The following is a 57,671-nucleotide window of genomic DNA, read 5'->3' as shown; positions in this document are numbered from 1 at the left end:
CGAAGGCGCCCATGAGCCCGAAGATCGCGCCGGATGCGCCCAGCACCTGGGACCCCGGGTCGGCGAACACCACGACTCCGATGGATCCGGCGATGCCGCTGATCAGGTACAACGCGAGGAACCGACCGCGGCCGAGCATCGGCTCGAGGAGACGCCCGAAGATCCAGAGCGTGTACATGTTCAGCAGGATGTGGAAGAGCAACGACGTCGAGTGCAGGAACACCGAGGTCAGGGCGCGCCACGGCTCGGGGAACACCTCGGTCATGAAGACCGGGCTGAAGAACAGGGCGTTCGTCACCCCGAGTCCGGGGATCCACTGCAGGAGGTACACGAAGGCAGTGATGCCGATGAGGGAATACGTGACCACGGGCGCACCACGATCCGCTGCCGAACGCAGGCGGGTGGAGGCCGCGGGCTTGGTCCGAGGCGCCGAAGCGCGCTGCTCGCGCATGCACTCGGGGCAGATCACGCCGACGGGCGCAGCGGTCTGGCATTCGCCGCAGACCGTGCGCCCGCAACGCTGGCAGAGCACGAAGCTCTGACGGTCGGGATGCCGGTAGCAGAAGTTCGCGCGTTCTGCGCCGGCATCCGTCACCTGATCGTCAGACCTGCTCGACGGTGACGCTCTCGATCACCACGTCGTCGAGCGGTCGGTCACGGCCGTCGGTCGGCACGGATGCGAGCTTGTCGACGATCGCCTGGCTGGCGGCATCCGTCACCTTGCCGAAGATGCTGTGCTTGCCCTGCAGCCAGGTGGTCGGTCCGACGGTGATGAAGAACTGCGACCCGTTCGTGCCGCGGCCGCCCTGGATGCCGGCGTTCGCCATCGCGAGCACGTAGGGCTCGGTGAAGTCGAGCTCGGGGTTGATCTCGTCGTCGAACTGGTAGCCGGGACCGCCGATGCCCTGACCGAGCGGGTCGCCGCCCTGGATCATGAAGCCGGGGATGATGCGGTGGAAGACGACGCCGTCGTACAGCGGGTCGTTGGTCTTCTGACCGGTGGTCGGGTGGGTCCACTCGATCTCGCCGGTCGCGAGGCCGACGAAGTTCTTGACCGTCTTCGGCGCGTGGTGGCCGTAGAGGTCGACCTTGATGGGTCCGAGGTTGGTGTTGAGCGTCGCGACTGCGGTGTGAATCGGCATTTCTTTATTCTGTCACGCGTGGATTCGTCAAGGGGAATGCACGTTTGCGACTCTCACCTCGCTTCCAGCTGTTTCGGTGGCAAGATGGAGTGATTCGCTGCACATCGATGGAGGGTCAGATGAGCCTGTCACGCAAGCGCCAGAAGGAACTCAAGCGGCTGCGCGCCACTGCTGAAGATCTGTGGGGAGATCAGCAGCAGGTACTCGATCGCGCGAACGCCGTCGCACGCGAGGCGAGCCGTCAGCTGAGCGCACTCCACCACGAAGAGGTCGTTCCGCGCGTGCGCTCCGGCTACGAGAGCTACGTGCGCCCTGGACTGAGCCAGGCCCGCGAGTTCGCATCGACCGCCGGAGACGGGGTCGAACGTGCACTCGGCTCCGCACTCGGATCGGTGCTCTCGATCGGCGACATCGCCAACGACACGCGAGTGCGTCGCGCCGTCGAGCGCGTCTCTCCCAAGGCGGTCGCACCTGCGGCCACGAAGAGCGGCCCGGGCTTCGGCGCCGTGCTCGCGATCGGCGCGGGCATCGCGGTCGCGGCCGGCATCGCCTACGCCGTCTGGCAGACCTTCCGAGCCGACGACGAACTCTGGGTCGCCGATGACGAGCCCGGTCCTGCGCCGTCGTCGCCCGCCCTGTAACGCTTCAGAGAGGTGAAAGGCCCCGCCATCGGCGGGGCCTTTCGCATGCCCGGAACACGCACGGGTCTCGGTGCTGACACTGATCTTCGAAGAATCCTGCGATTCGCACTTGCGCTCACTGTGAATCTCCCGGTAGGTTCGTGTCTCGGCGACAGCGCCACCGATTGAGAGAGGAGTTGAGTCCTATGAACAAGCTCACGTACACGCAGCCTCACACCGGATTCCTCCTCGTGTCTCCGGCCTGCTGAACCGCCCCGACCTCACCTGCTCCGGTAGGTGATCGTCCCTCCGCCTGATCAGGCGTGATGCGTTCGAACCGCGCGACTCCGGTCGCGACCAGGTTCGACTTCACCCGCTGATCATGCGCGGCCCTCGCCGAAGTCGGCGGATCGGCCACCCTCCCCCGCCGCGCGACGTCTCGTGCCGCCCGGCCACTCCGTGCCGTCCAGTCGGATGCGTGCTTCTTGCTCGCGCCCACCGGAGGCACTCGAAGGATCTCTCCGCGCGGTATCCAGCCGAGCGGATCCTCGATGCACCACCACTCCAACGAAGGAAATCATCACCGTGAATACCACGTCACTCACCGCCGCTCGCCCCGTTCCGGGTCGCGCGTCCATCTACCAACCGCGTGCCCTCGGGCTGCAGGAACGCGCCGCGCGTCGTCTCGGTCTGGCCCTGCTCGATTGGAGCCGACGCCGCGAGGCGCTTCGCTCCCCCGAGACCGTGCTGCTGCGCCGTCGTGCGGAGCAGGAGGCACAGCACGCCATGGCGGAGCTGCAGCGTCAGCTCGGCACGCTCGGAAGCCCGCTGGTCTAATGGCCACCGCAACCCACTCCGAGATTCGTCACGGATCGGATCCGGTTCATACCGAACCGGTCCGATCCGTGGCACTACCTCTGTCGAGGCAGGAACGCCCCCGGTCGAAGCACGCTCCTGTGAAGCAGGAACGCCACGACGGCACCGCGCCGAGAGCGAAGCGACCCACGTCGCTGCGTTGTCGGGACGGTGCCTTGTCACGCGCCGACCGATTCACGATCAGCGACCGGGTTCAGCGCAGCTCGCGCGCCTGCGGCCACAGAGGCGACGGCACGCCGTCGGCCGGTTCTTCGGCGTTCAGCTGCAGGGCGACGTCGACGAGGCTGACCGTCTTCAGCGAGCCCAACGCCTCGAGCGGAAACCATCGAGCCTCGTCGCTCGAGCCGCCGACCTCGTTCCGCAGCACGCCGCCCGTGACATGGGCGCGGTAGACGACCCGCATGCCGTAGAGGGGTGCGGTGCCATGCAGGCGCTTGCCCGCTGGAACGATCATCGTGTCGATGCCGAGCAGTCGATCGACGGCCGCATCGAAGCCGGTCTCCTCGCGGACCTCGCGCACCACAGTGGTCGCGGGGTGCTCCTCGCCCTCGACGCCACCGCCTGGAAGGGTCCAGGCCGATCTGCCGTGCTCGTTCCAGTGCGAGAGCAGGATCTCCCCGTCGTGGATGATCACGGCGTACGCAGCGATGCGGATGTCCATCCGCACACTGTAGCCGGTGCATCGGTGACCGTCTGGTACGGCAACCAGACGCAGGCCGAAGGACGGTACACGAAAGCCGGATCAGATCGCAGATCTGACCCGGCTTGACTGTGGAGCCTAGGAGATTCGAACTCCTGACATCCTGCTTGCAAAGCAGGCGCTCTACCAACTGAGCTAAGGCCCCGGATCGGATGCCGCCGGCATCCGGGTTGTGGAGTTGTGGAGTGGGGATACGAGGACTTGAACCTCGGACCTCTTCGTTATCAGCGAAGCGCTCTAACCGCCTGAGCTATATCCCCGTTTTCGGCCTTGGATAGGCTACATGACGATTCGCGAAACTCCGAATCGAGGCTGTTCCCCCGAGGCCGATGCCGTCAGTTGTTGGTGAAACCGACGAGGATTCCGCCGGTGATCTTGACGCTCAGGTTGTAGAGCACGGCCAGGATCGCGCCGAGCGCGGTGGTCACGACGAGGTTCAACAGCGCCGCGACGATCGCGAAGCCCATGACATTGCCGAGCGAGAGTACGGCCGTCAGGTCGGTGCCGGCGCCCGCGACATCCTGAACCAGGGAGTTCAGGTTCTCGAAGATGCCCGTCGAGCTGAGCACCGTGTGCACGAGGAACGTCACCACGATGCTCACGACCGCCAGGGCCACCGCGATGAGGAACGACAGCTTGACGGCCGACCAGAAGTCGACGTAGACCAGGCGCAGGCGAACTTGCTTCGCCTGCGGTCGGCGATTCGATTTGCGTGCGAGCTTCTCGGCAACGCTACTCATAGACGATTACTCCTCTCCCGTGGACTCGTCCGCATCGGTTTCTGCGGCGTCCTCCACGAGATTCCGTTCGGAATTCTTCGCGATCGCGATGATCCGGTCGGTCTCCGCGAACTTCGCGAAGACGACGCCCATCGTGTCCCTGCCCTTGGCCGGAACCTCGGCGACGTCAGAGCGTACCACCTTGCCACTGGCAAGAACCACAAGGACCTCGTCGGTGCGCGAGACGATCAGGGCACCCGCGAGATCACCCCGATCGTCGTTGAGTTTGGCGACCTTGATGCCCAATCCGCTGCGCTGCTGCTTGCGGTACTCCTCGATACGGGTGCTCTTCGCGTACCCGCCCTCGGTCACCACGAACACGTAGGTGTCCGACGGGCTGAGCTTCTGCCCGGCGACGTCGGCCGCGGCATCCGCACCGCTTTCGAGGTCATCGCCGTTCGAATGCGCGACGACGGATGCCTCGAGCAGGCTGTCGTCGCCACGGAAGCTCATGCCCTTGACGCCCGACGTCGACCGGCCCATGGGCCGCAGGGCCTCGTCGGTCGCCTCGAATCGGAGCGACATGCCCTTGCGGGACACGAGCAGGATCTCGTCGTGCTCGTCGGCGAGCATCGCCGAGACGAGCTCGTCGCCCTCGCGCAGATTGATCGCGATGACACCGCGTGCGCGGTTCGTGTCGTATGCGGTGAGCTCGGTCTTCTTCACCAGGCCGTCGCGCGTGGCGAGCACGAGGTACTGCGCCACCTGGTAGTCGCGGATGTCGAGGATCTCGGCGACCTGCTCGTCGGGCTGCAGCTCGAGGAGGTTCGCCAGATGCTGGCCCTTCGCGTCGCGGCCGCCCTCCTGAATCTCGTACGCCTTCGCGCGGTACACACGACCCATGTTCGTGAAGAACAGCAGCCAGTGGTGGGTGGTCGTGACGAAGAAGTGCTCGACGACGTCATCGGCCCGCAGCTGCGCGCCCTTGACGCCCTTGCCGCCGCGGTGCTGCGAACGGTAGTTGTCGCTGCGGGTGCGCTTGACGTAGCCACCGCGCGTGACGGTGACGACCATCTCCTCTTCGGGGATGAGGTCCTCGACCGACATGTCGCCGTCGAAGCCGGGCATGATCTGCGTGCGCCGGTCGTCGCCGTACTTGTCGACGATCTCGGCGAGCTCCTCGGAGACGATCGCGCGCTGCCGCTCGGGCGACGCGATGATCGCGCGGAAGTCGGTGATCTGCGCCTCGAGCTCGGTCGCCTCGTCGATGATCTTCTGACGCTCGAGAGCGGCGAGCCGGCGGAGCTGCATCTCGAGGATCGCACGCGCCTGGAGTTCGTCGATGACGAGCAGGTCGATCAGGCCGTCGCGCGCCTCCTCGACCGTGGGCGACCGGCGGATGAGCGCGATGACCTCGTCGAGCGCGTCGAGCGCCTTGAGGTAGCCGCGCAGGATGTGCATGCGCTCCTCTGCCTTGCGCAGGCGGAACTGCGTGCGACGCACGATGACGTCGATCTGGTGGTCGACCCAGTGCGCGATGAAGCCGTCGATCGAGAGCGTGCGGGGCACGCCGTCGACGATTGCGAGCATGTTCGCGCCGAAGTTCTCCTGCAGCGGGGTGTGCTTGTACAGGTTGTTCAGCACGACCTTGGCGACCGCGTCGCGCTTGAGCACGAGCACGAGGCGCTGTCCGGTGCGACCGGAGGTCTCGTCGCGGATGTCGGCGATGCCGCCGAGCTTGCCGTCCTTCACCATGTCGGCGATCTTGATGGCGAGGTTGTCGGGGTTCACCTGGTACGGCAGTTCGGTGACGACGAGGCAGGTTCGACCCTGGAGCTCCTCGACCGAGACGACCGCCCGCATGGTGATCGAGCCGCGACCCGTGCGGTAGGCGTCGTTGATGCCCTTGACGCCCAGGATCTGCGCGCCGGTCGGGAAGTCGGGTCCCTTGATGCGCTGGATCAGCGCCTCCTGCAGCTCCTCGCGAGTGGCCTCGGGGTGCTCGAGGTACCACTGGGCTCCGGATGCCACTTCGCGAAGGTTGTGCGGCGGGATGTTCGTCGCCATGCCGACCGCGATGCCGACCGAGCCGTTGACGAGCAGGTTCGGGAATCGCGCGGGCAGGATCGACGGCTCCTGCGTGCGGCCGTCGTAGTTGTCCTGGAAGTCGACGGTCTCCTCGTCGATGTCGCGCACCATCTCGAGCGCGAGCGGAGCCATCTTCGTCTCGGTGTATCGAGGGGCGGCGGCGCCGTCGTTGCCGGGTGAACCGAAGTTGCCCTGGCCGAGTGCCAGCGGGTAGCGCAGGCTCCACGGCTGCACGAGGCGCACGAGCGCGTCGTAGATCGCGGTGTCGCCGTGCGGGTGGAACTGTCCCATGACGTCGCCGACGACGCGAGCGCACTTCGAGAACGCCTTGTCGGGGCGGTATCCGCCGTCGTACATGGCGTAGATCACGCGTCGGTGCACCGGCTTCAGGCCGTCGCGCACGTCGGGGAGCGCACGGCCCACGATCACGCTCATCGCGTAGTCGAGGTAGGAGCGCTGCATCTCGAGCTGCAGGTCGACCTGGTCGATCCGGCCGTGGATGCCGTGGCCGCCGGTGGTTGCGTCGGCGCTGCCGTCGCCGCCCGCGGCGGGCTCGATCACATCAGATGTCAAGGAAACGCACGTCCTTCGCGTTCTTCTGGATGAAGTTGCGGCGGCTCTCGACGTCTTCGCCCATCAGGGTCGAGAAGATCTCGTCGGCGGCGGCCGCGTCGTCCATCGTGACCTGCAGCAGCGTGCGGGTCTCGGGGTTCATCGTGGTCTCCCACAGCTCTTGGTGGTTCATCTCGCCGAGACCCTTGTAGCGCTGCACGCCGTTATCCTTCGGGATGCGCCACCCCTTCGCCTGGCCCTCGACGAGCAGCGCGTCGCGCTCGCGGTCGGAGTAGACGTACTCGTGCTCGGCGTTGGTCCACTTGAGGCGGTACAGCGGCGGCTGCGCGAGGTACACGTAGCCGAACTCGATGAGCGGCCGCATATAGCGGAAGAGCAGCGTGAGCAGCAGGGTCGTGATGTGCTGGCCGTCGACGTCGGCGTCGGCCATGAGCACGATCTTGTGGTACCTGGCCTTGTCGGTGTTGAAGTCCTCGCCGATGCCGGCACCGAACGCCGTGATCATGGCCTGCACCTCGGCGTTCGCGAGGGCGCGGTCGAGCCTGGCCTTCTCGACGTTGAGGATCTTGCCGCGGAGCGGGAGGATCGCCTGCGTCTCGGGGTTGCGGCCCTGCACGGCGGAGCCGCCGGCCGAGTCGCCCTCGACGATGAAGATCTCCGAGACCGACGGATCCTTCGAGGAGCAGTCCTTGAGCTTGCCCGGCATGCCGCCGGACTCGAGGAGCCCCTTGCGACGGGTCGCCTCACGCGCCTTGCGCGCAGCGAGTCGCGCCGTCGCAGCCTGGATCGCCTTGCGGATGATCTCGCGAGCCTGCGTGGGGTTTCGTTCGAACCAGTCGCCGAGCTGGTCGGCGGTGACCTTCTGCACGAACGACTTCGCCTCGGTGTTGCCGAGCTTGGTCTTCGTCTGGCCCTCGAACTGCGGTTCGCCGAGCTTGACCGAGATGACCGCGGTCAGACCCTCGCGCACATCGTCGCCGGAGAGGTTCTCGTCCTTCTCCTTGATGATGTTCTTCTCGCGCGCGTACCGGTTGACGAGCGTCGTGAGCGCAGCGCGGAAACCCTCTTCGTGCGTTCCGCCCTCGTGCGTGTTGATCGTGTTCGCGTAGGTGTGCACCGACTCGGAGTACGCGGTGGTCCACTGCATCGCCACTTCGAGCGAGATGCGCCGCTCGGTGTCTTCGGACTCGAACGAGATGATCTCCTCGTTCACGACGTCGGACTTCTTCGAGCGGTTGAGGTACTCGACGTAGTCGACGAGGCCGCGCTCGTAGAGGAAGGTGTCGGTGCGCGGTGCGGCGGCATCCGATTCGTGCTCGGCGGTGTCTTCGAGGGGAACCTCGTCGTGACCGGCGCGCTGGTCGGTCAGGGTGATGCGCAGGCCCTTGTTCAGGAACGCCATCTGCTGGAACCGGGTGCGGAGCGTCTCGTAGTCGAACTCGACCGTCTCGAAGATGCCGCCATCGGGCCAGAACGTGATCGTGGTGCCGGTCTCGCCGCTCTCGCCGACCTGTGCCAGCGGAGCCTGCGGCACGCCGCCATCGCGATAGGACTGCGCCCAGACCTGTCCCTGCTGGCGCACCTCGACCTCGAGGTGGGTCGACAGCGCGTTGACGACCGACGAGCCGACGCCGTGCAGACCGCCGGAGACGGCATAGGCGCCGCCGCCGAACTTGCCGCCGGCGTGCAGCACGGTGAGCACGACCTCGACGGTCGACTTGCCCTCGGTCTTGTGGATTCCGACGGGGATGCCGCGGCCATTGTCGACCACGCGGACCGCGCCGTCGGGCAGGATCGTGACGTCGATGTTGTCGGCGTACCCCGCGAGTGCCTCATCGACCGAGTTGTCGACGATCTCGTAGACGAGGTGGTGGAGCCCTCGTGGCCCGGTCGATCCGATGTACATTCCGGGGCGCTTGCGAACCGCTTCGAGGCCCTCGAGAACCTGGATCGCATCGGCTCCGTATTCAGGCGCGCTCTCGGCCTTCGTCGGTTCCGCTGTCATGGGTGAATCGGGCTCCAAACCGTCGTACTGGCGACTCTCGATCCTATCAAACCGAGTCGCTCCAACAGCCGGGAAGCGCCGTTCTCAGACGATCTCGCACCTTCGGCGACCGAATTTGCCGTCTCAGCCGTAGGTATCGCGTGGACCGCGCCCTGGAATCGATCTGGGGCCCCTTTTCCAGGTGGGGGCGTCGGGTCCTTGGAAGCGGATGCTCTCGACCCCCGCCTCGGGGTATCGGTCGAGGATGCGCGTGACGAGGTCGGCGCGAAGCAGACGCAGTTGCGTCGCCCATGCCGTCGACTCGCAGCGAACCTGCAGCACGCCGTGCTCGACGCCGATCGGCTCGGAGTGCTGGGCGATCTCCTCGCCGGCGAGCGTCGCCCATGATGCGAGCAGTTCGTGCTGCGAGAGCGGTGCGCTCCACCCGAGCTGCGAGGTCAGTCCGTCGATCGCGTCGCCGAGCGGCCGCGGGTCGCGACCGGGCGTGAACGGCTCGCCGCCCGAGCGCTCGCGCACACGGCGGCGTGCGCGAGCGCCGCCAGTGCGCGGTTGGCCGCCGAAGACCTCGCGGAAATGCTGGTACACGCGCAGCGACTCGGACTCGGCCGGCTGGTCAGGCATCGGTCCCACCCCCAGTAGCAGCGGCCGGAGCTTCGGGCTCGGGTTCGGGTTGGTGTTCGGGTTCGGGCTCGGGCTCGGGTTCGATCGTGCCGTGGTCGATGCGGATCACCCGAGCGACGAGATGCTCGGGCACGTCCTCGAGCACGGCGGCTGTGACGAGGACCTGCTCGTAGTCGCCGATGGCAGCGGCCAGGCGTTCGCGTCGGGCACGGTCGAGCTCGGCGAACACGTCGTCGAGCACGAGCACCGGGTCGCCCGTGGCCGAATCACGGCGCAGGAGCTCAGCGGATGCCAGTCGCAGCGCGAGCGCGAACGACCACGATTCACCGTGACTGGCGTAGCCCTTCGCCGGCAGGCCGTTGAGCATGAGCAGCACGTCGTCGCGGTGCGGACCGACGAGCGTGACGCCGCGCTCGAGTTCCTTCGCGCGGAGCGTGCGGAGCGCGTCGGTGAAGCGCTGCTCGGTCGCCGAGACGGTGACCGCGACCGCGTCACCCGATTGACCCGTGCCGGAGCCCGGGAGTTGCGCGGCGACATCCGAATCGGGCTCGCCCCCCGACGTCTGCCTCCCGACTTCGCCGGCTTCAGCGTCGGGATCGGCGCCGTCGATCGAGAGCAGGGACCGCAGCGCCGGCGCATGATCGGCGTCGACGATGGACATGTACGCGGCCGCGAGCGGACCGGTGAGCTCGTCGACCAGCGCTGCACGTCTGTCGATGATCTCGGAACCGAACTGCACGAGACGCTCGTCCCAGATGTCGAGCGTGGTGAGCTTGTCGGCCGCGAGCCCGCGCGCCCGCGCGCTCTTCAGCAGCGTGTTGCGCTGACGGAGCACGCGGTCGTAGTCGGCCATCACGCCCGCGAGTCGCGGGGTGCGCTGCACGAGCAGTTCGTCGAGCAGCCGACGGCGAACCGAAGGCTCGCCGCGCACGATGGCGAGGTCTTCTGGCGCGAAGAGCACGCTGTGCGCATATCGCGGCAGGTCGCGGGTCTTCGCCGGCGACCGGTTGACCTGAGCGCGGTTCGCGCCCTTGCGGTTCAACTGGAGTTCGAGCAGCAGCTCGCGTTCGGCGTGGGCGAGCAGTGCACGGACGATCGCCGCGTCGGCGCCGGCTCTGATGAGGGCCTGGTCGTTCGACACCCGGTGCGAGCTCAAGGTCGCCAGGTAGCCGATGGCCTCGACGAGGTTCGTCTTGCCCTGGCCGTTGCGGCCGACGAACACCGTGGTGCCGGGGCCGAGCTCGAGTTCGGCGCGCGCGTAGTTGCGGTAGTCGGTCAACGAGAGCCGCACGACGTGCACTTGGGCTCCCTTCGACTGATCTCGATCAACGCTACCGGCGCCCGCCGACACCTCGGGGGCCCCGCGTCGCATCCGACGGACGGCGGCCGAACGGGCATCGGGTCGATCGCGAGTGCGCCTGCCACCGGCATCCGTCATCGACATGGTTCGAATCCCGATGCCTCATGACGGTTGCCGGGCGGAAGCGACTCAGCGCAGCAGCAGGTTCGGCTGCAGCAGGTATCGGTAGGTGTCGGCGCCGGCCTGCTCGCGCGAGGTCTGGCTCGTGATGAGCACCGGACCGGGCTTGTTGGGATTCTCGGTCTTCGTGAACGAGATGCGCACGAACTCGGAGTTGACGGCACCGAGTCCGTCGAGCAGGAACTGCGGCTTCAGCGAGACGATGGTGTCGTCGCCCGTGAGGATCGCGTCGATGCTCTCTTGGGCCTGGGCCTGCTCGCTGCCGATCGCCTCGAGCGTGAGTCCGTCGGCCGTGAAGGTGAACCGCAGGGCGGCCTCGCGCTCGAGCACGAGGGCGACGCGCCGGGTCGCCTCGATGAGCTCGCCGGTGTTCATGACCGCGTAGTTGTCGACCGTCTCGGGGAAGAGCCGGCGCACGGGCGGGAAGTTGCCTTTGATGAGCAGGCTCGTCACGGTCTTCTTGTCGGCGCTGAACGCGATGAGCTCGCGGTCGTCGCGGCTCGTGATCGAAACCGAGATCGTGCCCGAATGGCCGAAGGTCTTGCCGACCTCCTGCAGGGTGCGGGCCGGCACCAGGGCGGTGACCGTCTCTTCGGAGGCGACGGTGCCGCCGTCCCAGTCGATCTCGCGCACGGCGACGCGGTAGCGGTCGGTCGCGACGAGTCCGAGGTTGTTCTCGCGCACCTCGAGCTGCACGCCGGTGATGACCGGGGTCACGTCGTCGCGCGATGCGGCGACCGCGACCTGCGCGACGGCGGCCGCGAACTCCTCTGCAGGGACGACGCCGGACTGCTCGCCGATCTCGGGGATCGAGGGGTACTCCTCGACCGGCATCGAGAGCAGCGTGAAGTTGGCCGAACCGCAACTCACCGTGATGCGCGATTCCTCGGTCGCGATGCGCACGGGGGCGTTCGGGAGGCGGCCCGCGATCTCCGCGAGCAGTCGGCCCGAGACGAGCACGGTGCCGGGCTCCTCGACGTCGGCCTGGATCTCGGTCTGCGACGACACCTCGTAGTCGAAGGACGAGAGGACGAGACCGTCGTCGTTCGCCTGGATGAGCACGCCGGACAGGATCGGGAGCGTGGTGCGCTGGGGCAGCAGCTTGACGGCGAACGATACGGCTTCGCTGAAGACGTCGCGATTGACCTGGAACTTCACGGTTCTCCCGTCGTGGAGGTGCTGGGTGGCTCCCATGCTATCCGCAGGGCGCGGGCGGACGCCGAGTGATTCCGCCGAGGGGTGCGCGGAGCGCCCGACGACCGCACATGTTGTGGAGCCCTTCGGGATTAACCAGTTCTCTTAACGGTGTTAACCGTTGTGGAAACTGTGGATGGTGTTCGGAGATGCCCGGAACCGTGCCGATCGGAGGCCATCGCATCTGTGCACGGTGTGTGGATTCAGGGGCCGAGCCGGTTCGTGATTTCTGCACGACGTCTGCAGTTCTCCACAGGCCTGTGCGAAAGGTTCACAGTGTTCAGGCGGTTGCTCGTTAACAATCCACAAGCTGTCCACAGGTGGGGAATCCGCGATCGGATGCCGCGGCCGGGCGCATTTCGGGCGTGTCCGGCCGTGTCGAGGAGCTCTCGAAGGGTCGACGGACACCGTCGGCGTGGGTGGTCGACGCCGTGCCGCGACATCCGATCAGCGGTATCGGCTCGTCTGCTTGATGCGCGCGGTCAGCTCCGTGACCTGGTTGTAGATCGACCGGCGCTCCTTCATGAGCTCGGAGATCTTCTTGTTCGCGTACATCACCGTGGTGTGGTCGCGGTTGCCGAACAGCTGCCCGATCTTCGGCAGCGACAGGCTCGTGAGCTCACGGCACAGGTACATCGCGATCTGCCGTGCCGTCGCAACGGCCTGCGAGCGGCTCGAGCCGTAGAGGTCGTCGACCGTGAGCTTGAAGTAGTCGGCGGTCGCGGTGATGATGTCGACCGGCGCCACCACGTTGTCCGCGTCGTCGGTGATGAGGTCCTTCAGCACCGTCTGCACCAGGGGCATGTCGACGGGCGTGCGGTTCAGGCTCGCGAACGCCGTCACGCGGATCAGGGTGCCTTCGAGCTCGCGGATGTTGCTCGACACCTTCGACGCCATGTACTCGAGGATCTCGTCGGGCACCTGCAGGCGTTCGGACTGCGCCTTCTTGCGGAGGATCGCGATGCGGGTCTCGAGGTCGGGCGCCTGCACGTCGGTGATGAGGCCCCACTCGAAGCGGCTTCGCATGCGGTCCTCGAAGCCGGTGAGGTGCTTGGGCGGCACGTCGCTCGTGATCACGACCTGCTTGTTGTGGTCGTGCAGCGTGTTGAAGGTGTGGAAGAACGCCTCCTGCGTCTCCGCCTTGCCCTGGAGGAACTGGATGTCGTCGATGAGCAGGATGTCGATGTTGCGGTAGCGCTGCTGGAACAGCGAACCGCGGTTGTTGGCGATCGAGTTGATGAAGTCGTTCGTGAACTCCTCGGAACTCACGTACCGAACCCGGATGCCGGGATACAGGCTCATCGCGTAGTGGCCGATGGCGTGCAGCAGGTGGGTCTTGCCGAGGCCGGAGTCGCCGTAGATGAAGAGCGGGTTGTATGCCTTCGCCGGCGCCTCGGCCACGGCGACCGCCGCGGCGTGCGCGAACCGGTTGGACTGGCCGATGACGAAGCTCTCGAAGGCGTACTTCGGGTTCAGCCGGGTGTCGCCCGGCCGGTCGGGGCTGGTGTTCTCGAACACGGACTGCGGTGAGGCCGGCAGGTCGACGCGGTCCTGGACCGCGGTCAGCGTCGCAGGCGAGAGCGGTTCTGGCTCAGGCGCACGGGTCTCCTCGAGTTCGGGATTCACGACGACGTAGAACGAGGTCACGGGGGCCGGATCGACGATCACGCTCATGGCCGACAGGAGCGACACGCGCATGCGCTGGTTCAGCATGGTCGCCGTGAAGTCGTTCGGCACCTCGAGGTAGAACGTGCCGCCGGCGATGCCCTTCGGCTCGACCAGGCTGAGGAAGCCCTGCAGCATCGGCGTGATCGCTGCGTCCTCGGAGAGTCGATCGAGCACGGATGCCCACGTGTCCCCGACGGGCTGTTCGGTCATCTTTCCCCGCAATCTCGGTGCTCTCGTCAATCCGCTCGTCGTCCCCCCGGACGACGGAGCGAGCGGCGCGAGGCGAAGTATTCACAGTGTTATCCACTGGCTGTGGGGAGATTCTGGGCGAAGCCCGTGATTCCGCGCCCGAGGCTGGGGATAACTGGTCTCAAACGGTAGCGAAAGTCGGGCCTGTGGACAAATGCCGGTCGAGGGATTCGGCGTTCCCGGCGTGTCTATCCACAGGCATTCCGAAGGATCGCGCGATACTCTTTCGTTTGCGCTACGCCGATTCGATTACCGCCCGGTTTGACCATGTGGCCTCGAGGCCGTAGTTTTAATCAGTTGACCCCAGCCCGCTTGGGCACCCAGTTTTCCCGTCACCGCCCGGTTCGGCTCACGCCGACCGTCCTGTGAGACGCGGAGATCCGAAAGTCGGAGAAGAAGAATGAGCAAGCGTACGTTCCAGCCGAACAACCGTCGTCGCGCCAAGAAGCACGGCTTCCGCCTTCGCATGCGCACCCGCGCCGGCCGTGCCATCCTCTCGGCACGTCGCGCCAAGGGTCGCACCGAACTCTCCGCATAAGTCGTTCGGTGCTCGCCAAGGGCAATCGCATCACGAGTGCCGATGACTATCGAGTCGTCGTGCGCCGTGGTGCGAAGGTGGCGACCCCGCATACGGTGAGTTACGTCCGATCGCGCGTCGCTGACAGCGACGCGCGATTCGGCTTCATCGTGTCGAAGAAGGTCGGCACCGCGGTGCGTCGCAATCGTGTGCGCCGCCGCCTCAAGGCGTTGAGCCGTGAAGCGCTGCTCGCCGGCGCGCGCGATGTCGACGTGGTGGTGCGCGCCCTTCCTGGAGCGGCCGAGGTGACTTGGCCCCAACTCCGGTCCGAGGTGCTCACCGCGCTGGCTCGTCGTCACGTGATCGAGATGTCTCGACTCGAGTCGTCGCTTCCCGTCACCGGATCGGGCATGCCAGGTGGCACGCCGACGGTGACGCCCACGCCCGCTTCGAAGGCGGTGCACGATGCGTGACGCCGTGCTCTTCATCGGACTCGTCCCCCGCAATCTCGGAGTCCTGCTCCTTCGCGGATACCGGGCCGCGATCTCGCCGCTCTACGGCGACGTGTGTCGGTACTACCCCTCGTGTTCCGCGTACGGACTCGGATCCGTCCAGCAACGCGGACTCCTCATCGGAAGCGCCCTCACTGCGTGGCGCATCCTGCGCTGCAACCCCTGGACCGCCGGCGGCATCGATGACGTCCGGCCGCCCGCGCATGATCGCTACCGAACGACGACGTTCGGCTGGGTCGTGCCGAAGGGCATGTTCCCCAAGGCCGAAGCGGATGCCGCGGCGGCACGCTTCGCGCACGAGCAGGCGCATCTCGCCGCTGCCGTAGATGCGTCAGGCATCGACTCCCCCACACTTCACCCGCTCGATGCTGAGCCGGTGCTCACGGTCTCCCCCGCACTGTCCCGAAAGGACTGACCCGCAGCAATGGATATCATCAGCCTGCTTCTGTGGCCCATCAAATGGGTCATCGAGCTGATCCTCGTCGCGTTCCACTCGCTGTGGACCTTCACCGGGCTCGACCCCGATGCCGGCCTCACCTGGATCCTGTCGATCGTCGGCCTCGTCATCGTGGTGCGTGCCGCGCTGATCCCGATCTTCGTGCGCCAGATCAAGAGCCAGCGCCGCATGCTCGAGGTCGCGCCGCAGCTGAAGAAGATCCAGGAGAAGTACAAGGGCAAGAAGGACCAGTTCTCTCGCGAGGCGATGTCTCGCGAGACCATGGACCTCTACAAGAAGACGGGCACCAACCCGCTCTCGTCCTGCCTCCCCCTGCTTCTGCAGATGCCGATCTTCTTCGGTCTCTTCTCGGTGCTCAACGACGCGCAGCACGACAAGGCCGGCGTGGGCGTGTTCACGCAGGAACTCGCGAACTCCTTCGCGAACTCCGAGTTCCTCGGTGCTCCCCTCAAGGGCACGTTCATCGGCGCGATGAACGGCGAGTACCCCTGGCAGGTCATGGTCATCGCGGCCACGATGATCGTCCTGATGACCGCTTCGCAGTTCATCACGCAGCTGCAGATCGTGTCGAAGAACATGTCGCCCGAGACCAAGGCGAGCCCGATGTTCCGTCAGCAGCGCATCATGCTCTACCTGCTCCCCCTCGTGTTCGCGTTCTCGGGTGTCGCGTTCCCCATCGGCGTCATGTTCTACTGGCTCGTCTCGAACTTCTGGACCATGGGCCAGCAGTTCCTCGTCATCCGCAACATGCCGACTCCGGGCAGCGAGGCTGCCAAGGCCCGCGAGGCCCGCCTCGCCAAGCGCGGCAAGCTCGTGGTCGAAGACCAGGAATCGACGACCATCGTCATCGAAGAGAAGAAGACGACGCAGCGTCAGCAGCCCGTGGGCAAGAACCGCGCGAAGAAGCAGGGTGGAAAGTGACCATGACCGACGTCCAACACGTGAATGACGAGCGCACCGTTCCGCAGCTCGAAGAAGAGGGCGACATCGCCGCGGACTACATCGAGGAACTCCTCGACATCTGCGATCTCGACGGCGACATCGACATCGATGCCCGCAACGGCCGCGCCTACATCTCGGTGAACGCCGGCGACGGTGCGAACCTGAACCTGCTCTCGAAGCCCGAGACCGTGACCGCGCTGCAGGAACTCACGCGTCTTGCGGTGCAGACGAAGACCGGAGCATTCTCCCGCCTCATCCTCGACATCGGCGGTTCGCGCGATGCACGTCGCGATGAGCTCGCACGCCTGGTCGATCGCGCGGTCGAGCGCATCGAGGCGGGCTCGGCGGAAGCATCACTCCCCCCGATGTCCTCGTACGAGCGCAAGCTCGTGCACGATCTCGTCGGCGAGCGTGGTTTCCACTCCGCCTCGCGGGGTGAAGGCGCTGATCGTCACACCGTGATCACGCGCACGGCCTGATCGTTTCACGTGAAACGATGACCTCAGATCAGACGACCCCGGAGCGGGGCGAAGATTCGACGATCGCGACGCTCGAGGTCGAGCCCGCCTCCGCGGCCGCAGTCTTCGGCGACCACCTCGAACTCGGCCGCCGATTCACCGACTCCCTCGCCCGCCACGGCGAGGAGTTGGGCCTCATCGGGCCGCTCGAACTCCCCCGTCTCTGGACGCGGCACATCGTGAATTCAGGACTGGTCGCTCCCCTGCTGCGGCCCGGACGAGTTGCGGATGTCGGTTCGGGTGCTGGCCTCCCCGGCATCGTGCTTGCGATCATCCGGCCCGATGTCTCGTTCACGCTGATCGAGCCCATGGAACGCCGGGTCGATTGGCTGTCACGTCAGGTCAGCGAACTCGGACTCGAGAACGTGGTCGTCGAGCGCGCTCGCGCTGAAGATTCAGGCTTCAAGCACCAGTTCGATCAGGTCACCGCCCGTGCGGTGAGTGCGCTGCGCACCCTGGTTCCCGTGACCGCTCCCCTGCTCAAGCCCGGCGGGGAGTTCGTGCTCCTCAAGGGCGCCGGAGTCGCAGGCGAGATCGGGGCCGCCGACAAGGTGTTCCGCAAGTATCGCGTCATCGACCCCGAGGTGTTGGAGCTCGGCGGCGATCACGGTACCGAGATCACCCGCGTCTTTCGCGCTCGGGTCACCAGCGGCTGAAGCCGACTCGACCGAGCCAGTCTCCCTTCGGGCGGCGCACCAGTTGGTGCGCCGCCCGAAGTCGTTTCACCCACCGTTCGGCGTATCAGTAGCGAGCGCCCGGACCCGCGCCTTGGGATCCGTGCTCTGAACGCCAGGTCGATGATCGGCACGGTGCATTGGTCGCGATTTTCAAGGCTTCGCCATTTCGAGTTCGGGAGGCATCGGCTGTCGGACGACCCCGCGCGTGGATCATGCCGGAGTTCTGAGAGAGATCCAATCGGCATGAACGCCTGCCTGGTCTGTGTGTGGCGGTGGTCCCGGGCTCCAAGTGATGAGTTGTTTGCGCTGCGCACCACCTCTGCGACGACCAATGGGTCGACCGAATTGCGCGCGCCGACCCGCAAATCGGAGGGACGGCCTGGATGTCTCGTCTGGTCGAGCCGAGCAACATGGTCGTGCGATCGAGCCGAGCACTTGCCGGTACGCGAGGTTCAGGCTGGTGCGATCATGGTTCTGGCTCGCACGGAGCCTTCATGCATGGGTCTTGGCCGACGCGACCATACTGCCTTCGTGTTGAGGGCAGCTCTCGACGCTCGACACTGGCACTGCTGCACCGACGGGCGCCCACGTGTGGAGTGGGTTCGCGTCGCTTGGAGCCGCGGGCAATCAGCGGCGATCCGGTGCCCGTCGCTCGGTGGGCTGCTTCGGCTTCGAGGCTGGTCTTCAGCAGGCCGTTCGACGGGTTCAGCCGTCGATTCCCCTCCGCGCCGTTGAGCGCCGTCTTGCTCGCCTCGCTTTGCTGGGCGTGGGCGTGGTCGTGGGCTTGGGTGTCCGCCGCGCGCTGGCCTGCTCTGCTCGGCGGGGCTTCGCCCACCCTGGCGTGCTCGTTCCAACCGATCGCCACTGCCGGATGTACTCAGGACGACAACCTGCTTGCATCGGACCGCATCCTCGTGCCGGTCTGCCTTCCTCTGGCAGTACGGCCAATCGCGGGTTCACCGTGAGGGTTCGACACCAACGAAAGAGACATTCGCCGCATCTGATGTTTCACGTGAAACGCAGTCGGGTGTTGCGTGAGGGATATTGGCGCGACACGGCGGCGATGCGGCTGCATGCACGTGCTCTGCCCTCCACTCACTGAACGCGCTCGATACGTTGACGTCGATGAGTTGTCGTGGTTGCCGCCGCCGCTCCAACTGCAGATGTGGGCAACACGTCCGGGGATCATCGCACACCACGTTCGTCGTCACAGCTCGACCCAAGGCGAACAAGGAGAGATGGAGTCCGTCCCCAGTCGCTTGAGGCTGGGTGGTGGCTTCGGTCTCGTTCCAGGGGCCGAGGCGAGCTGCGGCGAGTGGGGATCGACTCGAGCGCGGTGCAAGAGCGAGCTACGCCAAGCTGCTCGGTGGGACACTCGGCCGACTGGGCCGGAAGCGTGCGCGCGTCGGCGGTCCGCAACACGTGGTCGCTTGAACGGAGGGCCGCAGGCGACAAGGCGAGATGCGCTGTTCGTGCCATGACAGCTACGACTGGGAGCGCCGTCGTCCTCTGCGTGTGGACAGGTGGTCACCCTGGCCGACGGAATGCGTTTGTAGGTCTTGTAGGTCTTGTAGGTCTTGTAGGTCTCGTAGGTCTCGTAGGTCTCGTGGTCTCGTGGTCTCGTAGGTCTCGTAGGTCTCGTGGTCTCGTAGGTCTCGTGGTCTCGTGGTCTCGTAGGTCTCGTAGGTCTCGTAGGTCTCGTAGGTCTCGTAGGGCTGTAGGGCTGTAGGGCTGTAGGGCTGTAGGGCTGTAGGTCTGTAGGGCTGTAGGGCTGTAGGTCTCGTAGGTCTCGTAGGGCTGTAGGGCTGTAGGGCTGTAGGGCTGTAGGGCTGTAGGGCTGTAGGGCTTGTAGGGCCAGGCTGCGAGCACTCTGGCGCCTGCTAGGCGCGCACCTCGCTGGCGACCACGGTGTCCTTGACGCTCACTCCCCTGAACCGAGCGAGCATCCAATGAACCGATGGAGCCGTGCGCCAAGGGAGCCATGCATCGACCGGCGACGCACTGACGGACGATGCGCTGACGGGCGGAGGCGCCGGCGAGTCGAAACGTCCGGCGAGCCGGCGACCCGGCGAGCCAACGAACCGGCGAGCCGACAAACCGACGAGCCGACAAATCTGTTTGGACGACGATTCTGTATGGATAGGACAGCCAAGGTGCCGGTGTCGGTGCGCCCGGAGTTTGCGATGAGGCCGGCTCGTTTCACGTGAAACGGAAGGTTGTATCGACGCATCGCACTCGACCCGCACCACAGAGCCATCCGTTCGTCTCGGGGCCTTGAAGGTGCGAATCCGCCGCGATCCGTCGATCGACGTCGGTGCTGACAGTTAAGCTTGACTCTGTCTGGCGCCTCGGCAACGAGGGTCTGGCAGGGTGGGGCACCGGGTCGTGGGGAATGACGGATCAGGTTTGGAGAGTTCGGCATGGCGCAGGGCGGAGGACGCGGATGGTTCCATCGGCGTCGACCGCAGCCAGAGCCGGTCTCCCAGAATGAACCAATCACGCCTCGAACGAACTCGGATCAACCTGTGCCGCAACCCCTGGACTCATCCCCTCCATCGAGTCCGACCGACGTGACAGGGGCCGCCCCCTGGACGGTCACCTCACCGCCCGCCGCCGCACCTTCCACTCAAGCGACGCCCGTCTGGCAGCGACAGCCCGATGCGACCCCACCTTCGCGCGACAGCGTTGCGCCGAGTGTCGGCCCTGCGCTTGCAGTCCCGTCAGCGCACGACCGCGACTCGACAGCTCCGGCGGCACCCGCGGTTGGAACCGCAACGGGGCCCACTGACTCCGCTGCGGACGAGCCGACGGAACCCGCCTCGCAGCGACGACGTGAAGCCTCGTATGACTGGGATGCGGCCACGGCTGCCGCGTTCGCTGATTCCGATGTGCCGGTGCAGTCGGCGCCGGTCTCCGTTCCACATTCCACCAGCGAACCGGACCGCCTGCTCGAGGACATCATCCGCGAGATCGTTGGTGACGCCGCAGTCGAGACGGTCAGCTCGCTTCATTCCGCCCGCGCTGCGGCGGACTCAACTCCGGCGGTGGCCCGCAGCGCAGCGACAGTCGAGTACGTCGAGCTCAGCACGACACTCCCCCCCACTGCCCCGACCGCAGTCACAGTGGAGACCAACACCGAGCAGCGCGACGAGAGCGCACTGGTCGATGAGTCGCTCATCGAGTCCACTCCCAACGCCACCGAATCTGAGTCCTCTGTCGTCGGCGATCAGAGGCAGCCCGCGCCCTTCCCTGGTTCTGGGCCTGTCGAGACTACCCTTGTTGACGCCAGTTCCGTGGACGCCAGTTCCGTGGACACCAGCCCCGTGGACGAAGACGCCATCGTCCCTGAGGCACTCGATGTCACACCGAACGCTCTGGTCGTCGACGTTTCACGTGAAACGACTGACGAACTTCACGACCCTGAGGTCGACCCGCAGACTCTGGGCGGCGCACTCGTCGACCCTCACTCACCACTCGCGCCTGTGCCGGCAGTCCTGCTGCCGCAGTCACAGGGCACGCATGCACCGGGCGTTTCACGTGAAACGCCTTCCGAATACGGAGGAACTCCCCTGGCTGACCAGATTGCCGACGAGACTCGTCGGCGCATCGCTCTCGAAACCGCGGTGCTGCCGCTGCCGGCGAATACGCGTGTCTTCACGATCTCGAACCAGAAGGGCGGAGTCGGCAAGACGACCACGGCGGTGAACCTGGCTGCAGCACTCGCCCGGTCGGGAGCGCACGTGCTCGTGGTCGACCTCGACCCCCAAGGCAATGCCTCGACAGCCTTGGGCGTCGATCACCGTTCGGATCAGAAGAGCGTGTACGAAGTGCTGGTCGCCGATCTCGAACTCGCCGAGGTCGTTCGACCGTCGACCGAACACGAACGCCTCGATTGCGTGCCGGCCACCATCCATCTCGCCGGAGCCGAGATCGAACTCGTTTCACTCGTTGCCCGCGAGCAGCGCTTGCGTCGCGCGATCGACAAGCACCTCGCGCAGATGAGCCGTCCGTACGACTACGTCTTCATCGACTGTCCGCCGTCGCTCGGCCTGCTGACGATCAACGCCTTCGTCGCAGCCCGTGAGGTTCTGATCCCGATCCAGTGCGAGTACTACGCGCTCGAGGGTCTGTCGCAGTTGCTCAGCAACATCGAGCTGATCGAGAAGCACCTGAATCCTGAGCTGCGACTCTCGACCATCCTCTTGACGATGTACGACTCGAGGACGAATCTGGCGCAGCAGGTGGCGCAGGAAGTGCGCGACCACTTCCCCGAGCAGACACTCGAGACGATCATCCCCCGCTCAGTGCGTGTCTCCGAGGCGCCGAGCTACGGCCAGAGCGTCATCAGCTACGACTACTCATCATCTGGGTCACTGTCGTACCGTGAGGCCGCCGCGGAGATCGCCCAGCGAGCGGCGATCGCGGCACTCGAAGCGCAGAAGGAAGGAATCTGATGGCCACGAAGCGAACTGGTCTCGGGCGGGGCATCGGGGCGCTCATTCCCTCCAGCGACACTCAGGAAGGGGCCGCGCGACCGGTCGATGTCTTCTTCCCGGGTGCCGATGCAGCCCCCGTGGCATCTGTTGCCGTGATCGAGCAGGCTGTCGAATCCGAACTGCTCGCTGTTCCCGGGGCTCACCTCGCCCGACTGAACCCCGAAGACATCGTTCCCAACGCGGTGCAGCCGAGAAGTGTGTTCGATCCCGACGACCTCGCGGAGCTCGTGCACTCCGTGCGCGAGTTCGGCGTGCTCCAGCCGATCGTCGTGCGGCCCCACCCCGACCTGGCAGGCAAGTACGAGCTCGTCATGGGCGAGCGCCGACTTCGGGCCACCAAGGCAGCCGGCCTCGACTCGATCCCCGCGGTCGTCAAGGACACTGCGAACGAGGACATGCTTCGCGATGCCCTCCTCGAGAATCTGCACCGCTCGCAGCTCAATCCGCTCGAAGAGGCATCCGCGTATCAGCAACTCCTCGCGGACTTCGGCATCACCCAAGAGGAGCTCGCGACGCGCATCGGTCGGTCGCGTCCTCAGATCTCCAACACCCTCCGGCTCCTGAAGCTCCCCGAGCCGGTGCAACTTCGAGTCGCAGCAGGCGTCTTGAGCGCGGGTCACGCCCGGGCGATCCTGGCGACCGGCGGCGACACCACGACCATGCAGCGTTTCGCAGACAAGATCGTGAACGAGGAACTTTCCGTTCGAGCGGCCGAAGCCGCCGCGACGACGCAGGCTCCGACTGCGCCGCGCATCAAGCCGGCCGCCGGCAAGCGACAGGACTTTCTCGATGACTTGGCCACACGCATGGGCGATCGACTCAACACGCGTGTCAGGATCGCGCTCGGTGCGCGAAAAGGCCAGATCAGCATCGATTTCGCCACAGTGCAGGACCTCCGCCGGATTCTCACGGATCTGGGCGAGGAGCTCGATGGCGTGTGACTCGAGTTCGCGCTCAGGATCGTTCCTGACGAACTGAAATCAACGAGAAATGGCACCCGATCTGAACCGATCGGGTGCCATTCTCCTTAGCGCGGGAGTTCCGTGCGCGGCTCAGTCGACTCAGACGTTCGCGGTCCGCACGGCCCGAGCGGCAGCCACGTGAACGAGACCGGAGTACGTCGTCGCGGCATCGGTACCGGACGCCTCGATCGCGAGCGGAACGAGCGAGGTCTCCGTCAGCCCCGGCAGCACGTTCGCTTCGAGGAACCACGGCACACCCGCTGCGTCGACGATGAAGTCGACGCGTGAGATGTCGCGAAGGCCGAGCGTGAGATGGGCATGGATCGCGGCCGCGGCGACGGTCTCGATGGCAGCAGGGTCGAGGCGTGAAGGCGCGTAGAACGTGGTCTCCCCCGCGTTGTACCTCGCCTGGAAACTGTAGATCCCGTTGGTGGGCTGGATCTCGACGGGGGTGAGTGCGACTGGCCCATCGCCGGTGTCGACGACACCGACTGCGATCTCGGTGCCGACGATGCGACGCTCGATCACCACGATGTCGGCGTACGTGAAGGCATCGACCATGGCGCGGGGCAGGTCGTTCGGATCGGTGACGATGCTCACACCCTGTGCCGATCCGCCCATCGCGGGCTTCACGACCAGATCGCCGGGAAGGGCCTCGCGGACGACGCGAAGGACGCCCGACGCTCCGAGCTCTCGGAACGACTCGTGCGAGAGCACGATCGAAGCCGGTACCGAAGCGCCGGATGCTCCGATGAGCGAGCTCGCGATGGGCTTGGACCAGGCGCGCCGCGCCGCGGCGGCGTTCGATCCGACGGTCGGGATGCCGATGGCATCGAGGAGCCCGAGCAGGGATCCGTCTTCGCCGCTCGAGCCGTGCAGGGCGGGGAAGACCACGTCGGGGCGCTCGCTCGCGAGGAAGGGCAACAGGCCGGCATCCGGATCGCGAAGCACGACACGGTGGCCGGCAGCCGCGAGGGCGTCGGCGACCCGGCGACCCGACCGAAGAGAGACATCTCGCTCGTGGGAGATGCCACCTGCGAGGACGACGACGTACAGACCGCTGGAATCACTCATGATCTGGGCTTTTCTCCACTACTTGAGGTCGGTCGGAGGGGCCAGCTCGATGCCGGGCTGGGTGGGGAGCTGCAGTGGGCCGGTGCCGGCGAAGGTGTCGAGCAGATCGAGTTCGCCATTGACGACGGTCGCGAGCCGGCGGATGCCGACCCGGATCGCGTCGGGTGTCGGATAGCAGAACGAGAGGCGCATGGCGTGGCGCCCGCGCCCGTCGGCGAAGAAGGCCGTGCCGGGCGTGTACGCGACGAGTTCCTTCACCGCACGCGGAAGCATCTGCTTCGAGTCGAGCACATCGGGCATGGTGACCCAGACGTAGAACCCGCCCTTGGGGTTGGTCCAGCTCAACTGGGGCAGGTACTCCCCCAACGCCTCGATCATGGCGTCCTTGCGCTCACGATAGACGCCGCGGAAGGTGTCGATTTGCGCCCGCCAGTCGGTCGTCGAGAGGTATTCGGACACGACGAGCTGACTGAAGGAACTGGGTGAGAGGATCGCCGATTCTGCGGCGAGGATGAGCTTCTCGCGGATCGCGTGGGGCGCGAGCGCCCATCCGACCCGGAAGCCCGGTGCGAGCGTCTTCGAGAACGAGCCGAGATAGATGACGCCCTCGGGGTCGAGCGAGCGCAGGGCGTTGGGCGCCGGCTCGTCGAAGTGCAGCAGGCCGTAGGGGTTGTCCTCGAGGACGAGGATCTCGTTGGAACGACAGATCTCGAGGATCTCAGGTCGACGCTCGGCCGACAGCGTGACGCCGGCCGGGTTGTGGAAGTTCGGGATCGTGTAGAGGAACTTGATGCGACGACCCTGCCCTCGCAGGTGCGCGATCGTCTGGCGGAGCGCCTCGGGAATCAGGCCGTCCTCGTCCATGGCGACGTGGACGACGTTCGCCTGGTAGGACCGGAAGACGCCGAGCGCGCCGACGTAGCTCGGCGATTCGGCGAGGATCACGTCACCCGGATCGATGAAGAGCTTCGCGACGAGATCGAGCGCCTGCTGCGATCCCGTGGAGGTCACGACGTTGTCGACCGAACCGTGGATGCCCTCGAGCGCCATGACGTCGAGGATGTGCTCGCGCAGGGCGGGAACCCCCTGGCCCGAGCCGTATTGCAGTGCCGTCGGGCCGTCGGTGCGCATGACGCGTTCCATCGAGGACACGATGAGATCCTGCGGAAGCGCGGAGACGAACGGCATACCACCGGCGAGCGAGACGACCTCGGGCCGCGACGCGACGGCGAACAGGGCTCGGACCTCGGAGGCGGCCAGGCCGGCGGCTCGCTCGGCGTAGTTCGCGTACCACGGGTCGAGGTTGTTGCCGGTCCGCTGGGGGACGCCGTCAGAGGTCACGAGGGTTCATCCGTTCTGTTCAGGGATCGTTCCATGCTAATTGCCGCGAGCGGGCGAGCCCGCCCGATGTCGCTTCGCGAAGCAGGCCAGATGGGATGCCGTGGCATCCGTGGCGTACCGCGCCTTGGAGATGCGAAAGACCCGCCCGGCTTGTGCCGGGCGGGTCTCGAAGCGTTACGAGGCTGCCGACTACGCGATGTAGGCGGCGAGGTCGGCCTCGAGTGCGGGCTTCGGCTTCGCGCCGATGACGGTCTTGACGACCTCGCCCTTCTCGAAGACCTTGAACGCGGGGATCGCGGTGATCTGGTACTTCATCGCGAGCTGCGGGTTCTCGTCGACGTTGAGCTTGACGATGTCAAGCTTGTCGGCGTGCTCGGTCGCGATCTGGTCGAGGATCGGGCTGACCGCACGACACGGTCCGCACCACTCGGCCCAGAAGTCGACGAGGACGGCCTTGTCATTGTTCAGGACTTCCTGCTCGAAGGTCGCCTCGGTCACGGCACGTGCAGTCATGGATGTCTCCTTGGTTGAATCGGTTGGACGTCGCGGGTCAGTCGACCGCGGCGAATTCGTTCTCGAGCAGCGCTTCGGCGGCGACCGTGTTGCCCTGCGCCGCGAGGTAGTGCTCGGCGTCGAGCGCAGCGACCGTGCCGGAGCCGGCGGCCGTGATGGCCTGACGGTAGTGCGGGTCGATGACATCGCCGGCGGCGAACACGCCGGGCAGTGAGGTCTTCGACGTGCGCCCGTCGACCCAGATGGTGCCCTCGGGCGTGAGATCGAGCTTGCCGTGCACGAGGTGCGTGCGGGGGTCGTTGCCGATCGCGACGAACAGGCCGTCGAGCTCGAGCAGGCGCTCTTCGCCGGTGATCGTGTCGCGAAGGGTGACACCGGTGACGGCGGTCTCACCCTGGATCGCGGCGACCTCGGAGTTCCAGACGAACTCGATCTTCTCGTTGTCGGCCGCGCGCTGCTGCATGATCTTCGACGCCTTGAGCGAGTCGCGGCGGTGGATCACGTAGACCTTGTCGGCGAAGCGAGTGAGGAAGGTCGCCTCTTCCATGGCCGAGTCGCCGCCGCCGACGACCGCAATGGTCTTCTGGCGGAAGAAGAAGCCGTCGCACGTCGCGCACCACGAGAGGCCGTGGCCCGAGAGGATGTCTTCTTCGGGGAGGCCGAGCTTGCGGTAGGCCGAGCCGGTCGCGTAGATGAGCGCTGCGGCCTCGTGGGTCTCGCCGTTGCCGAGCGTGACGCGCTTGACGGGGCCGTCGATGTCGAGCGACACGACGTCGTCGTAGACGACCTCGGTGCCGAAGCGCTCCGCCTGCGCCTGGAGCTTGCCCATGAGGTCGGGGCCCATGATGCCCTCGGGGAAGCCGGGGAAGTTCTCGACCTCGGTCGTGTTCATCAGCTCGCCGCCGATCTCGACGGAGCTCGCGATGAGCAGGGGCTTGAGTTCTGCGCGGGCTGCGTAGATCGCCGCGGTGAAGCCCGCGGGACCCGAGCCGATGATGATGATGTCGCGCAAGGAAGCTCCTGTCGTCGTTCGGTGGTTCGTGGCTTCCGGATCGATCGAGTCGATCGGAGGCACCGACATGGTCAACACAGTCTAGGCGTCGCGTATTCCGGAGCCCGGGGCGCACGCGGTATGTGACGGATGCCTCGACGCGCGTCGGACGGCAGCACCACCCCGAGGCGGCGATCGCGAGTGCCTTCGGGGCGGGCGGCGGTGCTCAGCTGCGGCGCAGGCGGGCGATGACCGGCTCGGCGAAGCCGCGGAACTCGGGAGAGCGCAGCAACCACAGTCCGCCGAAGTAGAGGCCGGACATCACGACGCCGATGATGACCATCGAGACGAGGCTGCCGACGAAGCTCGAGACCGCATAGCCGCCTGAGGTCAGTCCCCCGAGCGCCACGAGCAGTGCGACTCCGGCGATCGCCGGGAGGATGAGCGCGAGCGCCGATCGCCCGAGCGCGATGGCGATCCGACGGCCGTCGAGGGTGCCGAGCCGTCGGCGGAGCAGCCACGCGGCGAGGATGAGCTGGGCCGTTCCTGCGAGGGTCGTGACGAGGGCGATGCCGAACGCCGTCCACTCGCTGGGCAGGGCGATGCACGAGAGCGCGCCGATCGTGAACAGGACGACCTGGAACAGGGTGAAGAAGAAGGGCGTCTTCGTGTCGTGGAGGGCATAGAACGTGCGCTGCAAGATGAAGAGGATGCTGAACCCGACCAGGCCCGCGACGTAGGCGATGATCACGTTGCCCATCGCCGCCGTGAGCGTGAACGAGTCCGTGAACAACGAGGCGAAGGGGTACGCGACGACCATGAGGCCGATCGCTGCGAGGGCGATGATGACCGTCACGCCGCGGATCGCACTCGACACGTCGGTTCGCACCTCGTCGAGCTTGTCGACGGCGGCGTGCTCGCTCATCCGCGTGAAGTACGCGGTCGCGATCGAGACCGTGATCACCGAATGCGGCAGCATGAAGATCAGCCAGGCGTTCTGCAGCACCGCGATCGACGCCTCGTCGCGCGAATCAGCGGAACCGCCCGAGACGTTGGTCTCGATGATTCCGGCGAACGTCGACAGCAGCAGCATGCCGAAGGTCCAGCCGGCGAGCTTGCCTGTGGCGCGAAGGCCGATGCCGCGCCAGCCGAAATCGGGCCGATAGTGGAGGCCGGCTCGTCGCCAGAACACGAAGAGGATCAGGGCTTGCGAGGCGACGCCGAGTGTTGCCGACCCTGCGAGCAGGGCGACCATTCCGGATGACCAGTCGCTCGCGCTTCGTGCACCGCTCGGATCAGCGCCGTAGATGGCGATCATCGCGACGAGACCGATCAGGGCCACGATGTTGTTGAGCACCGGAACCCAGGTGAACGGCCCGAACACCCGCCGCGCGTTGAGCACCTCTCCGAGCAGCGAGTAGAGGCCGTAGAAGAAGATCTGCGGAAGGCACCACCAGGCGAAGGAGATCGCCAGGGCGAGCGTCGCGGGCGACAGGCGCGTGCCGCCGATCAGGAACGTGAGCACCGGTGCGAGCGCGAGCGCGAGCAGGGTCGCTGCGGCCAGGACCACCATGCCGAGCGTGATGAGCTTGTTGATGTACGCGGCGCCGCCGTCGTCGTGTCGACCGGCGCGAACGATCAGGGGCACGATGACGGCGCTGAGCACGCCACCGGCGACGACCACGTAGATCGTGTTCGGCAGCTGGTTGGCGATCGCGAACGCGTTCGCGCCAGCCCCGGCCGCACCGATCGTCGAGGCGAGCACGATCGCCTTCACGAAGCCGAGGACTCGCGAGACGATCGTTCCGGATGCGAGGAACAGGCTCGCGCGCCCGATGCGGTCTTCAGTCATCGCGGCGTTCGCTCGTTTCGGTGGGTTCGGAAGGGTCGACGGCCGCGGTACCCGCGGACGGTGCGGGTGCCCCGGCGTGCGTCTCGGCATCGGCCTCGGTCGCCGCCGCTTCGCCGCTCGGCTCCGCGGCGGGTTCGTCGCCGGGTTGGTGCGTGGGCTCGTCACTGGTTTCGTCGGCGGGGACGATCGGGTCGGCGTCGGTCGAGGCGCCTTTGGCCGTCGAGGCATCCGCTGCCCGTGCACGGCGACGGCGGCGGATGTTGCGCCAGAGGCCGATGCCGAAGACGAGCACGAGGACGCCTGCGAGGAACGTCGCGCCGAGCCCCTCCCAATCGGCGCGGACGTCGGCGGTGATCACGACCGTCGAGCCGACCGATACGCCGGTGACGGAGCGCAGGGACACGGCGAGGCGCACTTCTCCGTTGCCGACGCCGGCCGCGACGGGCACGCTCACGGTGTTGCGGGACTCGGGCTCGACGGTCACCTGCACGGGCTCGTCGACGACGAGGCGCCCGTTGGAGGGCTCGACGACGACCTCGACCGTGACCGGGAACACCGAGGCGTTCTGCACGGTGATCGGGATGCCGGTCTCGCTCGCGACGACGAGGACGGTGCTGCTCGGCACGACCGAGATCGAGTCGACGACGTCGTGCTGCGCGGCCAGCCAGTCGAAGGATGCGCTGCTCCACTCGGTGGACCGGTCGAGCCAGCCGACGTCGAGCAGGGCGAGCAGGTCTCGGCGAACCGGTCCGGTGAGGTCGGTCGGCTCGTCGAGCACCGTGGCGAACTCGTCTACCTCGGTCTCGACCGACACCATGTCCGAGGCCAGCGCACGGCGGGACTCGGCCTCGCTCGAGTCGACCAGGGTGCGGGGCGTCGGCGGGGCGCCGATGGCCTGCGCGAGCCCGGTGAGCGTCACGAACTGGTTCGTCGCGATCTCATCGACCAGGTCGCCGAGGCGGTCGGAGACCTGGCCGTCTTGGCGGCCGAACGTCGCGAGCAGCGGCGCACTCGCGGAGCTCGGGTCCGCGTCGAGCGCAGCGCGTGCCAGCACCTCGCCTGCGGCGTCGCGCAGCTCGAGGTCGGTCTCGGCCATGGACCCGGCCCGGATGGCCTCGGTGATCTCCGCGTCGGACACGATCGCGGTGCCGCCGTCGACCAGGGCGGAGGCGCGGGCCCCCGCGAGCGGGGCGACGTTCGAGGCGTCGAGCACCGTGGTCGTGAGTCCAGCGGCGTTGAAGAACGAGAGGTTGCCGGTGGAGACGGTGGTGTCGCCCGGCCACGCGATGTCGGTGCGCGTGTACGACCAGGAGAGCAGCTCTTCGGTGCTCGGAACGGTCGGGGCGCCGTCTGTCGGCGGCGCAGTCGGGGTCGCCGTCGGGTCGGTCGGCTCGGCCGCCGCGGCTTCGGCGTCGTCTTGCCCGGTGCCCTGCTCGGTCGTCGGGTCGGCGACGAACAGGTCGGGATCGAGCACGTCGGCGAACGAAGTCGGCAGCAGCGGTGCGGAGAGCCCGATCTGGGCCTGCAGCGCGAGGTCGGCGTCGGCGTAGGCCAGGGGGAACGTCTCGTTCGGAACGGCGGCGAGACGGCCGAGCCATTCGGTGGCGCTCGGCGGGGCGGAGGTGCCGAGCGCGCGGATCGAGGCGATGATCCGGGGGTCGATGCCGATCGCGATCTGGCGGCCGTCGAGCGCGTCGAGCTGTCGCGTGAGCAGCCCGGTGGCCGAGGTCCAGGCCTCGAGGTCTTCGCTGGCGATGAGGCCCGAGGACGACGCCGGCACGGTGATCGGCGCGACCATGGCGAGCGGCGTGCCGGTCGAGGGGACGGCCGTGTTCGCGAAGGACGCGGTGCCCGTCGAGGTGACCGTCTCGCCGCTGACCAGTTCGGCGCCGATGCCGATGACCGGCGAGCCCGCGATGTCGGCGAACGCCGAGGAGGGAACCGTAAACGCGACCTGGGTGGTGCCGCCGGCCGCGACGGGCCGCGATGCCGCCTCACCGAGGACGATGCTGCTCGACCCGAATCCGGAGCCGGTGCTCGGGGCGGCGAGCCACGCGTCGAGCTCGGCGTCGTCGTCGATCGACGACGACGCGCGCACGAGGCGGACCTCGCCAGCGGCGACGGAGCCCCCGCTGCGGTTCTCGAGTTCGACCATGATCGTGACCGGCGTCTCTGCGGTGCCGAGCGTGAAGGTCGAGGCCAGCGTCGGCGCGATGCTCAGCACCACGCCCTCGGCTCCGCCTTCGGGGTCGACCGAGCGCAGCATGGACGTGCTGCTCGAAGCGCCGGCGTCGGAGGCGGCCTCTGGATCTGTGGCGTTCTCGGTGCCGAACAGCACGTCTCGGAAATCGTGCACGGGCCCGTCGGCATCGGTGGCCGTGCTCAACGGCAGGAGCGCCAGGGTCGCGGCGGCGACGCAGGCGCCAGTGACGATGAGGGTGCGGCGCACGCCTGTCGCGCCGGTGGAACCGACTCGCCTGCGGGCGCGACGACGCGCAGCATTCGAGTCGGCCATGCAGGGATTCTACGGCGTGGCAGGCCCCCGATTGTGCGTGTTTGCACAGCTTCGCCGAGGAGCGGATGCAGCAGGCCGGCAGGCCCGCGGGCGGTGCGGTCGAGCGAGCGAGCCGCCCGCGGCATCCGTCCCGCTTAACATGGAGCACATGCAGAGTGTCGCGGCAGCCCTTGAACGTCTGGGCGAGCTCGCCTCGTCGCCGACGGTCTCGAAGCTCGCCTCGGCGTTCGAGCGGGCCGGGTTCGAGCTGGCCCTCGTCGGCGGCCCGGTTCGCGACGCGTTCCTCGGCCGGGCGGTCAACGACCTCGATTTCACGACCGACGCCACGCCGGACGAGATCCTCGCGGTCGTGAAGCCGATCGCCGAGGCGCACTGGGACATCGGTCGCGCCTTCGGCACGATCGGCGCGAAGATCGCGGGCGAGCAGGTCGAGATCACGACCTACCGCGCCGACGCCTACGACGGTGCGTCGCGCAAGCCCGAGGTGGTCTTCGGCGACAGCCTCGAGGGCGACCTCGTGCGCCGCGACTTCACGGTCAACTCGCTCGCACTGCGGCTTCCGAAGCTCGAGCTCGTCGACCCGACGGGCGGTGTCGAGGACCTGCTCGCGCAGACGCTGCGCACGCCTGCGGCGCCCGAGCGTTCGTTCGGCGACGACCCGCTGCGCATGCTGCGCGCCGCGCGCTTCTCGGCGCAGCTCGGGTTCGAGGTCGAGGAGGGCACGCGTGCAGCGCTCACGACCCTCGCTCCCGAGATCGACCGGATCTCGGCCGAACGCGTGCGCGACGAGCTCTCGAAGCTGCTGCTCACGTCGTCGCCCCGCGGCGGCATCCGCCTGCTCGTCGAATCGGGCCTCGCCGAGCGCGTGCTGCCCGAGGTGCCGGCCCTTCGCCTCGAGGTCGACGAGCACCACCACCACAAGGACGTCTACGAGCACTCGCTGACCGTGCTCGACCAGGCCATCGACTACGAGGTCTCGCGCGGCAACCTCGACTCCCCCGACCTCGTCGTGCGCCTCGCGGCGCTGCTCCACGACATCGGCAAGCCGAACACGCGCCGCCTCGAGTCGGGCGGTGCGGTGTCGTTCCACCACCACGACGTCGTCGGCGCGAAGCTCGCCCGCAAGCGACTGCGCGAGCTGCGCTTCGACAACGACACGATCGCCGCGGTCTCGCGCCTCATCGAGTTGCACCTGCGGTTCTTCGGCTATGCGGATGCCGCGTGGACCGACTCGGCCGTTCGACGCTACGTGCGCGACGCGGGCGACCAGCTCGAGCGCCTGCACATCCTCACCCGGGCGGATGTCACGACCCGCAACCGGCGCAAGGCGGACCGCCTCGGATTCGCCTACGACGACCTCGAGGAGCGCATCGCCGTGCTCGCCGAAGAGGAGGAGCTCGCAGCCGTGCGCCCCGAACTCGACGGTGCGGACATCATGCGCCTGCTCGCCATTCCGCCCGGACCGGTCGTCGGCGAGGCCTACCGGTACCTGCTCGAGGTGCGGCTCGACGAGGGCCCCATCGGAGCGGATGTCGCCGAGCAGCGCCTGCGCGCATGGTGGGCGGCCCGCGACGCCTGACCCGGCGCACCGAACGGGGTCCATGCACTCGAATGGCGTCGGCACGCAGCATCCGTTAGACTGTCAAGGTTGCCCGTGCGCCTCGAATGTGAGGCCTCCTCGGGCGGCGTATGCACAACCCTCCTGCTGCAGAGATCCTGCAGCCGTTTGAGTCCGAAGGAGGTGGGTTAGTCATGCACCAGTACGAGCTGATGGTTATCCTCGATCCCGAGATCGATGAGCGCACCGTTGCTCCCAGCCTCGACAAGTTCCTCAACGTCATCCGCAATGATGGCGGCACCGTCGACAAGGTCGACATCTGGGGAAAGCGTCGCCTGGCCTACGAGATCAACAAGAAGAACGAAGGCATCTACGCCGTCGTCGACTTCACCGCTGAGTCCAAGACCACCGATGAGCTCGACCGCCAGCTGAACCTCAGCGAGGCAGTCATGCGCACGAAGGTGCTTCGCGCCGAAGAGGGCATCGCCCAGGTCGCCGCTCACGCGAAGGCTCAGGAAGAGAAGGCCGCCAAGAAGGCTGCCGCTTCGGCCAAGAAGGACGCCTAGTCCCCATGGCAGGCGAGACCATCATCACCGTGGTGGGCAACCTCACGGCAGATCCCGAACTGCGTTACACGCAGGGCGGTCTGGCGGTTGCCAACTTCACCATCGCTTCCACTCCCCGTACGTTCGACCGTCAGGCGAACGAGTGGAAGGACGGCGAAGCGCTGTTCCTGCGCGCGAGCTGCTGGCGTGAATTCGCCGAGCACGTGGCGGGTTCACTCACCAAGGGTTCCCGGGTCATCGCTACCGGACGTCTCAAGCAGCGTTCCTACGAGACGAAGGAAGGCGAGAAGCGCACCACCATCGAGCTGGAGATCGACGAGATCGGTCCCTCGCTCCGGTACGCAACGGCTTCCATCACGCGTGCACAGTCCAACCGCGGTGCGGTCGGCGGCGGCGGCAACTCCTACGGGGGCGGCGGCGGTCAGTCCGACGACGCTTGGGCCCCCAGCGCTCCTGCAGCCCAGTCGGGCGGCGGCGACGTGTGGAACACGCCCGGAACGAACTACGGCGACGAGACGCCCTTCTAGGCCTCACGGCCGGTGAACGTGTGCCGCCAGCCGCGGCATCCGATCACACATCGTTTTTCAATCAGACAGGAAATCCAATGGCTGGAAAGAGCAGCGGCGATCGCCGCAAGCCGAGCCGCGGGAAGGGCGCGAAGAACGCCGCCCCGGCGAAGTCGATCAAGGTCGGCATCATCGACTACAAGGACGTTGCGACCCTTCGCAAGTTCATCTCGGAGCGTGGAAAGATCCGCGCCCGCCGCATCACCGGTGTCTCCGTGCAGGAGCAGCGCCTCATCGCCCGCGCCGTGAAGAACGCGCGCGAGATGGCCCTCCTGCCCTACTCGGGCTCCGGCCGCTAAGGAGCACGACAATGGCAAAGGTTATTCTCACGCACGAGGTCTCCGGCCTCGGTGCCGCCGGCGACGTGGTCGAGGTCAAGAACGGCTACGCACGCAACTACCTCGTTCCCCAGGGCTTCGCGACTCCGTGGACCCGCGGTGGCGAGAAGCAGGTCGACCAGATCAAGGCCGCCCGTGCGGCTCGCGCTCTGCACTCGCTCGAAGACGCGCAGGCCCTCAAGGCCAAGCTCGAGTCGGGCAAGGTCAAGCTGGCCGTCAAGGCCGGCGTCGGCGGTCGCCTCTTCGGTTCCGTCAAGACCTCGGATGTCGCAGCTGCAGTCGAGGCCGCAGGCCTCGGCTCGGTCGACAAGCGCAAGGTCACGATCACCACGCCGATCAAGTCGATCGGCGACCACGAGGCCGTCGTGCGCCTGCACGACGAGCTCTCGGCCACGATCACCCTCCAGGTGGTCGCCGCGAAGTAATTCGCGCACGCACGACGAACGGCGGTTCGGGCTTCGGCCCGGACCGCCGTTTCGCGTTCCTCGCGTGGTGCCTCGAAGCGGCGGATTCCCGCGTCGGCAGGTGCCCGAACGCAAGGAATCTTCAGTGTTGCCTGTGACTGTTGTGCACAGGTGGGGTGTGGGGAGACGTGGAGTTCTCAAGAACTTTTTCCACACAGGTGTGGAAAGCGTAAATTCCTGATCAGGTCTAAATTCAACCCGTGTAATTCACACTATTTCCACAGATATCCACAGGCTGATTGCACATGTTCCGCGGCGTTTCGCCCAGATTCTCCCCAGAGTTATCCACAGGCTGGGTTGTGCTGTGGAGATCACTTCCATATCGTGAAGCAGCGTCCTTCGATCACCTGGATTCTCGAGTGTCGGAACCCCATGTCAGTGGTTCCGCCGAGACTCGGTCGTGGGCGCGCACGCATGCGGCCCGAGGGCTGGAACCGGAGGTCATGGAGTTGTCGATCGCGCATATCGGGCTCGCCGAACCGGCCGACGACGGTGAAGCCCGCCGCGGCGAACGCGTTCCCCCGCACGACCTCCTCGCCGAGCAGAGCGCCCTCGGCGGCATGATGCTCTCGAAAGACGCCGTCGCCGACGTGATCGAGACGGTCCGCGGCGTCGACTTCTACGTGCCCAAGCACGAGGTCGTGTTCAACGCGATCCTCACGCTCTACTCCCACGGCGAGCCGACCGACGTCATCGCGGTCACCGACGAGCTCACCAAGACCGGCGAACTGCAGCGCGCGGGCGGCGTCGAGTACCTGCACACGCTCACGAGCCTCGTGCCGACGGCGGCCAACGCCGGCTTCTACTCGTCGATCGTGGCCGAGCGCGCGCTGCTCCGCCGCCTCGTCGAAGCCGGCACCCGCATCGTGCAGATGGGCTACCAGGGCGAGGGCGAGGTCGTCGACCTCGTCAACAACGCGCAGGCCGAGATCTACTCCGTCACCGGATCGGTCGAGACCGAAGACTACGTGCCCCTCTCCGACGCGGTGGCCGCGGCCTTCGACGAGATCGAGGCGGCTTCGCACACCGACGGCAAGTTCACCGGAGTGCCGACCGGATTCGCCGATCTCGACGACCTGACGAACGGGTTCCATCCCGGCCAGATGATCATCGTCGCCGCTCGCCCCGCCATGGGAAAGTCGACGCTCGCGCTCGACTTCGCCCGCGCGGCCGCGATCACCAACGACATGCCCGCCGTGTTCTTCAGCCTCGAGATGGGCAAGAGCGAGATCGCCATGCGCCTGCTCTCGGCCGAGGCATCCGTTCCCCTGCAGAACATGCGCAAGGGAACGGTCGACTCCCGCGACTGGACCACCATCGCGTCGACCCGCGGCCGCATCAACGACTCGCCCCTCTACATCGACGACTCCCCCAACATGACGCTCGTCGAGATCCGCGCGAAGTGCCGTCGTCTCAAGCAGCGCGTGGGCCTCAAGATGGTGGTCATCGACTACCTGCAGCTCATGACGAGCGGCAAGCGCGTCGAGAGCCGCCAGCAGGAGGTCTCGGAGTTCTCGCGTGCGCTGAAGCTGCTCGCGAAGGAGCTCCAGGTTCCCGTCATCGCCCTGTCGCAGCTGAACCGTGGCCCCGAGCAGCGCGCCGACAAGATGCCCGCGCTCAGCGACCTGCGCGAGTCGGGCTCGATCGAGCAGGACGCCGACATGGTGATCCTGCTGCACCGCGAGGCCGCCTACGAGCGCGACAGCCCCCGTGCCGGCGAGGCCGACCTGATCGTGGCCAAGCACCGCAACGGCCCGACCCGCACCATCACGGTCGCGTTCCACGGCCACTTCTCGCGGTTCGCCGACATGGTGCAGGCGTAGCACCGCGGCTCCCAGCCGTGACTTCAGGTCATCGCAGGGGGCGGAAGAACTCGCGCAGGTCGCCGACGAGCACCTCGGGCACCTCCATGGCGGCGAAGTGGCCGCCGACCTCGTGCTCCTTCCAGAACACGATCCGATCGTTGTCGCGCTCGGCGAACACGCGGATCGACCGGAAGTCGTTCTTGAAGATCGAGACGCCCGTCGGTGCGTGGTTGATCCGCGCGCCGACGCCCTCGCCGGCGTTGAACCGCGCGTCCTCCTTGTACTGGCGCGCCGACGAGCCCGCGGTGTTGGTGAACCAGTACAGCGAGACGTGGGTGAGGATCTGGTCGCGGCTGAGCTCCGTCGGCCGGTCGAACGTCGCCATCAACTCGTTCCAGGCGAGCTGACCGACCGGGGAGTCGGCGAGGGCGTGCGCGAGCGTCTGCGGCCTGGTCGACTGCAGCGACGCGAACGCCGAGATCTCGCCGAAGTCCTTCAGGATCTCGAGCGCCTCGAAGTCCTTCGGTCCGAGCTGCTCGAACTCGGCGGGGTCGCCGCTCGGAAAGGAGAACAGCTGCAGCACGTGGGTGCCGACGAGCCCCTCGGGGGCGAGGATTCCGAGCTCCCGACCGACGAACGATCCGCCGTCACCGCCGTGCGCGCCGTACCGCGCGTACCCGAGTCGCTGCATGAGCGTGTCCCACGCCTTCGCGACGCGGGCGGACCCCCAGCCGGCCTCGGTGACCGGGCCGCTGAAGGCGTAGCCCGGGAAGCTCGGCACCACCACGTGGAAGGCGTCCTCAGCGCGGCCGCCGTGCGCGACCGGGTCGACGAGCGGCCCGATCATGTCGGCGAACTCGGCGAACGACCCCGGCCAGCCGTGCGTGAGCACGATCGGGAAGGCGTTCGGCTCAGCCGAGCGCACGTGCAGGAAGTGGATCGGCTGCCCGTCGATGGTCGTCGTGAAGTGCGGGAACGCGGCGAGTCGCGCCTCGACGGCGCGCCAGTCGAACTCGTTTCGCCAGTACTCGGCCATCTCGCGCACCTTGGTGAGGCTCGCGCCGTACGCCGGGTCGCCGCCCGGAACCTCGGTCGTGTACCTCGTGCGGTCGAGACGCTCGTGCAGGTCGTGGAGATCCGCGGCGGGGATCGAGAACGTGAACGGGCTGACCTGGTCGTCGCTCGCCTCGGTGGTCGGGAAGCTGGTCTGGTTGATGCCGGCGTTCGGCTCGCTGTTCGTCATGCCCTCACGGTAGAAATGAATGCGGAAGAATGGCTTCCGCGAATCGAGGGACCCGTGAAACAGACCGCGACACGCGTGCTGCAGGTGCTCGCGCTGCTCCGGCAGCGGCCCGACTGGTCGGCGACCGAACTCGCCGGCCGACTGGATGTCTCGACCCGCACGATCCGCTCGGATATCGGGCGCCTGCGCGAACTCGGCTACGTCATCGACGCCACCAGCGGGCGAGCGGGCGGTTACCGCCTCGACCGCGCCACCGACCTGCCGCCGTTGATGCTCGACGACGACGAGGGCATCGCCGTCGCGATCGCGCTGCACCAGGTCACCTCGAACGCCGTCGCCGACATCGACGCGAGCGCGGCGCGGGCTCTCGCGAAGCTCGAGCACGTGCTGCCGCGTCAGTTGGCCGAGCAGGTGAACGCGATGGCCGCGGCGACCGCCCCGCAGGCCCGCGACCGCGGGCCGCGCGTCGAGTCCCCGACGCTCGCCACGATCGCCCAGGCGGTGCAGCGCACCGAGTGGCTGAGGTTCGAGTACACGCCGTTCCAGGGCGAGGCCTCGCTTCGACGGGTGGAGCCGTACCGGCTCGTCAGCTGGGGCCGCCGCTGGTACCTCGTGGGGTTCGACCTCGAGCGCGACGACTGGCGCAGCTTCCGCGTCGACCGCATGACCCTGCGTCAGCCGACCCGGCGACGGTTCGAGCCCCGCGGCCTGCCTGCCGACGACGTCGCCGGCTACGTGCTGCGCGGCGTCGCGTCAGCCGGGTGGCGGTTCAGGGCCCGCGTCCTCGTGCACGCGCCGGCCACCGTCGTCGCCGAGAAGATCGATCCCTCGGTCGGCCTCGTCGAGGCGATCGACGACGAGCGCTGCGTCCTGATCACCGGCGCCGACCATCCCATGACCGTCGCGGTGTACCTCGCCCTGCTCGACGAGGACTTCACCGTCGACGGCCCGGCCGAACTGACCGAGGCGATCCAGGCGCTCGCCCGGCGATACGCCGCAGCGAGCCCGGATCGACGCCTCTCCTCGTAGCCTGGGCCCCGGTGCGCAACCGCGCCGTCATCCGAAAGTCGGGTGCTGGCGGCGGGTGCCTCGCACTACGCTCGGCCACATGCTGACCCTCGCCATCGTCATCATCACCCTCGCGCTCGTGTTCTACACCGTCGGTGTCTGGGCCGAGCACATCCAGCGCACGCTCAAGTGGTGGCACGCGGGCTTCTTCGCCCTCGGCCTTGCCGCAGACACCACGGGAACGCTCCTGATGAGCGCGATCGCCGGTGAACGTCGAGCGGAGGGCGTCGCCGCAGGTCCGCTCGACACCCTGATGGCGGTGACGGGGCTGATCGCGATCGTGCTCATGGCGATCCACCTCGTCTGGGCGGTGATCGTGCTGGTGCGCAACCGGCCGAGCGAGAAGCAGGTGTTCCACCGCTTCAGCCTCGTCGTCTGGATCATCTGGCTCGTGCCGTACATCGCCGGGGCCGCGACCGCGATGATGTGACCGGTGCGGTCGAGCCGCGCCTCGGTTCGACCGCGCACGATGGCCGGGCCGGACGCTAGACCCGGCTGAACTCCATGACCCAGTTGCACTCCCAGGTCTCGCCGCCGTCGCGCGAGAACTCCTGCTGCCACCTTGCCGAATCGGGCGTGATGTCCGACCAGGTGAAGTGCGCCTTGATCGGCAGGCCCTCGTGGGTGTCATCGCCGTAGAAGTCGCCGCGCCCGTCGGTGAATCGACCGATGACGGGCGGAAAGAGCGTGCCCGTACTGCTGTTGGCCCAGTAGATCGACCACTCCCCGGTCTGCTGGTCCTGGAACCGGATGCTCGCGCCCGACCAGCCCTGCGTCGGGCAGTGCATCTCGTCGACATTGCCGACCCCGTCGAGCAGCGGCCGCGCCCACGAGGTCGCAGGGAACTCGTCCCACTCGTCGCTGCCGACGAACAGGTGGCGCAGGCGCCGGTTGGCGACCGTCCATTCGCCGTACAGGAAGTCGAAATCGCTCATGGAGCGAGCATCGGGCCTGCCACCGACATCGCAAACCCGTGGGAGCCGGGGCTGTCGAAATCGAATCGATTCGATAGACTGTGGGATGCGGTGCCCGAGCGGACCGCCCATCCCGACCGCACCCGTCCGCGAAAGCCACCACCGATGTCCACCGCCCTGACCACGGGACGCCCCTGGCGCGTCATCCTCCTCTTCTCGATCCCGCTGCTGATCGGCAACGTGGTGCAGCAGCTCTACCAGTTCGCCGATGCGATCGTGGTGGGGCGACACCTCGGCGTCGACTCGCTCGCCGCGGTCGGCGCGACGGGCAGCCTCCTCTTCCTGCTGCTCGGGTTCGCCTGGGGCGTGACCTCAGGCTTCGCGATCCCGACCGCGCAGGCGTTCGGCGCGCGCGACCACGCGGCCGTGCGGCGGTCCGTCGCGGCCGGGACGCTGCTCACCGGCATCCTGAGCCTGCTCCTCACGGTCGTCGCACCGCTCATCGCGCGGCCGGCGCTCGAGCTCATGCAGACTCCGCCCGAACTGCTCGACGAGGCGACGATCTACACGCAGGTCAGCTTTCTCGGTGCCTCGACGATGATGGCGTTCAACTACCTGTCGGCGATCATCAGGTCGATCGGCGACTCCCGTACACCGCTCGTCTTCCTCAGCATCGCGTGCGCCCTGAACGTCGGACTCGTGGTGCTCATGGTGGGCCCGCTCGACTGGGGCGTCGGCGGGGCCGCGCTCGCGACCGTCGTCGCCCAGGCCGTCTCGGTGCTCATGTGCCTCGAGTACGTGCGGCGCCGCGTGCCGGTGCTGCACCTGCGCAGGGCCGACTGGCTCATCACGCGCGCCGACCTGGCCGAACACCTGCGGCTCGGCCTGCCGATGGGCTTCCAGGCGTCGATCATCGCCATCGGCACGCTGGCCGTGCAGGTCGCCCTCAACGAACTCGGCTCCGACGCGGTCGCCGCCTACACGACCGCATCGCGCGTCGACGGCCTCGCGGTCGCGCTGCTGCAGTCGCTCGGCCTCGCCGTGTCGATGTACGCCGCCCAGAACCTCGGCGGCGGGCGGCCCGACCGCATCCGGCGTGGTGTCGTGCAGGCGACCTGGATGTCGATCGCGTTCGGGCTCGTGCTCGGCGCGCTGCTCGTGGCGTTCGGCACGCCGATCGTGCGGCTCTTCGTGGGCGACGGATCGGACGCGGTCGTGCACCAGGCGACGCTCATGCTCGTGATCAACGGACTGAGCTACACGGCGCTCGGCGTGCTCTTCGTGCTGCGAGGAGCCCTGCAGGGCCTCGGGCACACGCTCGTGCCCACGGTGACGGGCGTCGTCGAACTCGTCATGCGCGTGGCCGCCGCAGTCGTGCTCGGCAGCCTCATCGGGTTCGTCGGCGTCGTGCTGAGCAACCCGCTCGCGTGGGTCGGCGCGGTCCTGCTGCTCGTGCCGGCCTACGTGCGCGAGCACCGACGGCTCGCGAAGCTGCCCGTGCAGCCCGCGGTTCCGACCGAGACGACGGCGATCGCGATCATCGGCCCGACCGACGGCTCGATGGTCGTCGACGCGGTGGTCACGTCGTCGATCCCGATCGTCGAGCCGGCCGGCCAGAGCGAACGGCGTGCGAGACTGCCTCGGTGACCGACCTCGAGATGGCGCGCATCCCCGCGGGTGCGGTGACGTTGCACGACGCCCGTCGCAAGCTCCATCGCACGGTCGAGCTCGAGGCGTTCGAGATCGGCGTCTACGCGGTCACGCAGGAGCAGCTCGCGGAGATGCTCGGCATCACGGCCGGGCATCCGCGGCGCCCAGCGGTGGACGTCAGCTGGTTGCGCGCCGTGCGGTTCTGCAACGCGGCCTCCGAGTGGGAGGGCCTCGACCCGGCGTACTCGTTCGACGGTGAACAGGTGACCTGGCACGTCGACTCCGACGGATACCGTCTGCCGACCGAGTCCGAGTGGGAGCTCGCGTGCCGCGCGGGGTCGACCGCCCCGCACTACGGCCCGCTGCGCGAGATCGCGTGGACGAGCGCCGACGGGGTGGGTTCGGCGCAGAACGTCGGCGGCCGGCATCCGAATCTCTTCGGCCTGTTCGACACGCTCGGCAACGTCTGGGAGTGGTGCTGGGACCTGCTCGACCCGGCCAGGTACGACGACTACCGCGTCTTCCGCGGCGGTGGGTTCGCCGACGACGCGTGGAACGTGCGGGCGTCGGCTCGTCGCGGCGGCGCACCGCGCATGCACCACGACGACCTCGGCTTCCGCGTCGCCCGCGGCGGGTTCGACGGCGTCGATGCGGCCCAGGGCTGGTCGGCGGCCGCCGATGAGGAGCGGGCGGATGTCTCGGGGCCCGTGCCGTTCGGATGGACCCCGCTCGGTCGGTCCGAACGCTGACCGAAGCGCCGGGGCCGAACCACGAGGACGAGCGGATGCCGCGGCCGACCGCCCCGCGGCGGAACGCGCGCCACCGGCATCCGCTCAGATCTCGACGTCGAACCCGAGATCGTGGTCGCTCGCCGCGATGCCGCCCATGAGACCCCAGCTCTCGCGGGGGATGTCGTGCACGATCGTCGTGACGTGGTCGCGCGGGATGCCCAGCGGTTCGAGCCGGTCGACGACGGCGGCGTAGAGCGCGCGCTTGGCCTCGGCCGAGCGACCGGCGAAGCAGTCGATCGTGACCAGCGTGCGCAACTCGGGGCGGGCGAGCTCGGGCGAGCAGGCGAACCGGTGCGGTGCATGTGCGATCAGGCGCACGTCGCGGTCTTCGGGCGGGATGCGGAACGCCTCGACGAGCGCCGCATGCACGGCGTCCATGATCGCGACCTCCTCGTCGACGGTGTACGCGCGGCGCACCTCGATCAGGGCGGCTGGCATGGCGGACTCCGTTCGTCGGCGGTGGGGGTTGGGTCAGGGACCCGTGCCCAGACTAGGGGCCGGGCGCGACCCGACGGGGATCCCGGAAGGATGGGAACGAGGAGACGGGTACCGACGGGGCCTCCCGGCGCGCGGACGGCGAGCGTAGCGTCGAGTCCATGAGCATCATCCCCTCCCTCACGTTGAACAACGGCGTCGAGATGCCCTCGCTGGGCTTCGGCGTCTACCAGTCCGCACCCGCCGAGACCGAGGCCGCGGTCGCCGAGGCGCTGCGGGTGGGCTACCGGCACGTCGACACGGCGGCGGCCTACCAGAACGAGCGCGAGGTGGGCCACGCGATCGCAGCCTCGGGCATCGACCGCGACGACCTCTTCATCGAGACGAAGGTCTGGATCAGCGACTACGGCTACGACGAGACCCTGCACGCGTTCGACAAGTCGGCCGGCAAGCTCGGCCTCGACCAGATCGACCTGTTGATCCTGCACCAGCCGCTGCCGACGGCCTTCGACCGCACGCTCGAGGCGTACCGGGGGCTCGAGCGGCTGCATGCCGACGGCCGGGTGCGCGCGATCGGCGTGAGCAACTTCATGCCCGAGCACCTCGAGTCATTGCTCGCGGTCGCCGAGGTCGTCCCGACCGTCAACCAGATCGAGGTGCATCCGTTCTTCCAGCAGCGCGAGGTGCTCGCGCTCGATGCGGAGCACGGGATCCTGAACCAGGCGTGGTCGCCGATCGGCGGCATCACCTTCTATCGCGAGGGCCAGGGAGGCAGCACGCTCGACGACCCGACCATCGCCGAGATCGCGGCGGCGCACGGCAAGTCGCCTGCTCAGGTCATGCTGCGCTGGCACCTGCAGGAGGGCCGCTCGGCGATTCCGAAGTCGGTCAGCCCCGGCCGCATCGCCGAGAACTTCGACGTGTTCGACTTCGAGCTGACCGATGACGAGCTCGCGCGCATCGACGCCCTCGACGTCGGCGTGCGGCGCGGCCCCGAGCCGGTCGACATCACGCTCGAGCGGTTCGGCATGCCGGTTCCCGAGGCCTGATTCCGGCAGCGGCCGGCGGATGCCGGCGGATGCCGGCGGTGTCCGCCGTGCGCCGGCAGGCCGAACCCCCCGAACCCGTCGCTCTACCGCCGGCCGGTGCTCGACGGTACGTTGGGGACACCGTCAGGATCAGGGGGTTCCATGCGGGTTCGGGGTCGCACGTTCGCCATCGTCGCAGCGCTGGGGTTGGTCGGCGTGTTCGTGGTGCCGGCCGCGGCGTCGGCGATCGTCATCGCGCCGACCGCCGAACCGGTGCGCCCGCTGCTCGTCACGTACGTGGCGCGCCAGTGCGACGAGTACACCGACGTCATGGCGAACAAGGCCAGGAACAACATCCAGGAGTCCCTGCGCGACCTCGGGCCCGACACGACGTATCCGAGCAACGGCATCATCACGGTCGCCGACGAGGTCGCGGGCTCGCCGAACTGCCGACCGCTCGACGGCTGGCGCTTCACGATCGGCGAGTGGTACACGGGAAAGACCCCGGCCACCTTGAACCTCAGCACCGTCACCGACGCGTACGCGACCGACGTGGTCACGCAGGCGTCGACGCCAGAGCTGAACGCCGCCGGCCAGCCCAACGGCGGCACGATCGAGGGTGCGGTCACGGTCGAGCTCGATCCCGCGCAGGCGGAGGTCGTGCGCACGGGCGGCCGCCTCTGGGTGCAGGGCGGCACGCCGACCTCGCCGCTCAACGGGCAGCAGGAGCAGTACGGCTACGCTGCGCTGCGCTGTTCGCAGGATGCCTACAACGGCGACAACGTCGAGTACGTCACCTTCGCCTCGCAGCAGACGCACGTGTTCTGCTACTACTACGCGGTCACGCCCCCGCCCGAATCCGGCACCATCATCGTGCGCAAGCAGCTCGCCCCCGACAACATCGGCGGCACGACGTTCCGCTACGACGGAAACCTCTCGTACGGCGACACGAACGGCGACGGCGTCACCGACTTCACGCTCTCGCCGACGTCGACCACGGCGGCTTCGCAGACGTTCATCCGCGGCGCCGTCGGTCCCGACGACCCGGCATGGGAGTTCACCGAGGCGGATGTCGCGGGCTGGTCGCCCGCGAGCGACCCCGTATGCACGTCGTCGCAGTCGACGAGCGAATTGACGGTCGACGCCGAGACGGGCTCGGTCGCCGTCAGGCTCGGCGCCGGGGACACCGTGACGTGCACGTTCACGAACACGCGCGACCTCAGCGGGCCCGGAACCCTCCGCAAGATCACGCTGGGCGCCGGGGGCACGTTCCCGTTCTCGATCGACGGACCCGCTCCGACGGAGGATCGGACCGCCTCGGTCACGACGACCTTCGCGGGCGAGGAGGCCGTGGTGGTCGACAGCCTCGGCGCGGTGCCGGGCACCTACACGGTGACCGAGACGCTGCCGGGCCCGACGGCCGCCGGCAGTTGGGAGGCGCTGAGCGCCGAGTGCAACGACGAGCCGGTGCCGATCACCGCGAACGGTCTCGAGCGCACCGGCAGCGTGGACCTCTCGGTGGGTGAACCGTTCGACTGCGTCGTCGTCAACGAGTTCACGCCGGGCGGCTCGATCGAGATCCGCAAGACGACGACGCCGGTCGCCGGGTCCGCGTCGTTCGAGGTGACCGAGCTCCAGCCCGACAATGGCCCCGATGCGCCGGGCGAGCTGGTGTACACCGGCGAGGTCACGACCGAGACCCCTGAGACGGCGACCGACGTGGACTGGGTGGGCGACGCACCCGATGCGCTCATCGTGGATCCGGCGGCGACCTACGGCATCCAGGAGCTGTTGCCCGCGCCGAGCGCCCAAGGCTCCTGGATCACGACCGCGGTCGACTGCGGGCCGAACGACTTCACGGCCGATCTCGTGCGATCGAGCGCGACGGTCGTGCTGACGGCCGAGAACCCGGACGCGGTCTGCGACTTCACGAACGAGTTCCTCCCCGCGGGTTCGCTCGACATCGTGAAGCGCACATCGCCCGACCTCGCACTGCGCCCCGACGCCGCACTGTTCGAGGTGCAGTGCACGCCCGACTCGCTCTACGCGTTCGAGGTGCCCGCCGGCGAGGCTGAACGCGAGGTCGGACCGGCAGTGGTGCTCGGCAACGAGCAGTGCCGGGTGCTGGAGCAGAGCACGGGTGCCGCCGACGGGGTCGACGTGACCACGACCGCGTCGTACTCGGTCGACGGCGGGCCGCCGGTCGTGCTCGACCCCCCGTCGGCGAACTTCCCGGTCTCGCAGGGCACGTCTGTCGTGGTGACGATCGACAACGTGTTCGTGGCGCCGACGCCGACGCCGACGCCGACGCCGACTCCCACGCCGACGACCCCGGCGACGACCCCGGCGACGACCCCGGCGACCACGCCGCCGTCGGGTTCCGGCCTCGCATTTTCGGGCGTCGATGGCGTGGCGTTCCTCACGGCCGGCGCCGCGGCGCTGCTGGCCGGTGGCCTGGTGCTCGCTACGGTCGAGCGACGCCGGCGACGCGCCCGCGGCTGACGCCCGCAGCGATCACGCCCGCACGTGCTGTCAAGCGGCTGCCGCGGCATCCGCTTGTCCCGATCGCGCCCTCGATCTACACTGGCTGAGCGATATCGGAATAGCGTGTTCGTTTATAGAACACGCGGCGATCGCCACAACGACCCACGACGACGTGAGGAGAGCCCGTGCAGTTCCACCACCACGGCTACGTGTCCGGAGACCCGCGCATCGAGCCCGCCGCGGGCATCGGAATCGATCGCCCAGAGGCCCTGCCCGACGAGGTCGACGTGCTCATCGTCGGGTCGGGCCCGGCCGGCATGGTCGCCGCGGCGCAGCTCGCGCAGTTCCCGAACGTGTCGACCCGGCTCGTCGAACGCCGCGGCGGACGACTGGCGATCGGGCAGGCCGACGGCATCCAGGCGCGCAGCGTCGAGACTTTCCAGGCCTTCGGGTTCGCCGAGCGCATCATCGCCGAGGCCTATCGCATCACCGAGATGGCGTTCTGGAAGCCCGACCCCGAGAACCACGCGAACATCCACCGCGCGGCCGTCACCCCCGACGACCCCACCGGAATCAGCGAGTTCCCGCATCTCATCGTCAACCAGGCGCGCGTGCTCGACTACTTCGCCGAGTTCGCCCGCAACTCCCCCGGCCGCCTCGTGCCCGACTACGGGTGGGAGTTCGTCGGCCTCGAGGTCGCGCAACCCGGTCCGGCCGGTGAGCTGCCCGAGTATCCGGTCACCGTGACGCTCGAACGCGCGACCGGCGTGAGCGTCGGAGCCGGCGACGCCTCCCACGCGGTCGCCCTCGACGGCGAGCTCACCGGCGAGCGTCGCACGGTGCGCGCCAAGTACGTGGTCGGCGCCGACGGCGCGCGCAGCAAGGTGCGCGAGGCGATCGGCGCGCAGCACGTCGGCGCGCAGTCGTTCCACGCCTGGGGCGTCATGGACACGCTCGCGGTCACCGACTTCCCCGACATCCGCACGAAGTGCTCGATCCAGTCCGAGGCGGGCAACATCCTGCTCATCCCGCGCGAGGGCGGGCAGCTCTTCCGCATGTACGTCGACCTCGGCGAGGTGCCGGAAGACGATCACGGTGCTGTGCGCCAGACGACGCTCGAGCAGGTCATCGCGAAGGCGAACGACATCCTGCATCCGTATTCGCTCGACGTGCGCAACGTGCCATGGCACTCGGTCTACGAGGTGGGCCACCGCGTCACCGATCGCTTCGATGACGTACCGCTCGACGAGCAGGGCACCCGCACGCCGCGCGTGTTCATCACCGGCGACGCCTGCCACACGCACAGCGCCAAGGCCGGCCAGGGCATGAACGTCTCGATGCAGGACGGGTGGAACATCGGCTGGAAGCTCGGGCACGTGCTCGACGGCCGCGCCGACCCGGCGCTGCTCGAGACCTACCACGCCGAGCGGCACGTCGTCGCGAAGGAGCTCATCGACTTCGACCGCGAATGGTCGAAGCTCATGGCCACGAAGCCCGAAGACCTCGGCGACCCCGCCGAGCTCGAGGACTTCTACGTGCGCACGTTCGAGTTCCCGGCCGGGTTCATGACGCAGTACACGCCGTCGATGATCGTGGGCGATGACGGACACCAGCAGCTCGCGACCGGGTTCCCGGTCGGCAAGCGGTTCAAGTCCGCGCCAGTCTCGCGCGTGTGCGACGGCAATCCGGTGCACCTCGGGCACCACCACCGCGCCGACGGCCGGTGGCGCATCTACGCGTTCGCCGACGGCGCGATCTCGCGGGCGGATGACTCGGCGCTGGCGTCGTGGGCCGCCTGGCTCGCCGAGGCATCCGACTCTCCATTGGCCGTGCACGTGCCCGACGGCGGGAGCTTCGACGACCTGTTCGACGTGAAGGTCGTCTACCAGCAGCCGCACGGCGAGGTGGACCTCATGCAGACGCCGGCGGTGTTCCGGCCCGCGACCGGGCCGTTCGGCCTCACCGACTACGAGAAGGTCTACGGGGTCGACCCCGAGCACGACGTCTTCGAGGAGCGCGGCCTCTCACGCGACGGCGTGGTCGTGGTCGTGCGCCCCGACCACTACGTCGCGCAGGTGCTGCCGCTCTCGGCGACGGCCGAGCTCGCCGAGTTCTTCCGGGGAGCGCTGCTGTCGCGCTGACGCGGACGGCGATGGTCTACGGCCCCTCCGCCCGGATCAGTCGACCGCGCCGCCGAAGTAGACCTCCACCTCCCGCACGCGACCGTCCCTGACCGTCGTCGCCTCGGTGTTCCGCCACCTGCGACCGTTCACCAGGTACTCGTAGCGATGCAGGACGACCCCGTCCGCCTCCACGAGTTGCAGGGTTCGCGCCGGTTGATCGAAGTGTCCGGCCGTCGGGAAGCATCGCTCGAGCCAGGCGGCCTTGTCGAGATGATCGTCCTGGGGACTCGTGAACACGAAGTCATCGGCCATGAGGCTTTCTGCCCGTTCGCGGTTCTGCTCACGGAACGCGCGCATGAAGGCATCGACGGTCTCCACGCTGCTGAGCTCGCTCATGCCCGCAGGCTACTCAGTGATCGCCTCGCCGGCCAGGTGTCGGGCACACCGGAGCAGGACCTCGATCTCCCCGGATCCGGATGTCCGTGGCGTGCCGGATCATGGCGGCATGCCGATCGATGACGCTTCCGACGCACGACTTGTCGTGCTCTACGCGACCGACACGATGGCCGACTGGGAGTACGGCCATCTGGTCGCCGGACTGGGCATGACGAAGGGTGCCCACCGGCTCGTCGTCGCCGGCGAGACGACCGGCATCGTGCGCACGGCCGGCGGTCTCGCACTCCAGCCCGACGCGGCACTCGAAGACCTCGACGTCGACCGCATCGCGATGCTCGTGCTTCCCGGTGCGTCGACTTGGGCGAGCGGGCACGACGAGGTCCTGGCCCTCGCGACCCGGCTCGAGGCCGAGGGGGTCGCGGTGGCCGCGATCTGCGGCGGCACGCTCGGCCTCGCGCGCACCGGCATGCTCGATGATCGTCGCCATACGAGCAACGCCCCCGAGTACCCCGCCTTCGCGGCCGAGTACCGCGGCGCGAGCCGATACGAGCAGGCCCCGACCGTGGTCGACCGGCAGGTGATCACCGCCTCCGCGACGGCTCCGCTCGAGTTCGCGAAGACGGTGTTCGAGGTGCTCGGCTCGGTTCGCCGACCCGTGCTCGAAGCCTGGTACGCCCTCTACTCCACCGGAGACCCGAAGTACTACTACGCGCTCGTCGAACTCGGCTGATCCGGATCCCGTTGTCTGCCGCGCTCAGGCGCCGTACGCGCGTCGCACGCTCGCGGCGGCGGCCGTGAGACGCGCTGCGATCTCGGCCTCGGGGCGCGAGAACGACACGTGGATCACGGCGATCGCCGCGTGCGGCTGCCCGGGGAGCTCGAGCGGCACCGCGACCGACCGGAGTGAGGGCACGACCTCGTCGTGGCTCACGGCGTAGCCCCGCTCGCGGCTCTCGGCGATCTCGGCGCGCAGGGCGGGCGTCGCGGCATCCGCCCACTGGTGCTCGGGCAGCGACAGCAGGATCGCCTTGCCGGGGCCGCCGCGCGTGAGCGGATGCCGGTGGCCCGGGCGGTACGACACGACCGCCATGCTCTGGCGGGGCGCCGCGCTCACGAGCGTCGCGGCTTCGTCGGCGTCGACCTGCACCGCGAGCAGGCAGGTCATGCCGAGTTCGTTGGCGACCTCGCTGAGCTCGGGCAGGGCGACCTGCTGCAGGTCGCGAGCAACGCCCGAGGCGAGGGCGGCGAGCCCGGTGCCGAGCGTGATGCGGCCGGCGTTGTCGCGGGCGACGAGCCCGTGGTCCTCGAGCGTGCGCAGCAGCCGGTAGGCGACCGAGCGATGCACGCCGAGCTGGGCGGCGAGCTCGTCGATCGAGAGGTTGCGGTCGGCGTCGGCGAGCAGTTCGAGCAGGCGGATGCCGCGGCTCAGCGTCTGGGATCCCGCGCTGCCCGTGCCCTCGGCCGCCATGCCGTCCCCTTCGAATCGCGTTCGATATCCGAACATACCCGACGGAATGCGAGCTGTCGCCTCGCGAGAACGTGACCCGGCACGCGGCGGGCAGGTGAACACGCACAGACGTGCACGGCCGCACCCGTGCGCCCGCGGCATCCGCTCGATAGCGTTGAAGTCGGTGCTGCGCGCCGTCGCAGTGCGACGATCCGGGGGGAGATGCATGTACTACAGCAGCGGAAACTACGAGGCCTTCGCGCGCCCGCGCAAGCCCGAAGGGGTCGACGAGAAGACGGCCTGGTTCGTGGGCGCGGGGCTCGCGTCGATGTCGTCGGCCGTGTTCATGATCCGAGACGGCCAGTTGCCGGGCTCGAAGATCACGATCCTCGAGGAGCTCCACCTGCCGGGCGGTGCGCTCGACGGCATCAGGAAGCCGAAGAAGGGTTTCGTCATCCGCGGAGGGCGCGAGATGGAGGACCACATGGAATGCCTGTGGGACCTCTTCCGCACCATCCCCTCTCTCGAGATCGAGGGCGCGAGCGTGCTCGACGAGTTCTACTGGCTCAACAAGGACGACCCGAACTACTCGCTCTGCCGGGTGACCGAGAAGCAGGGGCAGGACGCCCACACCGACAAGCTGTTCACGCTGAGCGCCAAGGCGCAGAAGGACATCGTGGACATCATCCTCGCCACCCGCGAGCAGGTGGAGGGCAAGCGCATCACGGATGTCTTCGGGGCAGACTTCCTCGCGAGCAACTTCTGGCTGTACTGGCGCACGATGTTCGCGTTCGAGGAGTGGCACTCGGCGCTCGAGATGAAGCTCTACCTGCACCGCTTCATCCACCACATCGGCGGACTGCCCGACCTCTCGGCCCTCAAGTTCACCAAGTACAACCAGTACGAGTCGCTCGTGCTGCCCATGTACCGGTGGCTGCTCGACCAGGGCGTCACCTTCCGGTTCTCGACGACCGTGACCGACATCGACTTCGAGATCACGGCCGATCGCAAGCAGGCGACCCGCATCCATTGGGTCGACGAGCACGGCGACGGCGGAGTCGACCTCGGCGAGCACGATCTCGTGCTCGCCACGATCGGCTCGCTCACCGAGAACTCCGACGAGGGCGATCACCACACCCCGGCCGTGCTCAAGACCGGTCCGGCACCCGCTTGGGACCTGTGGCGCAGGATCGCCGAGAAGGATGCGGCGTTCGGGCACCCCGACGTCTTCGCCGGCAACTTCGCCGAGACCAAGTGGGAGTCCGCGACGATCACGACGCTCGACGAGCGCATCCCCGCGTACATCGAGAAGATCGCGCAGCGCGATCCCTTCAGCGGCAAGGTCGTCACCGGCGGCATCGTCACCGCGAAGGACTCGAGTTGGCTGCTCAGCTGGACGGTCAACCGTCAGCCGCACTTCAAGAACCAGTCGCCCGACGAGATCGTCGTGTGGTTCTACTCGCTGTTCTCCGACGTGCCGGGCGACTACGTGAAGAAGACGATGCAGGAGTGCACCGGCGAGGAAATCACGCAGGAGTGGTTGTTCCACTTGGGCGTTCCCGTGGGCGACATCCCCGAGCTCGCTGCGAATGCCGCCACCGCGGTGCCCGTCATGATGCCGTACATCGACTCGTTCTTCATGCCGCGGCGTGCGGGCGATCGTCCGGACGTCGTGCCCGAGGGTGCCGTGAACTTCGCGTTCATCGGCCAGTTCGCCGAGACGACGCGCGACACGATCTTCACGACCGAGTACTCCGTGCGCACGGGCATGGAGGCCGCGTACCGGTTGCTCGGTGTCGACCGAGGAGTGCCGGAGGTCTTCAACTCGACGTACGACATCCGGTGGCTGCTCAAGGCCACGAACCGTCTGGCCGACGGCGAGGCCGTGCACATCCCCGGACCGAACTTCGTCAAGGGTCGCGTGCTCGACAAGCTCGACAACACGCAGATGGGCGAACTGCTCACCGACTTCGGCCTGATCCCCGCGCACGGCGGCACCGCCCCGCGCACGAGGGCCGACGACGCCATCGAGTGACCTGAACGCCCGCGAGCGTCCCGGCATTTCTGCTGGGTGAAAGAATCGCGGATCCTTCACGGCCACGGCGAAGAAACATCGGCGTAGGGGTCGACAGCGACCCCTACGCTGATCCCCGAGCACGACCACCCGAACGGCTGCCACCGGCATCCGCGGAACGCATCGGAAGGTGCTGCCCGCGGCGCCGAACAGCGCCTATGGTGGTGCTCGCAGCACCGTCGCCGCACCGCACGTCAGTGCACCCGAGGCGTCGGCCGCCCAAGCCGCAGCGCCGCACCAGCGGGCGCCTCGACGTGAAGGAGCACCCATGTCCCGCATCGGGATCGTGACCGAGCACAGCCCCGAGTCTCGCGTCGCCGCGACGCCCGCGACCGTGAAGCAGCTCGTCGCCCTCGGCTACGAGGTGTCCGTCGAGGCCGGAGCGGGCGCGCGGTCGTCGTTCCCCGATGCCGCGTACGTCGAGGCGGGCGCCGAGATCACCTCGCGTGCGACGGCGCTCGGCAGCGAGATCGTGCTCCTCGTGAATGCGCCCACCGAGGCCGACATCGCGGCGCTCGTTCCCGGCTCGACGATCGTCGGACTGCTCGCGCCCGCGTTCAACCCGGCGCTGCTGCAGGCGCTCGCCGACCACGGCGTCACCGCGCTGGCGATGGACGCCGTGCCCCGCATCTCCCGTGCGCAGTCGATGGACGTGCTGAGCTCGATGTCGAACATCTCGGGCTACCGCGCGGTCGTCGAGGCCGCGCACGAGTTCGGCCGGTTCTTCACGGGCCAGGTGACGGCGGCGGGCAAGGTGCCGCCGGCGAAGGTGCTCGTCGCCGGTGCGGGCGTCGCCGGTCTCGCGGCGATCGGCGCAGCATCGAGCCTCGGGGCGATCGTGCGCGCGACCGACCCCAGGCCCGAGGTGGCCGACCAGGTGAAGTCGATCGGCGGCACGTACCTCAAGGTCGAGGTCGCCGAGCAGATGCAGTCGACCGACGGGTACGCGAAGGCCACGAGCGAGGACTACGACCGGCGCGCAGCGGAGATCTACTCCGAGCAGGCCGCCGACGTCGACATCATCATCACGACCGCGCTGATCCCGGGTCGACCGGCGCCGAAGCTCATCACGGCGGCGGATGTCGCGAGCATGCGCTCGGGCAGCGTCGTCGTCGACATGGCGGCGGGCCAGGGCGGCAACGTCGCCGGCTCGGTCGCGGGCGAGCGCGTCGTCACGCCGAACGGGGTCACGATCCTCGGCTACACGGATCTCGCCTCGCGCCTGCCCACGCAGGCCTCGCAGCTCTACGGCACGAACGTCGTGAACCTGCTCAAGCTCCTGACGCCGGGCAAGGACGGCGAGCTCGTGCTCGACTTCGACGACGTCGTGCAGCGCTCGGTGACGGTCACCCAGCCCGGATCGGTCACATGGCCGCCCCCGCCGGTGCAGGTGTCGGCGGCGCCGGCCGCGGCATCCGCTGCTCCGGTCGAAGCCGGCGCGAAGCCCGCGAAGCCGGCGCGCACACCGATGACACCGGTCAAGAAGGTTTCGCTCGTCGCGCTCGGCATCGCCGCGTTGTTCGCCGTCAACGCCGTGGCGCCGCCGCCGCTCCCCCAGCACTTCACGGTGCTCGTGCTCTCGGTGGTCGTCGGCTTCTACGTGATCGGCAAGGTCGCGCATGCCCTGCACACTCCGCTCATGAGCGTCACGAACGCCATCTCGGGCATCATCGTCGTCGGCGCCATGGTGCAGATCACGAGCCCCGAGCCCGTGGTGCAGGTGCTCGCCGCGGTGGCGGTGCTGCTCGCCTCGATCAACGTCTTCGGCGGTTTCGCCGTCACCCGACGCATGCTCGCGATGTTCGCGCGCGGACACGCCTCGGAGGCCGCGGCCCCCGGGGCCGCCGCCGCAGGCCGCAACGACTGACGCCCGAGAACCCGACCAGGAGCCCGAAAACGTGCCAGAGACCACCGCACTGCTCACCCCGGCGTCGATCGCCGGAGCCGCGTACATCGTCGCCGCGCTGCTGTTCATCCTCAGCCTCGCAGGCCTCAGCAGGCAGGAAACCGCCAAGGCCGGTGTCGGCTACGGCATCGCCGGCATGGCCATCGCGCTCATCGCCACCGTCGGCGTCGTCGTCGCGGATGCCTGGGGTTCGCCGCAGGCGACGCTCGGCCTCAGCCTCCTCGCGGGGGCCGTGCTCATCGGCGGGGCGATCGGCCTCTGGAGGGCCCGCGTCGTCGAGATGACCGGCATGCCCGAGCTCATCGCCCTGCTGCACAGCTTCGTCGGCCTCGCCGCGGTGCTCGTCGGCTGGAACGGGGCCCTCGAGGAAACCCCCATGACCGGTGCGCTGCTCGACATCCACCATGCCGAGGTCTTCATCGGCGTCTTCATCGGCGCCGTCACCTTCACCGGTTCGATCGTCGCGTTCCTCAAGCTCTCGGCGCGCATGAAGTCCGCACCGCTCATGCTGCCGGGCAAGAACGCGCTCAACCTCGGTGCCCTCGTCGCCTTCGTCGTGCTCACGGTCTGGTACGTCATCACCCCCGAGCTCTGGCTGCTCGTCGTCGTGACCGCCCTCGCCCTCGCCCTCGGCTGGCACCTCGTCGCCTCGATCGGCGGCGGTGACATGCCCGTCGTCATCTCGATGCTGAACAGCTACTCGGGCTGGGCCGCGGCCGCGGCGGGCTTCCTGCTGAACAACGACCTGCTCATCGTGACCGGCGCACTCGTCGGCTCGTCCGGTGCGTACCTCTCGTACATCATGTGCAAGGCCATGAACCGCTCGTTCATCTCGGTCATCGCGGGCGGGTTCGGCATCGCCGCGCCCACCTCCTCCGGCGAGGTGCAGGGCGAGACGCACGAGATCCAGGCATCGGATGCCGCCGCGCTGCTGCGCGACGCGACCAGCGTCATCATCACGCCCGGCTACGGCATGGCCGTCGCGCAGGCGCAGTACCCGGTCGCCGAGCTGACGGCGAAGCTGCGTGAGCGGGGCATCGGCGTGCGCTTCGGCATCCACCCCGTCGCCGGGCGCCTGCCGGGGCACATGAACGTGCTGCTCGCCGAGGCGAAGGTGCCCTACGACGTCGTCGAGGAGATGGACGAGATCAACGACGACTTCGCCGAGACCTCGGTCGTGCTCGTCATCGGCGCGAACGACACCGTGAACCCCGCAGCCTCGGAGGACCCGGGCAGCCCGATCGCCGGCATGCCCGTGCTGCGCGTCTGGGAGGCCTCGAACGTCATCGTGTTCAAGCGCTCGATGGCCGCCGGGTACGCCGGGGTCGCGAACCCCCTGTTCACGCGGGACAACGCCCAGATGCTCTTCGGCGACGCGAAGGACCGGGTCGAGGACATCCTGCGGGCGCTCTGACGCACGGCCGGCCGCGGCGCTGCCGCGCCGTCCGGCCGCTGCGCGGGCCGCGCCGTCCGGCCGCTGCCGGCTCACAGGTTCGCGCGCCCGCGACGCGTAGGATGGATCGGTACCCCCCTCCGAAGTGAAAGAGGTCGCCGTGGCCACCGCCCGCGATGCCGCCCCGGAGCGCGCCCAGTACTGGGTCGTCCCGGTCGTCCGCGGACTCCTCGCCCTCGTGCCGGCCGTGGTCATCACGTTCTCGCAGGACCACTCGGCCGCCTTCGGCCTGAAGGCGTTCGGCGTCTGGGCGGTCGTGTCCGGCCTCGTGGTCGGCGCGCTCGCGCTGCGCAAGCTCGAGGACCGCGGCATCCGCTCGCTCTTCGCGATCAATGCCGTCGTGACCGTCGTCGCCGGCCTGCTCGCGCTCACTGTGCCGGGCGGACTGCCGTTCCTGCTGTTCCTCGTGAGCGCGTGGGCCGCGGTCACGGGCTTCGTCGAGCTCTACGCGGGCCTGCGCGGCCGCGGTCGCACCGCCGCCGCGCGCGACTGGATCGTCGGCGGCGCATTCACGGCGATCCTCGCCATCGTCTTCCTGCTGCTGCCGCCCGACACGGTCACCGCCGTGGGCCTCATCGGCGGATACCTCGTGGTGCTCGGCGTCTACCTGCTCATCGGAGGCTTCTCGTTGAAGTGGGCCGAAGCGGCCGACGCCCAGACATCCGGATCGGAGCGTCTCTCGTGAGCAAGCCCCCTGGCGACTACCAGCCGAGCCGTCGCGAGGTGCTCCGCCCGGCGGAGTACGTCGGCGGCGCGGCCATCGCCGCGATCTTCGTCGGCGTCATCACGCTCGGCGTCACGCGCGACCTCGTGCTCGCGGCCATCGGCACTGGCGGCGTGTTCATCATCGTGCTCGTCGTGCTCGCGCTGCTGGCGATGACCATCAAGCCCGATGCCGCGGAGTCGGCCGAACTCGACGACGACGCCGCTGCACGGGCAGAGCGCGACGGCGACGCGCCCACGGGCGACGCGCCTGGCACGCCCGAGGCCCCCAGGGCTCACTGACCTCGACTTCGGCTGCCCGATTCATCAGCCGGCGGACACGTCGGCCGCGGAGCGAGCGTTCGGGAGGAGATCCGCGCCGCGGGAGGAGCCGATCCGCGATGCGGTCCTCCCCTCGCGGCAGTCTCCTCCCGAACGCGAGAGCAACGCTGCGCCGAGCGCGAGGTCAGATGCGGTCGACCAGGCTCGACGCGATGCCCGTGTAGGTGCCGGGCGTGAGCGCGAGCAGGCGCTGCTTCGCGTCGTCGCCGATCTCGAGGCCGTTCACGAACTCGACGAGGTCGGCCTGACCGATGCGCTTGCCGCGCGTGAGCTCCTTGAGCAGCGCGTACGGGTCGGCGATGCTCGAGCGGCCCGCGGCGACCTCGGCGCGGATGACGGTCTGGATCGCCTCGCCGAGCACCTCCCAGTTGCCGTCGAGGTCTGCCGCGAGCACGTCGAGGTCGAGGTCGATCTCGCCGAGACCGCGCTGGATGTTGTCGAGCGCGAGCATCGAGTGGCCGAAGCCGACGCCGATGTTGCGCTGCGCGCTCGAGTCGGTGAGGTCGCGCTGCATGCGGCTCGTGACGAGTGTCGCGGCGAGCGAGTCGAGCAGGGCGCTCGACAGCTCGAGGTTCGCCTCGGCGTTCTCGAAGCGGATCGGGTTGACCTTGTGCGGCATGGTCGACGAACCGGTCGCGCCCGCGACGGGCGTCTGGCGGAAGATGCCGAGCGAGATGTAGGTCCAGATGTCGGTCGCGAGGTTGTGCAGCACGCGGTTCGCGTGCGAGATGCGGCCGTAGAGCTCGGCCTGCCAGTCGTGCGACTCGATCTGGGTGGTCAGCGGGTTCCACGTGAGGCCGAGCGATTCGACGAAGTCGCGCGAGACCTCGGGCCACGAGACATCCGGAGCCGCGACGACATGCGCAGAGAACGTGCCCGTCGCGCCAGAGAACTTGCCCAGGTACTCGGTGGCCTCGACCTGCTTCGCGATGCGCTCGAGGCGGTAGACGAAGACCGCGAGCTCCTTGCCCATGGTCGAGGGCGTCGCCGGCTGCCCGTGCGTACGAGAGAGCATG

At 68.0% G+C, this 57,671-nt stretch carries 50 protein-coding genes, 2 tRNA genes and 1 pseudogene (2 of these 53 only partly in view); 29 read left to right on the top strand and 24 right to left on the bottom strand.

The features are described 5' to 3' along the window. Positions 1-595 carry the 5' portion of a rhomboid family intramembrane serine protease gene (locus tag BM342_RS01050; protein ID WP_092963690.1) on the bottom strand. The gene continues 269 nt to the left of window position 1, outside the view, so only the first 595 of its 864 coding nucleotides appear in the window; it begins with the start codon at positions 593-595; its stop codon lies beyond the left edge, outside the window. A 7-nt stretch (positions 596-602) separates the two neighbouring features. Next, positions 603-1,142, bottom strand: a complete 540-nt coding sequence (locus BM342_RS01045; protein ID WP_092963689.1) for a peptidylprolyl isomerase — start codon at positions 1,140-1,142, stop codon at positions 603-605. Between the two features lie 119 nt (positions 1,143-1,261). Here BM342_RS01045 and BM342_RS01040 point away from each other — a divergent pair, with 119 nt between their 5' ends. Together BM342_RS01040 and BM342_RS19365 are read left to right on the top strand one after the other, a co-directional pair. Then, on the top strand, positions 1,262-1,783 hold the full coding sequence (locus BM342_RS01040; RefSeq protein WP_092963688.1) for a hypothetical protein: 522 nt from the start codon (positions 1,262-1,264) through the stop codon (positions 1,781-1,783). Positions 1,784-2,347: 564 nt separating this feature from the next. After that, a complete protein-coding gene (locus BM342_RS19365; RefSeq protein ID WP_143109716.1) occupies positions 2,348-2,599 on the top strand; it encodes a hypothetical protein in 252 nt (83 codons plus the stop codon). 232 nt (positions 2,600-2,831) lie between these two features. Here the strand turns inward: BM342_RS19365 and BM342_RS01030 are convergent, their stop codons facing one another. From BM342_RS01030 to dnaA, 10 genes are all read right to left on the bottom strand, one after another. Further along, positions 2,832-3,299 (bottom strand): NUDIX hydrolase, encoded by a 468-nt coding sequence (locus tag BM342_RS01030; protein WP_092963686.1) that lies wholly within the window; start codon positions 3,297-3,299, stop codon positions 2,832-2,834. A 111-nt stretch (positions 3,300-3,410) separates the two neighbouring features. Further along, positions 3,411-3,483, bottom strand: a tRNA-Ala gene (locus BM342_RS01025). 41 nt (positions 3,484-3,524) lie between these two features. After that, a tRNA-Ile gene (locus BM342_RS01020) sits at positions 3,525-3,598 on the bottom strand. Between the two features lie 75 nt (positions 3,599-3,673). Continuing rightward, positions 3,674-4,078: a DUF3566 domain-containing protein gene (locus tag BM342_RS01015; protein WP_092963685.1), complete on the bottom strand. Its 405-nt coding sequence runs from the start codon at positions 4,076-4,078 to the stop codon at positions 3,674-3,676. A 6-nt stretch (positions 4,079-4,084) separates the two neighbouring features. Then, complete coding sequence (gyrA, locus tag BM342_RS01010; protein WP_369823146.1) at positions 4,085-6,607, bottom strand: DNA gyrase subunit A; 2,523 nt, start codon at positions 6,605-6,607, stop codon at positions 4,085-4,087. Between the two features lie 100 nt (positions 6,608-6,707). Continuing rightward, the gene (gene gyrB / locus BM342_RS01005) at positions 6,708-8,723 is read right to left on the bottom strand and encodes a DNA topoisomerase (ATP-hydrolyzing) subunit B (protein ID WP_092963683.1); all 2,016 of its coding nucleotides are present in this window, start codon (positions 8,721-8,723) and stop codon (positions 6,708-6,710) included. Positions 8,724-8,846: 123 nt separating this feature from the next. Continuing rightward, positions 8,847-9,344, bottom strand: coding sequence for a DciA family protein (locus BM342_RS01000; RefSeq protein ID WP_092963682.1), 498 nt, complete (start codon positions 9,342-9,344; stop codon positions 8,847-8,849). Next, the gene (gene recF, locus BM342_RS00995) at positions 9,337-10,644 is read right to left on the bottom strand and encodes a DNA replication/repair protein RecF (RefSeq protein WP_092963681.1); all 1,308 of its coding nucleotides are present in this window, start codon (positions 10,642-10,644) and stop codon (positions 9,337-9,339) included. Before recF ends, BM342_RS01000 begins: the two co-directional genes overlap by 8 nt. 189 nt (positions 10,645-10,833) lie before the next feature. Beyond that, positions 10,834-11,982: a DNA polymerase III subunit beta gene (dnaN, locus tag BM342_RS00990; protein WP_092966341.1), complete on the bottom strand. Its 1,149-nt coding sequence runs from the start codon at positions 11,980-11,982 to the stop codon at positions 10,834-10,836. Between the two features lie 483 nt (positions 11,983-12,465). Further along, the gene (gene dnaA, locus BM342_RS00985) at positions 12,466-13,896 is read right to left on the bottom strand and encodes a chromosomal replication initiator protein DnaA (RefSeq protein ID WP_092963680.1); all 1,431 of its coding nucleotides are present in this window, start codon (positions 13,894-13,896) and stop codon (positions 12,466-12,468) included. A gap of 439 nt (positions 13,897-14,335) precedes the next feature. Between dnaA and rpmH the strand changes: the two genes are divergently transcribed. The 8 genes and pseudogenes from rpmH (at position 14,336) to BM342_RS00945 (ending at position 22,995) form a co-directional block, all read left to right on the top strand. Further along, positions 14,336-14,473 carry a 50S ribosomal protein L34 gene (gene rpmH / locus BM342_RS00980; RefSeq protein WP_022889115.1) on the top strand — a complete coding sequence of 46 codons (138 nt, stop codon included), beginning with the start codon at positions 14,336-14,338 and terminating at the stop codon, positions 14,471-14,473. An 8-nt stretch (positions 14,474-14,481) separates the two neighbouring features. Beyond that, the gene (gene rnpA / locus BM342_RS00975; RefSeq protein WP_092963679.1) at positions 14,482-14,925 is read left to right on the top strand and encodes a ribonuclease P protein component; all 444 of its coding nucleotides are present in this window, start codon (positions 14,482-14,484) and stop codon (positions 14,923-14,925) included. Further along, positions 14,918-15,208 (top strand): annotated as a pseudogene (yidD, locus tag BM342_RS20110) (membrane protein insertion efficiency factor YidD); the annotation flags it as partial. The gene rnpA and the pseudogene yidD, both read left to right, overlap by 8 nt. Positions 15,209-15,388: 180 nt before the next feature. After that, positions 15,389-16,342, top strand: a complete 954-nt coding sequence (yidC, locus tag BM342_RS00965) for a membrane protein insertase YidC (protein WP_092963676.1) — start codon at positions 15,389-15,391, stop codon at positions 16,340-16,342. A 2-nt stretch (positions 16,343-16,344) separates the two neighbouring features. Continuing rightward, the gene (locus BM342_RS00960; RefSeq protein ID WP_092963674.1) at positions 16,345-16,842 is read left to right on the top strand and encodes a Jag family protein; all 498 of its coding nucleotides are present in this window, start codon (positions 16,345-16,347) and stop codon (positions 16,840-16,842) included. Positions 16,843-16,859: 17 nt separating this feature from the next. Next, positions 16,860-17,537 carry a 16S rRNA (guanine(527)-N(7))-methyltransferase RsmG gene (gene rsmG / locus BM342_RS00955; RefSeq protein ID WP_177232003.1) on the top strand — a complete coding sequence of 226 codons (678 nt, stop codon included), beginning with the start codon at positions 16,860-16,862 and terminating at the stop codon, positions 17,535-17,537. Positions 17,538-21,127: 3,590 nt separating this feature from the next. Continuing rightward, positions 21,128-22,012, top strand: a complete 885-nt coding sequence (locus BM342_RS20105; protein WP_304528493.1) for a ParA family protein — start codon at positions 21,128-21,130, stop codon at positions 22,010-22,012. Beyond that, on the top strand, positions 22,012-22,995 hold the full coding sequence (locus BM342_RS00945) for a ParB/RepB/Spo0J family partition protein (RefSeq protein WP_092963670.1): 984 nt from the start codon (positions 22,012-22,014) through the stop codon (positions 22,993-22,995). Before BM342_RS20105 ends, BM342_RS00945 begins: the two co-directional genes overlap by 1 nt. 120 nt (positions 22,996-23,115) lie before the next feature. On the opposite strand, the gene BM342_RS00940 is transcribed toward BM342_RS00945, so the two are convergent. From BM342_RS00940 to BM342_RS00915, 6 genes are all read right to left on the bottom strand, one after another. Beyond that, positions 23,116-24,090 (bottom strand): D-alanine--D-alanine ligase family protein, encoded by a 975-nt coding sequence (locus BM342_RS00940; RefSeq protein ID WP_092963668.1) that lies wholly within the window; start codon positions 24,088-24,090, stop codon positions 23,116-23,118. Positions 24,091-24,108: 18 nt separating this feature from the next. After that, entirely contained in the window at positions 24,109-25,431 is a 1,323-nt protein-coding gene (locus BM342_RS00935) for an aminotransferase-like domain-containing protein (protein WP_092963666.1), read from the bottom strand. Positions 25,432-25,620: 189 nt separating this feature from the next. Further along, positions 25,621-25,944: a thioredoxin gene (trxA, locus tag BM342_RS00930; RefSeq protein WP_092963664.1), complete on the bottom strand. Its 324-nt coding sequence runs from the start codon at positions 25,942-25,944 to the stop codon at positions 25,621-25,623. A 37-nt stretch (positions 25,945-25,981) separates the two neighbouring features. Continuing rightward, entirely contained in the window at positions 25,982-26,956 is a 975-nt protein-coding gene (gene trxB / locus BM342_RS00925) for a thioredoxin-disulfide reductase (protein ID WP_092966337.1), read from the bottom strand. Between the two features lie 205 nt (positions 26,957-27,161). After that, positions 27,162-28,787: a murein biosynthesis integral membrane protein MurJ gene (gene murJ, locus BM342_RS00920; RefSeq protein WP_092963662.1), complete on the bottom strand. Its 1,626-nt coding sequence runs from the start codon at positions 28,785-28,787 to the stop codon at positions 27,162-27,164. Then, positions 28,780-31,302, bottom strand: a complete 2,523-nt coding sequence (locus tag BM342_RS00915) for a DUF6049 family protein (RefSeq protein ID WP_143109715.1) — start codon at positions 31,300-31,302, stop codon at positions 28,780-28,782. The genes murJ and BM342_RS00915 overlap by 8 nt, the downstream gene beginning before the upstream one ends. 148 nt (positions 31,303-31,450) lie before the next feature. Between BM342_RS00915 and BM342_RS00910 the strand changes: the two genes are divergently transcribed. From BM342_RS00910 to dnaB, 6 genes are all read left to right on the top strand, one after another. After that, on the top strand, positions 31,451-32,881 hold the full coding sequence (locus BM342_RS00910) for a CCA tRNA nucleotidyltransferase (protein WP_092966335.1): 1,431 nt from the start codon (positions 31,451-31,453) through the stop codon (positions 32,879-32,881). Between the two features lie 173 nt (positions 32,882-33,054). After that, positions 33,055-33,426: a 30S ribosomal protein S6 gene (rpsF, locus tag BM342_RS00905; RefSeq protein ID WP_092963658.1), complete on the top strand. Its 372-nt coding sequence runs from the start codon at positions 33,055-33,057 to the stop codon at positions 33,424-33,426. A gap of 5 nt (positions 33,427-33,431) precedes the next feature. Then, the gene (locus BM342_RS00900) at positions 33,432-33,953 is read left to right on the top strand and encodes a single-stranded DNA-binding protein (RefSeq protein WP_092963656.1); all 522 of its coding nucleotides are present in this window, start codon (positions 33,432-33,434) and stop codon (positions 33,951-33,953) included. Positions 33,954-34,030: 77 nt separating this feature from the next. Next, complete coding sequence (gene rpsR / locus BM342_RS00895; RefSeq protein WP_022889097.1) at positions 34,031-34,291, top strand: 30S ribosomal protein S18; 261 nt, start codon at positions 34,031-34,033, stop codon at positions 34,289-34,291. Positions 34,292-34,302: 11 nt separating this feature from the next. Continuing rightward, positions 34,303-34,755 (top strand): 50S ribosomal protein L9, encoded by a 453-nt coding sequence (gene rplI, locus BM342_RS00890; protein WP_092963654.1) that lies wholly within the window; start codon positions 34,303-34,305, stop codon positions 34,753-34,755. A 488-nt stretch (positions 34,756-35,243) separates the two neighbouring features. Then, positions 35,244-36,617, top strand: a complete 1,374-nt coding sequence (gene dnaB, locus BM342_RS00885) for a replicative DNA helicase (RefSeq protein ID WP_092966333.1) — start codon at positions 35,244-35,246, stop codon at positions 36,615-36,617. Between the two features lie 28 nt (positions 36,618-36,645). Here the strand turns inward: dnaB and BM342_RS00880 are convergent, their stop codons facing one another. Then, positions 36,646-37,842: an epoxide hydrolase family protein gene (locus BM342_RS00880; RefSeq protein WP_092963652.1), complete on the bottom strand. Its 1,197-nt coding sequence runs from the start codon at positions 37,840-37,842 to the stop codon at positions 36,646-36,648. Between the two features lie 54 nt (positions 37,843-37,896). Here BM342_RS00880 and BM342_RS00875 point away from each other — a divergent pair, with 54 nt between their 5' ends. Together BM342_RS00875 and BM342_RS00870 are read left to right on the top strand one after the other, a co-directional pair. Then, a complete protein-coding gene (locus BM342_RS00875) occupies positions 37,897-38,871 on the top strand; it encodes a helix-turn-helix transcriptional regulator (protein WP_092963650.1) in 975 nt (324 codons plus the stop codon). Positions 38,872-38,950: 79 nt separating this feature from the next. Then, complete coding sequence (locus BM342_RS00870; protein WP_092963648.1) at positions 38,951-39,340, top strand: HsmA family protein; 390 nt, start codon at positions 38,951-38,953, stop codon at positions 39,338-39,340. 55 nt (positions 39,341-39,395) lie between these two features. Here BM342_RS00870 and BM342_RS00865 read toward each other — a convergent pair whose 3' ends face one another. Continuing rightward, the gene (locus BM342_RS00865) at positions 39,396-39,845 is read right to left on the bottom strand and encodes a hypothetical protein (protein WP_092963646.1); all 450 of its coding nucleotides are present in this window, start codon (positions 39,843-39,845) and stop codon (positions 39,396-39,398) included. Between the two features lie 144 nt (positions 39,846-39,989). Here BM342_RS00865 and BM342_RS00860 point away from each other — a divergent pair, with 144 nt between their 5' ends. Both BM342_RS00860 and BM342_RS00855 read left to right on the top strand, forming a co-directional pair. Continuing rightward, the gene (locus BM342_RS00860; protein ID WP_092963644.1) at positions 39,990-41,471 is read left to right on the top strand and encodes an MATE family efflux transporter; all 1,482 of its coding nucleotides are present in this window, start codon (positions 39,990-39,992) and stop codon (positions 41,469-41,471) included. Then, positions 41,468-42,223 (top strand): formylglycine-generating enzyme family protein, encoded by a 756-nt coding sequence (locus BM342_RS00855; protein ID WP_092963642.1) that lies wholly within the window; start codon positions 41,468-41,470, stop codon positions 42,221-42,223. The genes BM342_RS00860 and BM342_RS00855 overlap by 4 nt, the downstream gene beginning before the upstream one ends. A gap of 84 nt (positions 42,224-42,307) precedes the next feature. On the opposite strand, the gene BM342_RS00850 is transcribed toward BM342_RS00855, so the two are convergent. Then, complete coding sequence (locus BM342_RS00850) at positions 42,308-42,703, bottom strand: tautomerase family protein (protein WP_092963640.1); 396 nt, start codon at positions 42,701-42,703, stop codon at positions 42,308-42,310. Positions 42,704-42,861: 158 nt separating this feature from the next. On the opposite strand from BM342_RS00850, the gene BM342_RS00845 reads away from it, so the two are divergent. The 3 genes from BM342_RS00845 to BM342_RS00835 all read left to right on the top strand — a co-directional run bounded on the left by BM342_RS00845 (position 42,862) and on the right by BM342_RS00835 (position 48,353). Then, the gene (locus tag BM342_RS00845; RefSeq protein ID WP_092963638.1) at positions 42,862-43,749 is read left to right on the top strand and encodes an aldo/keto reductase; all 888 of its coding nucleotides are present in this window, start codon (positions 42,862-42,864) and stop codon (positions 43,747-43,749) included. Positions 43,750-43,890: 141 nt separating this feature from the next. Further along, complete coding sequence (locus tag BM342_RS19725; RefSeq protein ID WP_092963636.1) at positions 43,891-46,230, top strand: prealbumin-like fold domain-containing protein; 2,340 nt, start codon at positions 43,891-43,893, stop codon at positions 46,228-46,230. A 167-nt stretch (positions 46,231-46,397) separates the two neighbouring features. After that, complete coding sequence (locus tag BM342_RS00835; protein WP_092963634.1) at positions 46,398-48,353, top strand: FAD-binding monooxygenase; 1,956 nt, start codon at positions 46,398-46,400, stop codon at positions 48,351-48,353. 36 nt (positions 48,354-48,389) lie between these two features. On the opposite strand, the gene BM342_RS00830 is transcribed toward BM342_RS00835, so the two are convergent. Next, positions 48,390-48,731: a nuclear transport factor 2 family protein gene (locus BM342_RS00830; protein ID WP_092963632.1), complete on the bottom strand. Its 342-nt coding sequence runs from the start codon at positions 48,729-48,731 to the stop codon at positions 48,390-48,392. Between the two features lie 109 nt (positions 48,732-48,840). Between BM342_RS00830 and BM342_RS00825 the strand changes: the two genes are divergently transcribed. Next, the gene (locus BM342_RS00825) at positions 48,841-49,461 is read left to right on the top strand and encodes a DJ-1/PfpI family protein (RefSeq protein WP_092963630.1); all 621 of its coding nucleotides are present in this window, start codon (positions 48,841-48,843) and stop codon (positions 49,459-49,461) included. Between the two features lie 24 nt (positions 49,462-49,485). Here BM342_RS00825 and BM342_RS00820 read toward each other — a convergent pair whose 3' ends face one another. Further along, complete coding sequence (locus tag BM342_RS00820; protein WP_092963628.1) at positions 49,486-50,199, bottom strand: IclR family transcriptional regulator; 714 nt, start codon at positions 50,197-50,199, stop codon at positions 49,486-49,488. Between the two features lie 205 nt (positions 50,200-50,404). Here BM342_RS00820 and BM342_RS00815 point away from each other — a divergent pair, with 205 nt between their 5' ends. The 5 genes from BM342_RS00815 to BM342_RS00795 all read left to right on the top strand — a co-directional run bounded on the left by BM342_RS00815 (position 50,405) and on the right by BM342_RS00795 (position 56,616). Beyond that, positions 50,405-52,213: an oleate hydratase gene (locus BM342_RS00815; RefSeq protein ID WP_092963626.1), complete on the top strand. Its 1,809-nt coding sequence runs from the start codon at positions 50,405-50,407 to the stop codon at positions 52,211-52,213. A 307-nt stretch (positions 52,214-52,520) separates the two neighbouring features. Continuing rightward, complete coding sequence (locus tag BM342_RS00810) at positions 52,521-54,119, top strand: Re/Si-specific NAD(P)(+) transhydrogenase subunit alpha (RefSeq protein WP_092963624.1); 1,599 nt, start codon at positions 52,521-52,523, stop codon at positions 54,117-54,119. Positions 54,120-54,150: 31 nt separating this feature from the next. Further along, positions 54,151-55,572, top strand: a complete 1,422-nt coding sequence (gene pntB / locus BM342_RS00805; protein WP_092963622.1) for a Re/Si-specific NAD(P)(+) transhydrogenase subunit beta — start codon at positions 54,151-54,153, stop codon at positions 55,570-55,572. A 139-nt stretch (positions 55,573-55,711) separates the two neighbouring features. Beyond that, on the top strand, positions 55,712-56,296 hold the full coding sequence (locus BM342_RS00800) for an HdeD family acid-resistance protein (protein WP_092966331.1): 585 nt from the start codon (positions 55,712-55,714) through the stop codon (positions 56,294-56,296). Then, a complete protein-coding gene (locus BM342_RS00795) occupies positions 56,293-56,616 on the top strand; it encodes a hypothetical protein (protein WP_092963620.1) in 324 nt (107 codons plus the stop codon). The genes BM342_RS00800 and BM342_RS00795 overlap by 4 nt, the downstream gene beginning before the upstream one ends. 163 nt (positions 56,617-56,779) lie before the next feature. Here BM342_RS00795 and purB read toward each other — a convergent pair whose 3' ends face one another. Further along, positions 56,780-57,671: the 3' portion of an adenylosuccinate lyase gene (purB, locus tag BM342_RS00790; protein WP_092963618.1), read on the bottom strand. The gene runs 488 nt beyond the window's last position; 892 of the gene's 1,380 nt are visible here — the last part of the coding sequence; the start codon falls outside the window, past its right edge — the gene reads right to left on this strand; its stop codon occupies positions 56,780-56,782.

Source organism: Agromyces sp. CF514 (assembly GCF_900113185.1).
Lineage (GTDB): Bacteria > Actinomycetota > Actinomycetes > Actinomycetales > Microbacteriaceae > Agromyces.
Note: the sequence above shows the minus strand (reverse complement) of the source record. Positions and strands in the feature narration are given on the sequence as shown.

Bases quoted from the DNA above. Each gene is read 5' to 3' on its own strand.
- BM342_RS00850 (WP_092963640.1), bottom strand. From the start codon at position 42,703: ATGCCAGCCGCCCTGATCGAGGTGCGCCGCGCGTACACCGTCGACGAG.
- BM342_RS00810 (WP_092963624.1), top strand. From the start codon at position 52,521: ATGTCCCGCATCGGGATCGTGACCGAGCACAGCCCCGAGTCTCGCGTC.
- rplI (WP_092963654.1), top strand. From the start codon at position 34,303: ATGGCAAAGGTTATTCTCACGCACGAGGTCTCCGGCCTCGGTGCCGCC.
- gyrA (WP_369823146.1), bottom strand. From the start codon at position 6,607: ATGCAGCGCTCCTACCTCGACTACGCGATGAGCGTGATCGTGGGCCGT.
- BM342_RS00825 (WP_092963630.1), top strand. From the start codon at position 48,841: ATGCCGATCGATGACGCTTCCGACGCACGACTTGTCGTGCTCTACGCG.
- BM342_RS00900 (WP_092963656.1), top strand. From the start codon at position 33,432: ATGGCAGGCGAGACCATCATCACCGTGGTGGGCAACCTCACGGCAGAT.
- rpsR (WP_022889097.1), top strand. From the start codon at position 34,031: ATGGCTGGAAAGAGCAGCGGCGATCGCCGCAAGCCGAGCCGCGGGAAG.
- BM342_RS00880 (WP_092963652.1), bottom strand. From the start codon at position 37,842: ATGACGAACAGCGAGCCGAACGCCGGCATCAACCAGACCAGCTTCCCG.
- BM342_RS00820 (WP_092963628.1), bottom strand. From the start codon at position 50,199: ATGGCGGCCGAGGGCACGGGCAGCGCGGGATCCCAGACGCTGAGCCGC.
- dnaA (WP_092963680.1), bottom strand. From the start codon at position 13,896: ATGACCGAACAGCCCGTCGGGGACACGTGGGCATCCGTGCTCGATCGA.
- BM342_RS00865 (WP_092963646.1), bottom strand. From the start codon at position 39,845: ATGAGCGATTTCGACTTCCTGTACGGCGAATGGACGGTCGCCAACCGG.
- BM342_RS00940 (WP_092963668.1), bottom strand. From the start codon at position 24,090: ATGAGTGATTCCAGCGGTCTGTACGTCGTCGTCCTCGCAGGTGGCATC.
- yidC (WP_092963676.1), top strand. From the start codon at position 15,389: ATGGATATCATCAGCCTGCTTCTGTGGCCCATCAAATGGGTCATCGAG.
- rpmH (WP_022889115.1), top strand. From the start codon at position 14,336: ATGAGCAAGCGTACGTTCCAGCCGAACAACCGTCGTCGCGCCAAGAAG.
- BM342_RS00870 (WP_092963648.1), top strand. From the start codon at position 38,951: ATGCTGACCCTCGCCATCGTCATCATCACCCTCGCGCTCGTGTTCTAC.
- BM342_RS00860 (WP_092963644.1), top strand. From the start codon at position 39,990: ATGTCCACCGCCCTGACCACGGGACGCCCCTGGCGCGTCATCCTCCTC.
- BM342_RS00910 (WP_092966335.1), top strand. From the start codon at position 31,451: ATGCAGAGTGTCGCGGCAGCCCTTGAACGTCTGGGCGAGCTCGCCTCG.
- BM342_RS00815 (WP_092963626.1), top strand. From the start codon at position 50,405: ATGTACTACAGCAGCGGAAACTACGAGGCCTTCGCGCGCCCGCGCAAG.
- BM342_RS00845 (WP_092963638.1), top strand. From the start codon at position 42,862: ATGAGCATCATCCCCTCCCTCACGTTGAACAACGGCGTCGAGATGCCC.
- gyrB (WP_092963683.1), bottom strand. From the start codon at position 8,723: ATGACAGCGGAACCGACGAAGGCCGAGAGCGCGCCTGAATACGGAGCC.
- BM342_RS01045 (WP_092963689.1), bottom strand. From the start codon at position 1,142: ATGCCGATTCACACCGCAGTCGCGACGCTCAACACCAACCTCGGACCC.
- trxA (WP_092963664.1), bottom strand. From the start codon at position 25,944: ATGACTGCACGTGCCGTGACCGAGGCGACCTTCGAGCAGGAAGTCCTG.
- BM342_RS00915 (WP_143109715.1), bottom strand. From the start codon at position 31,302: ATGGCCGACTCGAATGCTGCGCGTCGTCGCGCCCGCAGGCGAGTCGGT.
- rpsF (WP_092963658.1), top strand. From the start codon at position 33,055: ATGCACCAGTACGAGCTGATGGTTATCCTCGATCCCGAGATCGATGAG.
- BM342_RS00830 (WP_092963632.1), bottom strand. From the start codon at position 48,731: ATGAGCGAGCTCAGCAGCGTGGAGACCGTCGATGCCTTCATGCGCGCG.
- BM342_RS01000 (WP_092963682.1), bottom strand. From the start codon at position 9,344: ATGCCTGACCAGCCGGCCGAGTCCGAGTCGCTGCGCGTGTACCAGCAT.
- BM342_RS01040 (WP_092963688.1), top strand. From the start codon at position 1,262: ATGAGCCTGTCACGCAAGCGCCAGAAGGAACTCAAGCGGCTGCGCGCC.
- BM342_RS00960 (WP_092963674.1), top strand. From the start codon at position 16,345: ATGACCGACGTCCAACACGTGAATGACGAGCGCACCGTTCCGCAGCTC.
- BM342_RS00945 (WP_092963670.1), top strand. From the start codon at position 22,012: ATGGCCACGAAGCGAACTGGTCTCGGGCGGGGCATCGGGGCGCTCATT.
- BM342_RS01015 (WP_092963685.1), bottom strand. From the start codon at position 4,078: ATGAGTAGCGTTGCCGAGAAGCTCGCACGCAAATCGAATCGCCGACCG.
- murJ (WP_092963662.1), bottom strand. From the start codon at position 28,787: ATGACTGAAGACCGCATCGGGCGCGCGAGCCTGTTCCTCGCATCCGGA.
- BM342_RS19725 (WP_092963636.1), top strand. From the start codon at position 43,891: ATGCGGGTTCGGGGTCGCACGTTCGCCATCGTCGCAGCGCTGGGGTTG.
- BM342_RS01030 (WP_092963686.1), bottom strand. From the start codon at position 3,299: ATGGACATCCGCATCGCTGCGTACGCCGTGATCATCCACGACGGGGAG.
- rsmG (WP_177232003.1), top strand. From the start codon at position 16,860: ATGACCTCAGATCAGACGACCCCGGAGCGGGGCGAAGATTCGACGATC.